This is a genomic window from Streptomyces sp. NPDC048392, assembly GCF_043200575.1.
Lineage (GTDB): Bacteria > Actinomycetota > Actinomycetes > Streptomycetales > Streptomycetaceae > Streptomyces.
On record NZ_JBICYB010000004.1, the window covers coordinates 223342 to 274964 of the forward strand.

A 51623-nucleotide genomic window follows, 5' to 3' on the forward strand; every position below is an offset into this window, starting at 1 on the left:
CGGGGGGGGGGGGGGGGGGGGGGGGGGGGGGGGGGGGGGGGGGGGGGGGGGGGCGGCGGGGGGGGGGGGGGGGGCGCGGGCGGGGGGCCGCCCCCCCCCCCCCCCCACCGCAACGGTCGGCGCGGCAACGCAGTCAGCCGGTGACCCTCTTCCGAGGGTCACCGGCTGACTGCTCAGGGTGAGTGACGGGACTTGAACCTGATTCGGAACCATACTGTGACCTGCGATGATCCCCCGAACCGGGACAAAGGCGTGGCTTTCGATGTCGTTCGATGACGCTGAATGCCAGCCAATACGACTCGGTGTTCCCGCGGGAACAGGCGGGGACTGACACGGTCTAGCTCGCCGAGCGGGTGAGTAGAAAAGCACCTGACCGCGATCACCACGACAGCACAACGCCCCCGCTGCAGCGGGGGCGTTGCTGCCCTCTCTGTCCGCCTGGGGAGCAAAACAGCGAGGGCGCCTTTGGGTAGATCGCAAAGGTCGGGTCATCGGCCACTCCATGGCGAAAGTGGCGTCGCGTCCACCGAGGCTATCCAAGATCGCAAAAAGCTGAGTGCAGTCCGCAGACACCGAACCTTGATCACTTCAGCGTGTGACGGGTGCGAGACCTGCCCCACGATGACGACTGGACCCCCGACCGCCTTCGGGCCATCGGCGAGCGCGTACGCGCAGAGCGCCGGCGCCAGGGTCTTACACAGGACCAGGTCTGGCAGGCCGCCCGCATCGACCGCCGCACCGTTCAGAACGTCGAGGCCGGCCACGAGATGAAGGTCAGCACCCTGCTCCGCATCGCCTGGGTCCTCGAGGTCTCTCCCGCCGACCTCATCGGCTGAGCGGCTCGCATCCGACGGGGAGCGGGAGACGGGCCGCGGCACGGGGGCACGCGGTCAGAGGACGGCGCGCCACTTCCCTCGTGCGATCCGGGTCTCGCCCTCCGGGGTGATGAGGACGCGGGCGCCGCGCGCGGGTAGCTCGCCGTGCTGAAGCCAGTACGACCGTAGCTCGTCGAGGATGTCCCACAGCCGGCGCGGTCCGCCCTGGTGTACGACCGTCGGCTCGTCGCGCGTGGACACGGCTCGGGCCCATGAGCCGTCGGTGTGCGCCATGACCGCGGTACGCCGATACCCCTCATCGCAGTACGCGTGCTCGATGCCGGGTGCGGTGATGCCGAGCATGGAGTCGAGGTCCCACGCGTTGGCGACGTCGACGACCGGGTATGGGCTGGTGGTGACGTCCTCGCCGTCGATCTCGTGTGCGGTCTTCAGCAGGCTGGAGGCGCCAGTCGGGTAGTCGGCGCCGTGCCGGGCGGGCATGAACCCGGCCCGGTCCCACTCCACCCTGCCGACCGCTGCCCCGTCCGGACGCTTCTCCGCGGTGAGGATCAACGACGTCCCTGCGATCGTGGTGACCAGCCGACCACCGATGCACAGCGCGGACAGCCAGCCGACGGGGACGGGGCGCACCGAGACGGTGGCCACGATCCGATCGAACTGGCCCTCCGCCCGTAGAGGCGCGGTTGCGTCGGCTGCCGTCACCTTGGGACGCAGGCCGATGGTGGCGAGCCGGTCGCGGGCGGCCTCCACCAGGTAGGGGTCGACGTCGATGCTCGTCACGGCCTCGTCGCCGAGGCGGTATGCGGCGAGCGCTGTGCCGTAGCCGCTGCCCGTGCCGACGTCGAGCAGCTCGTCGCCGTCGTCGATCCGGGCGTGCTGGAACATCGAGACGACGAGACTCGGCAGCGTCGCCGAGGACGTCGGCCGGCCCGTCGGGTGGTCGTCGGCCTTCGCCCGGTCGGCGTGCAGGTTCCCGACGCGGGTGATCAGCGACCGGTCGGCGTAGGCGGCTGGGTACCACTGCTCCTCGTTGACCGGCTCGCGCAGTTCCCAGCGGTCGTCGTCGGCTTCCCACCAGGTGGGCACGAAGACGTGGCGGGGGACGCGGGCGACCGCTTCCCGCCAGGGTGAGGACCGGTGGGTCACGCGCGCGGCGAGGGCTGCGGCTTCGGTTTCCCAGATCACGCGGTCCCTCCGAGGTCGGGCGTCGGGGCCGGGGCGTAGTAGGCAGGATCGCACGCTTCGGTGTTCGCCGGGTCGCAGTCGTTGGAGTCCGCCGGGGTGCAGCCAGCCGTCGGCGCGGACCGCCGCGGGATGCTGGCCGCGGTGTCCGCCCACTGCTGCCCGCCGAACACCGCCTTGAGCCCGTCGGCCTTCGCGTTGCCCGTCTTCAGGAAGCGGCCCAGGACGCACGGGGTGACGGTGCCGTCGGTCATGACCGCGGCCCGGCCGTCCGCGCACCGGCCGCACAGATCCGCGGTGCTGGGCATGTGGACCTCGCCCCGGCCGACGCTGCGGACGCGGTCGAGGTTCACCGTGCGGACGCCGAGCGCGAGCAGCTCGTCGCGGGCCTGCGCGGTGCGCTGTCCGTCGAACACTTCGACGATGCCCACCTGCAGCGGGATGCCGCGCTTCACTGCCTGGACGATGTTCGCGCGGGTCGAACTGTGCGAGCCCTTGCGGCCGGTCACCCGCTCGTGCTCCTCGGCGACGTCGCTGTAGTACGACGACGCCAGGGACACCCGGGGGTGCGCGAACAGGGTCCAGTGGTCCAGCCGGACGCGGTACAGGTTGCTGTACACCTGCACCGCCAGCCCGGATCCGAGCGCCCGGTGGACCAGGGCCTCGAACTGGGGGTGCATGGTCGGCTCGCCACCGATGAACTGCACCTTCTCCACGCCGATTTCGGCAGCCTCGCTGATGAGGCGTTTCCAGTCGTCGGCCGTCATGTCGCCGTGGCCTTCGGTGGGGCCAGCCTTGGCGTAGCAGAGGGACGGGCAGGTGAGTTGGCACTTCCCGGTGATCTCCAGTTCCAGGAATGCCGGGGCCTGCCGGGTGGGTGCCTCAGGGGCGATCGTCATGATGTCCTCCTGGTCGTGGGGCTGAGGGTCTGGTGGTGGTCGGCGAGCGCGTTCGCTGTGCGGGCGAGGCGGACGGCGACGGACAGGCGGACGGTGGCGTTGTCCCCGTCGCCGAGGCGGAGGCGCATGCGGGCCTCGCCGATGCACGCGAGCGCGCACGCCCGGGGTACGTCGTCGGTGGGCAGCGTCCTGGTGAGGTCTTCCACGACGGGAAGAAGGCCGGCGATGTGCTCGCGCAGTGTTGCGGTCACCTTCGCCAGCTCGGCGGGCGCCGGTTCGTCGGCGTCGGCTGCGAGCAGCGGGCGGACCGTAGCGCGCACCGTGGCGATGTCCGGCGGGGCCGAGGCTCTCCCCGTTTCGGTGGCGGCCGGGGTTGTAGCGTTTCCCATGTCGACGCTCCTGTCAGCGTTGGCCACGCCCCGGGGCCGTTCGCGCGGCTGCCGGGGTCTTTGAACCCATCGTGATGCCCCATCAGGCCGTAATCAGCTCCGGCGGGCAGACAGTTGGGGCGTTCGGGCGCTAGCTTCGAAAGCGCCCAAACGTCCACAGGGGGAGCCTTGAATACGGCCTTACGATCAGCTATGGATTCCGCCGGGATCTCCCCGAGACAGCTCGCGCTTCGCGTGGGGGTATCGGGGAAGACGGTGGAACGCTGGATCGCGGACGACGCGCTGATCCCGCACGCAAGGAACAGGGAAGACGCCTCACAGGCGCTGGGAGTTGAGGCAGACATGCTGTGGCCCAAGGCCGTCAGGGAGCGGTTGAAGACGGGCGGGGACCGTGAAGTCGTCCAGACCTACCCGTACCGGTCCGCTTGCCCGTCGACAGTCTGGGCGGAGCTGATCGCGGGAGCGTCCGAGGAACTGCTGTTCGCCGGGTACACCAACTACTTCCTGTGGACCCAGGTGCCGGCCTTCGCGTCGACGCTGCGGCAGAAGGCGGAGTCCGGGTGCCGGATGCGGTTCCTGCTCGGCGACCCCGACGGCGGCGTTACCAGGCAGCGTGAGGTCATCGAGGGCGTGGCCCTCACGGTGTCCACCCGCATCCGCATGTCCCTGGAGGAACTGGCCAAGCTGGCCGACGTCCCGGAGATCGAGGTGCGCTACTCGGCGGCTGAGGACGCCATGAACCACGTGTCGCTGTCGGTGTTCCGCTTCGACGACCAGGCGCTCATCACGCCGCACCTGGCGCGCCTGGTCGGTCACGACTCCCCGCTGATGCACGTGCGGCGCCGCGGGCAGGGCGGCCTCTTCGACCGGTTCGCGGAGCACGCTGAAGAGCTGTGGGGCCGCGGCGTACCGGTCCCGGCCCTTGCCGCGGGCGGCAAGTCGTAGGGGTCCTCGCTAGTGAGGACCCTTGGCGGTGACCAGGCTTTTTGCCGGTACCGGCAAGAAGGGTACCCAGATTGTGGGTACCCCCGGACGCACGAAAGCGGCCCCGCCCTCCCGGAGGAGAGCGGGGCCGCGGTCATCGGGCGAAGAGAGCAAGGGCGCCGGTCGCTGCACCGGCGACGCCGGCGAGGACGCCGATCGTGGGCAGGGGCCAGCGGGCGCGTTCGAGGGTGCGGATCCTGAGCTCGTGGTCCTGGACGTCGGAGCGGATGTCCTTGGCCTCGTCAAGGAAGCTGTCCACCTTGGACTCGATCCGGCCGACGGTCTGAGCCAGGTCCCTCACCTCCTGGAACATCTGGGCCGTGCTGATGTACACGCCCGGGTCGGGCGTCGTCATTAGACCCCCTTGGCGAGGCTGGCCGAGTTGGTGACGTCGCGCCAGCGGGCGACGAGTCCCTTGCCGAGGGCGAGGACCGCGCCGACACCGCCCGCGAGCGCGGCGTACCACATGCTGCCGTCCAGCGGGGTGGTGATGACGATGCCGCCGATGAACGTCTGCAGGAACGTCGACAGGACGCGCTCCAGGAGGTCGCGGCCGTAGGTGCCCGCGGTCTTCACGACGGTTTCGGCGCTGGGCAGGTTGATGTCGGTCATGGTCAGGACTCCTGGGTGGTGAGGGTCTCGCCGAGCTGGGCGAGCGCTGCCTGGGCGCCGGCTTCTGCCGCCGCCTTGATCTCGGGGAGGGTCAGGCCGCCGCCCTTGGCGAGGCGTTCCAGGACGGCGTCCCGGGCGGCTCCCTGCGCGACGAGTGTCCGCAGCGTCGCCATCATCCGGTCGTAGTGGGAGTCCTCGGAGCGCTGGAAGCTGGACGCGGGGGTCTGGGCGGGTTTGCCGTGCTGGTCGGGCCGGGCCGGGTTCGGGATCCGGTAGTCCCACACGGCCTTTGCGACTTCTGCTGCGCTGGGCATGTCGTCCTCCTCGGGGGTGGTTTTGCCGGTGGCCCGGGCGACGATCGCCGGGAACACGACCGTGTGGAACTGGGTGACCCGCTTGTCGCCGGGGCAGGAGTGCGCGTCCGGGTTCCAGGCGGAGTACAGGCGGTGGTAGCCGAACCCGGGGTCGGTGGAGCTGCGGCAGATCCGCAGGGGGATGCCGTGGTGCTGGTGCAGCCACACGCCGAGCCGGATGATCGCCTCGACTTGTTCGTCGGTCCACGGGTCCGACGCCTGCAGGTTGGAGGCGGACTCCAGGGAGACGGCACCGGTACCGTCGGCCCGCCGGTTCGCTGGGCCGTTCGCGTCGGCTCGGGTCTCGGTGCCGATGAACTGCCCGAGGCTGCCGTCGTAGCCGAGACCGAAGTGCGACTCCAGGTTGGTGGAGTCCCGCCAGTACTCGTAGGTGCGGCGCGGCGTCCATGGGGCGACGATGCTGTGCAGGATGAACTGGGTCGGCTTGATCGCGGGCTGCGCGTCCGACTCGGGCTGCAGCTCCAACTTCGTGGCACCGGGATACCAGGCCATGAGGCCTCCAGAGGTGAGGGATGCCCCGGGGCCGGTCGGCGGCCGGGGCGGTGGGGCGATGCGGTGGGCGCCGGTCAGAACAGGGCGAAGAACGCGGCCTGCCGGGTGTTGCCTGCGGGCGGGGTCACCACGGGCACGGTGTTGAGGTCGTCGAACTCTGCGTAGTCCACAGTGCCGTTGTTGCGGCGGGTCTCCAGCTGCACGCTGATTGTCGTGCTGGCTGTCACCCACGCCGGGGTGGCCGCCGTCCGCCTGGTGGTCCACGTCGACCCGTCCGGGCTGGTGGACCACGTCAGCGTGCCGCTCGCCTCGCTGATGCGGACGTAGGCGTGCGCGACCGGATCGTAGGTCGCTTCCACGGCGCTGCCGTCGAAGTAGTCGACGTTCGAGGCGAGCCGCAGCTTGCCGGTCACCCGGTCGACTTTCGCGCTCACGTTGGTGCCGTCCACCGAGTGCGGCAGGAGGAGCTGGGCGTAGGCCGAGGTGGTGGCGCCGCCGGCGGCGGGCGGGTAGATCCGCACGGACACCGAGGAGCCGGCGAGCGTGTACGCCGACGCGGACACGTAGGCCCCGTAGTCGGGGTCGCACTGGATGCGGGCCCGGCCGCCGACCTCGGAGTAGACCCCGTAGTTGCCGGGCCAGAGTTCGCCGTTGACGGTGCCGTCGTCGAAGTCGTCGACGAGCGTCGCGGTCGCGGGCACGTCAGTACCCCTTGGTGTAGGCGATGACCCGCCAGGCGTTGGCGGCTGCACTGTAGATGGCGCCGATGTAGTCGGTCGTCCCGGAGACGGTGGCGGACAGGGCGGTGATGTCCGACCCGAACACGAACCCGCCCGAGCCGCCGGCCAGGGTGAGGGTGCGGGCGCCGCCGGAGGCGACGACCTCCCACATCACCCGCTGCCCGTCGACCGGATTCGCCGGCACGCTCAGCGTCCGGTTGCCCGCGATGGTGACCTTGAAATGGCGGCCGCGGCTGGCGTCGGTGGCGATGGCCGCCCCGTCGGTGAGAGCGATCACCTGGGAGGGGGCGTCGATTCCCGGCGGGTGCAGCACAGAAATCGTGCCGGAGCCTTCGCCGACGATGCCCCGGCGGATCGTCGTCCCCGCGGGGTTGGCGGTGCCGCTCACGACTGCGGTGCCGTCGGCGTAGATGCGGGTGCGCTCGACCGAGTTGGGGTGTGACGGCAGCGCAGTGTTGCCGTCGGCGAAGAGGACCGTGTCGACGCTGGCGAACAGCAGTCCGCAGGAGAGCACCGCGTTGTTGTAGGCGTTCACGCCGAAGGTGAACGCGGTCAGCCCGGCGATGCCTGTGCGCAGTTCGACGTAGCTGAGGTTGAGCGAGTTGCCGCCGCCCCGCTGGATGTCGACGAGCTTGTCGAACTGTTCGAGGTTGGTGTCCTCCCAGTGCGTGTGGTGCACGGGGCCGACGCCGCCCCCCAGTTCGATGCCGGTGCAGCCGGTGCCGTTGGCGATGGCCTCGCACATGTCGAACTTCAGCTGGTTCATCACGCCGTCGGCGGTGGTGGACTCCACTTTGTAGGCGGTGCCGCCGTCGCCGACGAGCTCGACGAAGACCCGCTCGATCGTCGAGTCGCCCGGGTTGAAGTCGGTGTGCTCGCTGTAGAGGCGGACGCCGTTGCCGACCCCGCCGATCTCGATGTTCTCGAACACCGACCGGAATGGGGAGCCTAGGTTGAGGGCCCAGCCGGTGTGGCTGCCGTCCCACGGCCCGGTGACCTGCATGTTCTTGAAGGACGAGTTCCAGAACGAGCGGTGCCCGGAGGCCTCGCCGTTGGTGGTGGACGAGGTGATGCCGTCCGTCGCCCCGTCCACCGTGATCCCGAAGGACTCGAACTGGACGCGGACGACCTTGGTCAGGTGGATCGCCGCGGTGATCCCGTCCCCTGCCACCAGCCGCGTGGCCCGGGCGCCCTGCCCTCGGACGATGATGCCGATCTCCACATCGACGTCGTCCGTCCCCTCCACACTGAGCGGGGCAGTGAGGTTGTAGTCACCGACGGTCAGCTGGATCTCGCCGCCGCCGGCATCGCGTGCGTCGTCGAGAGCCTGCTGAATCTGGACCTGGTCGGCGATGCCGTCACACACCCAGGTCGCGGCGGCCCGCACATCGGCCGGCGCCGTCGCCGACGCCACGATCCGGGAGATCGACGTGTACCCGCCGCCCCCGCCACCGCCCGCCGACGTACTGTGCGCCTCGATCCACACACGCTGTCCGCCCGCAGCCTCGACCCACATGCCCACCACGTCGTCGGGCCCGGAGAAGGTCGGCAGGCCGCCGTACTCGTCCGTGACGATCGACGTGGCGGCCGCGCCGCCGGAGTCGAGGAGGTCGGTGTACTGGGTGCCGCCGTCGCGAGCGGACCAGAACGTAAGCTCCGTGTTCGGGGCGACACCCCACAGCCCATCGCTGGGCCGGACCACGTAGTCGGCGACGCCGGCGCCGAAGGTGTACCGCGCCATTAACGCCCCCTCCCCCACGACACCTGGCCAGGGATGACCACGTTGCCCTGAACGAGCGCCGGGTGCGACGTCAGCCACACCTGGCCAGGACGTTGCGCGTCGTTCGCTGCATAGATGGTCAGCACCCCTGGCGACGCACCGGTGATGTAGGCCAGGGTGCGAACCAGCCGGTTGGGATTCCGGTAGGAGGCGGGGATCAGGACCGGCAGCCGGCTATCGGTGGCAGCCGAGAGAGAGCCACCTGTGCGCGTGAAAGTTCCGAGCCGGAGGTGCACCGTGTTGGCGTCGTACTCGAGGGTCGAATCGAAGGTAGGGGTCCAGCCTGACACGGACGCGTTGACAGTGATCTCCCCGGGCTCTCCGAAGATGACCACCCAACTGGCGCCGTTCCACTTGATGACCCGGCCTGTGTCGGTCTCCACCCCGAACTCCCCGACCACCGGGATGGGGTTGCGACTGGAGGACGTGCACGGTCGGAACCGTGTCCCGATGTACAACTCCTCGCGCGTCACGCTGACGGCCGCCGCCCCTGCCAGCACGGTGGCCCGGGCGACCGGCACCTCGTACACGCCGGTCTCGCCGAGTGTCTGCGACAAGGCCGGGGCACCGGCGCCGGGCGTGCCCGCCTTGACGACGGCGCGGACGGTCCAGGCGGAGCGGTCCAGGCGCAGCACGATGCGGTCGATGCGGGTCGACCCTGAGACGTTCGCCTCCACGGGCAGGTTGACCGTGGTGGATCCCGACGACCAGGCGCGGCCGCGGACGTTGCCGTAGACGTCGGCGCGGACGTTGACGGACAGTCCGGCGCCGGCCGTGACGACGGCCGGGTCGGAGGGCCGGCCGTCGATGCCGTCGTCCGCGAACCGGGCGGACAGCGCCTCGTACTCGCTGTCGTTGACGGCCCTGCTGTTGTAGCCGGGGCTCGGCCAGCTCAGCTGTACCACAGGCTTACCTCGTTTCCAGTCGGCCCAGCCTGCGGCCGAGCGTGCGGATCAGCCGCACAATTTGCGGGTCGGTGGTGGCGTCCTGCGAACCGATGACGGTGGCGATCTGCTCGCCCTCGTCGGCGGTGGCCTGCAGGGTGATGGCGCGGACGAGGTCGGTGACGACCAGGCCGTGGGGCAGGGCGATGGTGACGCGGTCGCCGAGGTCGTAGTCCCGCCCGGCCTGCAGGTCGGGGGTGTCGACGGTGACGGTGGAGAGCGTGACCGGGGCGGCACCGTCCGCGATCTCGCTGGTGCCGGACGCGGTGAGCTCGCCCTTGGTGTCGTCGTCGGCGCCGCCGTCCACGTACTTCTCCACCGGCCACCAGGCGGCGGCCGCCGCGGTGTCGGCGACCTGGACGAAGGTGCGGATACTGCTGCCCTCGTCCTCGCGGCCGGCGACCAGCGCGTGCGTGACCTCGGGCGCGGACTGCGAGTAGGAGATGCCGCGCAGGTTCCCGAGGCCCGTGGAGAACCGGGCTGTGGCCGTACGGTCCACCGGGGCGTAGCAGCCGAATACGATCTGCGGGCCGACCTGCTGGGTGCCGAACCCGATCTGGCCCCCGGCGGACGCGGCGAGGCGGCATGGGTCCAGGACCGGTTCGAACCGGGTGCGCACCGACGTCGCCGTACCGACCCCGGCTGCCGTGCCGAGGACCAACTGCGGGATGCGCCGGTCCGCGCGGGCGCCCGGCCCTGCGTTCTCGTTGACCAGCGTGCGGATGATTGTCTCGGAGTTGACCGTGTCGAACTGTCGCCAGGTGTCTCCGTGCTGCAGCTCCCACGTCGCTGCAGGCTCGGGCAGCACGATCTTCGCCGCGACCTTCGCCAGGTCGTCCGAGAAGTTGACCGTGACCTGCCCGACCCCGGGCTGTCCGTCGACCGACCACTCGTAGTCGGTGGGCTTCTCCATCGGTCCCGCCGTCCAGATGGATCCGTCCCGGATGACCACGAGCCTGTTGCCGCGCTGCAGCTGCGCCATGACCTCCGGGTACGCGGGCAGTACCACGCTGCCGGCTGCGGGCTCGTTGAACTTCTTCATCGCGTCGAGGCCGGTCCAGCCGGTCAGGGGATCGCCCTGGACGGTCAGGTTCTGGTCGGTGATGAGCAGGGTGATGGCCAACGCCCACCCCCTTCATGCGGTCTGGTGGCGGGGGTGGAACGTCAGGTCCACGGCGCTGCCCGGGCCGCTGCCGGTGAGGACGAAGCTGACCTCGTTGTCGCCCGGGGCCAGCCCCCACAGGGAGGCCGTCGGCCAGTCCAGCGCGCCGACCCAGTTGGAACCGTCGAGGGTGCCGTCCTGGTAGCGGACCTGCGGCGGGTCGGTGCGGATGATGACCTGCTCACCGGCGAGGAGGTTCCCGTGTCCGACGTCCGGAGCGTTGGGGTCCAGCGTGAACGCCTGGGTGACGGTCGGCCCGGTGCGGAGCGTGCGGGTGACGGTGAACTCGATCAGCGAGGCCGGGCCGGTGACCACCCATGTCGGCCAGACCGTCGTGTCGCTTGGGTTGCTGATGATGGTCTCGCCGAGGACCTGCGACGAGGACACCATGGGGTACGGGTCCTGGAAGTCGGCGAGCTCACCGGTCTCGCGGTGGACTGAGACGGGCACGGGGTCGATCCAGTACGGGTCCTCGCACAGCAGCTGCAGCACCGCGCTGTCCGCGTCCCGGCCCCAGCCCTGCTTGTCCTGCCCCTCGAACCCGTCCAGGTAGACGACCTCGATCTGCCGGCGGGTGCCGTCCGGCCGGGCGATCTCGAGAACCCCCGGTCCCTCGTCCTCCCGCAGCGTCCGCGTGAACGCCGTCGCCAGCGCCCGCCACCGCTCCACCAGCTCGAGGTGGTCGCCGCCCTGCACGAACAGCGGCCACACGATCGTGCGGGCCTGCGCCTGGGCGTGCCGCAGCCGGGTGCCGCCGCGCGGCTGCGCGTCGGTGGTGAGCTCGTACTTCACGGCGCCGAGCCCGGACACTCCCTCGGCGAGGGTGAACCAGCCGGCGTCCCAGTCGGTGAGCGGCCACACCGTCCCGGTGGGATCGGTGTACTGGGCGGTCGCGTAGCCGATCTCCGGGAGCGGGACCGGGGTCCCGCCCGGTGGCCCGGTGTCCGGCGGCGTGGTGACTGGGGCTGTGATGATCGGCATCTAGCGTGGCCTCCCCACCCTGGCCCGGGCCTCCTGGACGCGCTGGACGCGCTCGAGGTCGGCCACCGTGAAGTCCGCCGTACGGGCGTTGACGGTGATGGACCCGCCGCCCCCGTACGCCGCGGCGACGCCGGCGTTGGCCGCGCCCTCGAACGCCCGGAACTGGCCCGGTGTGAACACCGCCTCCGGGGTGTCGAGGCCGTTGAAGCCGAGCCCGCCCGGGGGCAGCCAGCCGCCATCGTCGAAGAGCGTCGCCGGGTCGAACAGCCGCCCGTTGCGCCGCGCCTCGAGGTGGAGGTGCGGCCCGGTGGTGTTGCCGGTGGCGCCGACGGCACCGATCCGGGAGCCCGGCCCCACCCGCTGGCCGGCCCGGACGCCCATGGACGACAAGTGCGCGTACAGGGTGGAGAGGCCACCGGAGTGGGACAGCGCGATGTGGTTGCCGTACGGGCCGCCGGAGGTGGCGGACAGGACGCTGCCCCCGAGGACCGCGCGGACCGATGTCCCGGTGGGTGCCGGGAAGTCGACGCCGGTGTGGTAGCCGGAAGACCACATGCTGCCGGGCACTCCGAACCGCGTCCCGATCGGGCCGTTCACCGGCTTCCGGGCGTTGCCCCCGCTCTGCTTGTCGCCCTCGTCGCCGCCGTCCAGGAGCCGCTTGACCGCGCCCTTGGCCAAGGACTTCAGCAGCCCGACGAAGCCGATGCTGCCGCCGGGGATCGCGTCGATCAGCGGGTTGACGACCCTGTTCACGCCGGCCTTGATGGCCGAACCGAAGGAGTCGGTGAGCCAGCTGGCGCCCGACTTCACCTTGTCCCAGGCGCTGCCGAGGACGTCGCCGATCCCGGAGAAGATGCCGCCCCCGGCGAAGGCCTGGTGCGCACCGCCGGACATGGTGGCGGACATGGCCTGCCGGACACCGGACACACCGCGGCTGCGAGCGAGACCGTTCCAGTAGGAGACGAAGCCCGCGCCGACGGCCCGGGTGAACTCCGGCCGCATGATGGACTCGCCGCCGGACATGTCGAGGACGCCGCCGGTCGGGGACACGAACCGGTGCGGGTCCCGGCCCGGGGTGTAGCCGGGCAGGATCGAGTTGTAGACACCGCCGGTGGCGAACTTCATCGCATCCAGGTGCTTGCCACCGAAGGCATCCGTCACCAAGTTCCACACCTTGCGGATGCCGTTGTTGTAGACGGTGTCCACGATGAACTTGACCGGCTTCTTGGCGATGTCCCGGATCTTGTCCCAGGCCTTCTTGATGCCGGAGCGGGCTGCGTCGAACGCGCCGACGATCCGGTTCTTGAGGGTCGTGCCCCAGCCCGGCACGGTCTTGGTGAAGAAGTCCCTGATCGGGTACAGGACGTACGTCTTGATCTGGCCCCAGGTGTTGGAGAACCCGGCCTTCATCTGGTTCCAGGCACCGGTGACCTTGCTCTTCAACGTGTTCGACCAGCTGGGAATGGTCTTGGTGAAGAAGTCCCGGATCGGATACAGGACGTACGTTTTGATCGCAGACCAGGCCGTGGTCAGGGCCTTCTTGATCCCGTTCCAGACCGGGATGATGACCTTGTCCTTGAGCCAGGAGAAGACCGGGCCCAACTTGCCGGTGACCCAGGAGACGAGGCTGGCGATCCCGGAGACGAGGCCGGACACCCAGCCGATCACCGTGGACAGTGCACCGACCAGCACGCCGACCAGGAACCCGGCGAACTGCAGGAGCGGCGGCAGCAGCCAGGACAGGACCTTGACGGCGAGCTCGACGACCAGGCCGACGAGCTGCACGAGCGGCGGCACCAGCGGCAGCAGCGCGATCGTCAGATCGATGCCGGCCTGCACCAGCTGCAGGATCGCGGGCAGCAGGTCCATGAGCATGCCGGCGCCCATCTGCAGGACCATCCCGACCAGCTCCCCGAAGAGCGGGATGATCGGGACGACGGCCTCGACGAGGATGACCAGCGCATCGGTCAGCGGCGGCAGCGCCTCGGCGAGCAGCCCCACGAACATGCCGAGGAGCTCGCCGAGGATCGGCGCCAGGTCGGCGATGATCGGCGCGAGCTGCGCGGCCAGCGACCCCACGAGCTCGGCGATCGGCTGGACCAGGGCGAGCACGGCCTCCGTGATGCCGACGAAGGCGTCCGCCACCGTCGGCAGGACCGGGATCAGCGCGTCGAGGACCTCGGTGACCAGCTGCACGCCGACCGGGATGAGCGGCATCAGCCCCTCGATCAGGGCGACCGCCGCATCGGCTACGCCCTGGAAGGCGGGCAGCATCGTGAGCAGCGCCCCGCCGAGGGTCTCGAGCGCGTCGCCGATCACTGGCAGCAGCGGCTCCAGCGCAGCGAACACCGTCTGCACGAGCTGCATGCCGACGTCGATGAGCGGCGTGAGGATCGGCATCAGCTGCTGCAGGGCCTGCGCCAGGACGTTGGCGACGAGCTCGGCGACCTGGCCGATCAGCTGGACCAGCGGCTGCAGCATCGGCTCGAGGGCTCGGAACACCGAGGTGATCGTCTGGCCGAACAGCTCGATGATCGGGACGAAGGCCTGGATGACGGTGGTCAGTGGACCGATCAGCGCCTCCACCAGGCTCAGGATCACGTCGAAGATCGGGATGTACGCCGGAGCCAGCGCGTTGATCCAGGTGGCGATGAGCTCGCCGACGGGCTGCAGGAGCGGCATCACCGCCTTGGCGAGTTCCACGAGCGCCGTGCCGACGGTGGTGAGGACCGGGCCGATGGCCTCGATGATGGGCAGCAGTACGGCGCCGAGGGTGTCGGCCAGCTGGACCAGGACGGGGCCGGCGACCTCGGCGACCAGGGCGATGGGCTTGGCGATCGCCTCGAGCAGCGGCACCGCGGCCTGGACGACGGCTCCGATGATGGGGGCGAGCGCGCCGACGATCTGGCTGATCGATCCGAACAGGCTCCGTAGCGAGGCCTGCATCTCGTCGGTCGCGAACACCTTGCGGAGCTCGCCGAAGACAGCGCCGAGCGTGCCGACGATCTCCCCGCCCGCATCGGAGGCGGCCTTGAAGATCTCCGAGACGGTGCCGAGGATGTTGCCGAGGAGGGTCCCGAACTGGCCGAGGATCCCAATCGCCGTACCGATGGCCTGCTCGAGACCACCCGACGCGAAGGACTGGGCGATCCCGTCCGTGAAGGACGTGAGGGCGCCGGCCATCTGCTGCGACAGCGCGTTGAACGGGCTGCGCCGCCACCGACAGCTGGCCGAGCGCGGTGACGATCTGCCCCGGGGCCTTGGCGAAAGCGGCCAGGTTGTCCCGGGCCCCGGCCAGGATCTTGTCGAGCATCCCGGTCTTGGCCATCTCGGTGATGGCCCCGGCCGCCGACTTCGCCATCTCGTTCCACACGCCGGCGATCCCGGTCAGGCCCCGCTTCAGGACGGGGATCGTCGCCCGGCCGAGCGTCGTGACCGTCTGGTCAAGTCCCTCGAACAGCCGGTTCTGGACGGACAGCTTCATGTCCCGCCAGGCAGGAGCCAGCCCCTGCACCGCCCGCACAAAGCTCTGCGCGTTCGGCGCGAGCTTGGCCATGGCCTGGTCAAACTGGGAGGCCTGCCCGGCCGCCGACTGCTGCGCGTCCGCGACCGCCGCCGCGGCGTCCGCCACCGCCCGCTGCGCATCCGCGATCTGCCGCGCACCGTCCGCCCGCGCCTCGTCCACCCCGCGCTGCGCCTCACCCAGAGCACGCTGCGCGTCCGCGATCTCCTGCGCCGAGTCGACCTCGGTACGACGCTGCTCCTCACGCGCCCGGGCCAGCGCACGCGTCCGGTCCTCCACCTGACGCTGCGCATCGGCGATCCGCTCCTGCGCCTTCTGGACCTTGTCCGAGCCCTCGACGCCCGCCTTGTTGGCCTTGGCGGCGTCCTCGCCCAGCTGCTTGGTCTCCAGGCGCTGGTTCTGGACGGCCTGCGCCGCCTGGTCGTAGGCGAGCTGCAGCTTGGCGATGTCCTCCGGCCGGTTGCCCGGCTTGGCCTGCGCCGCCCGCAGCGCCTTCTCCGCATCGGCCATCGCGATGACGGCCTCGCGCTCCTCCAACCGGCTGTTGGCGAGCTTGTTGTTGAGGTCCTCGATCTCCCGCGCCGCGTCCCGCCGCGCCTCCGTGAGATCCGTCTGGACCTTCCGCGCGTCCTGCTGGGACTCGGCCAGCTCCCGGACCGCGTCCTGCACCTTGCGCTTGGCGTCGGCCTGATCCCGCGCCGCATCAGCGACGGTGCGGGCGAGACTGCGTTCGGCGTCTTCCACCGACCGCAGCGCGTCCTTCACCTGCTCGGCCGCCTGCACCCGCGCATCCGCCAGCGCCCGCTGCGCGTTGGCCAGCCCACGCTGCGCCGCCTCCACCGCGCGGGTGGACGAGGCGGCAGAGGACGCCTGCGCAGAGCTGTCGGCGAAGCCGGCCTTGAAGGCGTCGCCGATCCCGGAGAGTCCGAGCTTGAGGGCACCGGCGGCGGCCCCGGCCGTGGTGAGGGCCGGGGCCAGCAGCGCGGCCGACGCGGCCGCGGCATTGAGGTTCGCGGCGACGGCGACACCGGCCAGTGCGCCGATGCCCTTGAGGCCGACGCCGAAAGCCTTAGTGAAGGCTCCGGCGCCGGACCTGCCCGCGTTCGAGGCGCGGGCGTTGACCGATCGGGACCAGTCGCCCTGGAACTCCGGGCGAATGGCCACGTAGCCGCGTCCGACGAGGACACCACCGGCACCTGCCACGACCCACCTCCGATCAGGGGGTTGTGGCGCGGCCTCCGCCGAAGACCTGTGCCAGTTGCTCGGCGCCGCTGCCGTGGCGGCCGCCGAACCGGATCACTCGACTGTTCCTGCGCTTCTCGACGCCCGGCCGGGGGATCGGCTCAGGCGGACGCAACCTTCTGGTCTTCTTCGGGTCGCCGTGAAGCTTGACCGTCACGTAGGTGAGCTCACGGACGGCGTCGATGAGGGCGGCGTCCAGCTGCCGGTCCGGGGTCCAGTAGTCCTCCTCCGCGGTGGACTTGCGTACGGACCTCGAGGTCGCGGAGTCCCACGGCAGGTGGTCAAGGAAGACGCGGAGCTCGCGCCAGCTAAGGGTGCCGCGCCACAGGTCCAGCAGGGAGCGGCCCGGCCAGTACCGGGCCATGTCCCACTCGACGGCCTCCCCGTGCTCCGCTAGGAAGCTGAGGAGGCCGCGGATTCCCCCGGCTCCACGCCAGAGCGCTTCATCCACTCGTTGGCGACGACCTCGAGGTCGACGAGGGTGTACCCGGCGTCGATCATCTCCTGGACCTTCTCCTCGCTGAGGGCGGTCCTCAGGATGGAGAGGTAGTCCTCGGGGCCGCGCATGCGCTCCTGCAGGTCCATCGGCAGGGAGTTGAACGGCTCGAGAGTGAACTCGACGCCGCGCAGTTCGAATGTGCACGGCTCGGGAAGGGCGTCGCGCTTCTGCTGGGCGAGCGAGTCGAGGGAGGTGACCTCGTTCCCCTTCGCGTTCTTGGCCTTGCTGCTGGTGCTCACGTACTGCTCCTGGTCCTGCGGGTCATGCGGGTTGTGCCCCCGGCAGGCGCGACCCGCATCGCACGCCTGCCGGGGAGTCGGAGCGGGGCAGGCCGGCTGCTAGGCGGCGAGGGCCCAGGCCGGGTCGTTGCTCAGCCAGGTCGCGATCTCCGGCGCCGAAGAGGCGTACGCGGAGACGGTCATCTCGAGACCGACCGCAGCGGACCGGCCGAGGCTGATGGCACCGCGGTCGGTGATCTCACCGCGCGGGATCACGAGCCGGTTGGTGATGTCGCCGTCGCGCCACTCCAGGCCGATCGCCCACTCGGCGGGCCCGGGCGCGGCCGGGATGTCGAGCCGGTACACGGTGCCGGCCGTCACCTCGGTGATGACGGAGTCGGGGAAGTACGCCGTGATCGTCGACGCCTTCAGCTCGATGGCCGTGAACCCGAGCGTCATGTTGACGCTGGTCAGGATGCGACGGACCGGGGAGAGGGACTGCCAGGCGTTGATGTCCTCGACGTCCGTCGAGTACTCCATGCTCACCCCGTCGTCGGACATGAAGCCCAGGTCGACCCACGCCGGGTCCCACGGCGCGGTCAGGTCCGCCGGCGCGGTGGTCCCCTTCGGGGCGAGGTAGATGGAGCCGTCGAGCGCTGCGCGCACGTTGTCGGCGGTGTTCGCCACGGATGCCTCCAGGCATGCGAGAGACCCGTGCGGCCGACGACCGACGGGTGAAGTGGGTGGGGGAGGGCTGCGGGTTAGGAGAGCGCCGGCCGCGCGCGCAGACGCATCTGCATCACCAGCACGTACCGGGGAATCGGGGCGGTCTCGGCGTCCGGCTCGTACGGCAGCCAGATCAGCGACACATCGGCGGCGCTGTAGAGCTGCGCGCCGTCGACCGTGGTGCCCTGGGCCGCCTGCAGGTGGGCGCGGGCGAGCTGGGCGAGGTCCTGCGCCTGCGCCTTGTCGGCGGCGAGGATGTCGATGTCCAGCGTCACGTCCTCGAGGACGTACCGCTGGACGACGGCGCCGCCGCCCCGGGTCACCGACACGACGCCACCCTTGACCTTCTGCAGGAGATCGTCGGGCCACTCGGTACCGACCGTGGTGGCAGCGTCGAGGGCGGCCCGGAGAATGGTGGCGGCGACGAGCTCGGCGTCCGGGAAGACGACGACCGGCTGCGTCATCGCCGTCGGCGGCTGCTCTTCGCCGGCGCCTCAGCCTCGGCCTCCGCGACCGCGGACTCCGGCTCCGGCTCCGGTGCCGGCTCTTCCGCCGGTGCGGCCGCATGCTCCGCCACGACCTCCGGCTTGTGGGGCAGGACCTCGGCGACGCGGCCGTCACGCTTCAGCAGCGCCAGCTTCTCGTCGGTGACGTCGACCACGCTGCCCGGCGGATGGCCGTCGTGCCAGTGGGCGAGTCGGATCGTGGGCATCAAGCAGTCCCCCTCAGGGAATCGAGGGCACGACCGAGCGGCCGGGCCTTGGGCGAGTGACCGCCCTGCGGGCGGAGACGGCTGGTGGACGGCCGACCGGACCCGAACTCCACCTGCAGCGACCACGGGGCGTTCGCGCCGAACTCGGCGCGCCAACCGTTGGGGTTGAGGTGAGCGCCGCTGTAGATCGAGTCCTTGTACTCCCCGTGCCTGCTGACACCCGGCTTGTACGTCGGGCCGGAGTACTCAGGAGCGAACCCGCGCGCGAAGTTCGCGCCCTGCTGCGCCTTGTCCAGGAGGAGATCGCGCATCTCCGGAGCCCGGGCCAGCTCGTCGAACATCCTCGGGTTCGGCACGTAGCGGAAGTGGGCTGCGGGCATGGTCAGTCGACCTCCTTCAGCTGGGCTTCGATGTGCCGGATGTCCCGTGGCACCGGCCAGCGGCCGACCTTGCCGGTGACCTCGCAGACCAGGCCGTCGAACTCGACCTGGTCGATCTCCCGGAGGTCGGGCAGGGTGCCCGGCGCGGAGATCAGCAGCCACCCCGTGACGGTGACCTGCCGGTCCTCCGTGTCCTCCTTGCTGCCGCCGGACGGCTGGATGTTCAGCTGCCCGATGGGGGCCCGGGTGGCGGCCGGCCCGTAGTCGTACTTCTTGTTGCCGTACCGGTCCGTCGTGACGGCCGGCCGGACGACGACGGCGGACTGTTCGTAGAGGGCACTCACGACGGCCTCACCGACAGCGCGGTCCGCCGGAAGCTGCGGAGGATCTTCCGGTGGTCGGAGGTGAGAGAGCCGGTCCCGAAGGTCTCCACCGTGTACGTCACCGACGTGGCGCCGGCGGCCTCGGACCGCAGCCGCCGCGGGTTGGACAGAGTGGCGGCGGCGAGGTCCAGGCAGACGCCGAGGACCTCGTCCGGGATCTCCTCATACCCGTGGCTGTAGGTGACCCGGACACGGTCGGCCCAGATGCCCAGCGGCCGGTTGAAAGGCCAGCCCATCGTGCGGGACAGGTCGTACAGCGGCTCGCCGCGCCGGAGTTCGGATCCCTGCCGGATGAAGTCCCGGTTCTCGACGGCCGGCACCTCGAGCCCGGTCCCGTCCGGTATCTCCACCACCGTCAGCAGGTGATCGGTGTCGACGATGACGGGCCGCTGCGGCAGAACCAGGGCCCGCTCCCCGCCTTCCAGGAGGACCTCGTCGTCCTCGACGAAGGAGAGCACCTGCCCGGTGAACCGGCGGATCGCAGCCGACGCGATCCGCAGCGCGAGCAGCGCCGACTCTTCCGGGGCGGCGACGCCGGGCACGTACGCCTGCAGCTGCTCGGGAGTGGCGAAGGAGGGGAGAGCCACAGCGCCCCCTTCCCGCTACTCGCCAGCGATCTTGGCGAGCTGCTTCACCAGCGTCGACCGCGGCTTGTCCGAGGCTTCCTCCTGGCGCAGCGCCTCAGCTGCCCGTTCCTGGTCCTCGCCGACCCAGGTGAGGACGTCGGCGACCGGAGCGTCGATGTCCAGCTCGTCGCCGGACAGTGGAGGCGGAGGCGGCTCGGTCGGTGTGCCGGTGCCCAGTGGAGGAATCTCGACGACGCTCACCGGTTGCTTGCCCCCGCCGGCGTCCGGCTCAGGGGAATCGTCCTCGAGGACGGTCACCTTCTTCCGAGCGCCGCGCGCGAGGAGTCCGGCGAGGTCGCCGGTGACGATCTGCCCGGCTTCGAGTGGTGTGGGTACGTGGCCGTAAAAGACCTTGAAGTTCTCGTTGACGATGACGCGCACGAGACCTCCCCTTTCGTCTGTGGCCGGGGCCCAGCCGGTGGGGCTGGGCCCGGGGCGGAGGTCAGTTGGCGCTGTGCTCCAGCATCACGGCCCGCTTGAAGAGGGCCGGGTCGTTGTTGGCGAGCGAGTCCGAGGGGACGCCGTAGTCGCCGACCCACGACCAGGTCGTGGACACGTTCTGCTGGTAGCGGTCCTGCGGCGGACGCACGATCCGGGCGACGTCGACGCCGGGGGCCACGTTGATCATGGCGATCTCGGGAACATCGTTGACGCCGGTCTCGGTGAGGAGGTCGGAGATCCCCTCGAACGGAGCGGCGACCAGGGCGCCGGAGCCCATGACGATCGGCCGGTGCACGGTCGCGGCCAGGTCCTCGTGCCCGGTCGTGGCCGAAGTGAGGTACGGGACCTCCTCGTTGCGGACCCAGACGATGCCGCCGAACACGCCGATGGCGAGGTCACGGTAGGTCTCGGAGTCGGCGCGGCCGCGGTAGAGGTTCTGGAACTCGGTGTCCTCGAACAGCTGCGACTCCGTCACCGAGTCGATGTGGGCGACGTAGTTGCTGCCCTCGGCCGCGGGCACGCTCATGCGCCGTAGCCGGGCGACAGCGGCCCGGAAGTGCGAGAACTTGATCAGGTCGCCGGTCCCGACGTCGTACGCCGAGTCGTTGCCCGTACCGGCCCGCACGACGTACGGGGCCTGTGAGGAGACGACGGCCTCACCGGTGACGTCGGCTCGGGCCGTGCCCAGGGTCAGCGTGCTGGTTCCGGTGTTGACGCCGGTCACCGTGTTGTCGACACCGTCGACGGTGATGGTCAGCGGCGTCGACGCGCTGACCGCGGTGGGCACGCCGTCGACGAGGACGTGCGTGAAGCCGTCCACCGAGGCGACGACCATGCTGGTGTCGGACGTGCCGTCGGTCTTCACGAAGGTGCGGCCGCCGGCGTATCCGCTGTAGAGCTTGTTGCGGGCCAGCCGGTTGAGGGTCTGGCCGGCGTGGATGCCGAGGCGGCCGACGTCGTTGAGGTACTTCGACGCCTGCGTCATCTTCGACTGCAGCAGGTCGGTGTCGATGGACTTGCCGTACTGGTCCATCACCACTTCCCACTGCTCGATGCTGTAGGTGCCGGTGGACGCGTCGGAACCGGTGGTCGGGGTGGGGTCCGGTGTCATGAGCCCGTTACGGGTCATGATCTTCCGGGTGCCCTTGGCGCCCTGCCACGGCTCGACGTCCGCGACCTGTGCGAACAGCAACTCGGGCGCGAGCGACTCGCGGAACATGCCGTCGAGCAGGCCGTTCTGCATGATGGCGCGGATCGCCGCGGGCAGAGTCGTCCGGATGTCGTGCCGGTCGAGCCGGAACCACGACCGCGCACGCGGGCGCGCGAGGGTGCTGGTGTTCATGCGGTTACTCCTGGGTGATGTCGACGGACACAAGGTCCGGATGCTGCTCGCCCACAACCTGCAGGCCGAGCAGCGCGGTTTGGATGATGGCCGATACCGCCGCGCACACCCGGCCGTCTTCGACGTGGCCTTCATGGCCGTCGACCTCGATCACGGTGCGGCCGTCGCCCAGTCGGGCACGGACGTGGATCATCCGCGCAGGCGCACGCCGTACTTGGCGAGTTCGCCCTTGAGGGTCGAGCGGTCGGCGCTGCTGTAGTCGGCGGGCTGCTTGCTGTCCCGCGGGCCCTGGCTCGGGTCCGGGCGCGGCCCCTTCTTGCCCGGGTCGGGCTCCGGGTCAGTGGAGGCCGTCTGCTTGCGCAGGTGCGGCTTCCTGTCGAGGAGTTCGGTGAGGTCCGCCTTGATCGTCTCGGCGTCGACGTCGCCGTCCGCGGTGGAGTAGCCGGCCATCTTCTCCTGCAGATGCACCAGCGCGTCGTCCGCGTCCGCGAAGTCCGCGGCAAGTGACCTCACCTCGGCCTTGACCGCGCGTGCGGTGGCGGCCTTGCTGGTGGCCTCGGCGCGTTCTGCCCTTGCGACGGCCCGCTCGAGCTCGCTCTTGTCCCGGTCCTCGAAATCCTGCACCTTCGCGGCCAGGTCGTCGGCGCGCTTCTTCTCGGCGGCCGCCGCCCGCTTCGCGTCGGCGCGCTCCTTCTTCATCGCGTCGAGGGCCTTCTTCCCGGCGTCGCCGAGCTGGTCGGCGCCCTCCGGGTCGTCGGCCGGATCGGGGTCCGGGTCCGGGTCGGCCGGGTCTTTCGGGTCCGCCGGCGGATCCGCGGGATCTGCCGGGTCGGCGGGGTCAGGGTCGTCGTGGCGGTTCAGCTGGAACCAGCCCGCGCTGTGCGCAGCGGACAGCCAGCTCTGGCGGGTTGTCTTCATGATGGGTCTCCCGTTGCGGGGGAAAGAGGGGCGGCCGGGCGTTGCGCCAGGCCGGTGTGGGACAGCGGCTACACGATGTAGCCGTAGCGGCGAAGCAGCCGCAGCTCCTCGGCGCGGACACCGTCCGCGAGTCGGAAGATCTCTTCAGGCATCAGCCGGGGCGACCGCTCCGAGCGGTAGTACCGCGCCGACGTGGCCTGCCCGAACCGCTGCCCGGCGAACCGGCGCGTCGGGTCACCGGCCCTTGCACGGGACCGGCCGTACACGCTGCGCCGGGTGGCGCCCTCGTGGGTGACCTGCAGAGTCCGCCGGTAGATGTGCACGGTGTCCATGCCACGACGGGCGTTGACGACCTGGCCGAGGTCGGCGCCGGCCCGGATCGCCCGGGCCCCGTCGACCGTGAACACTCGCGACTGCTGCGTCGGGCTGAGCTGCGCGAACAGCTGCTCCGGCGTGGGGATGCCGGGCCAGTCCTTCTCCGCCAGCGGCAGAATCTCGCAGTCGCAGTTCGGATGCCGTCGAAACCCCTCCGAGCGGGGGTAGATCTGCCCGGCCAGGACGATGCATCGCGAGCACGCCGGCAGCTGCACCACCCGGACGTACGCCACGCACGACCTGGTCGTCGCCATCCCCACCTGGTCCGCGCCGCGTGCAGTGTCGGCGATCGCTGTGGCGGTGTACATGGACATGTCCGCCAGACCGCCGACCATCGCTTCCTCCGGATCGAGGCCGGCGGCGATCCGCCGCCGCACGCCGATCGCCGGCAGATACAGCAGCGACTCCAGCGGGCCCCCGCCCGGAGCCAGCCCGGCGAACGCAGCCGACACCAGCGTCGCGTCCGGCAGCGAACTGGCGCCCTGCGCGGTCATCTGCGCCGCGATGTACGCGGCCGCCGAGTCCGCCACGCTGAGCTGCCCGGCCAGCACGGCCGCCGCGATCATCGCGCCGGCCTCGTCCTGCAGCGCGTCCTCGACCGTGTCGGCGGTCAGCGTCCGCCACACCGCCTGGATTTGCTCGATGATCGCCCTGATCGTCGCCGACACCAGGTCGTACCGGCCGCGGGCGAGCTCAGGCGGCGTTTCCACTGGACACCTCCGGAGGCTCCTCCACCTCCGGGTCATCCGGATCCGGGTCCGGCTCTGGCTTGGTGCCGAACAGCGGGGTCACGTCGCCGGCAGCGAGGCGCTGCATCACCTGCTGCGCCACTCGCTCGTCCTCTTCCTCCATGCGCGCGATCTGGACCTGGGTGTAGCCGAGGTCCTCGCGGGTCTGCCGCAGCGGCACGATCTTCGCCTGGTGCTTCTTCACCGCGGCGTCGGCGGCCTGCGCCACCGTCGGCGTGGAAGCGTCCCGCCAGATCGTCTCCAGCGCGGTCACCTCCGGCTCGACCTCGCCGTTCTTCACGAGAAGTACGAGCCGCATGACCCGCTCCCACGTCCCGCCCCACGACCTCTGCTTCCGCTCGGCCCGCTTGACCAGCCGCGCCTCGGAGCTGCGGATCGCGTCCGCCGAGGCAGGGTTGGCCGTGCTGTAGCCGAGGAAGTGCGGCGGCATGCCCGTCAACGACGCGACCAGCTGGGCGAGCTGGTTGATCGTCGAGTGGAAGTTCTTCAGGTCCGCCTCGGGGAACTGGATGACGTCCGCGCCGTCGTCCTTCCGGCTCTTCTCGGTGGTCCAGATCCGGCCGGCGATCCGCGACCACACGGAGAGCTTCCGGCCGTTCTCGTCGACGAAGTCGTCCTCACCGAACCCGAACGCCACACGGCGTGGCGTGGCGTGGTATTCGGCGGACACCATCATGTCGGTGGCGATCTTGCAGGCGGCGTCGGACAGCGGGATGACGTCGGCCAGCTCGCTGATGCCGTTGCGGTGCTTCAGCCGGGTGCGGTTCCCGAGGACCTCGACGAGGACCTCGCCCAGCTTGTGGTCGTCGCGCTCGTTGTCCGGGTCCTCGACCCAGACGCCGTCCTTGCCCTTCAGCCACCACACGGTGGAGTTCGGCAGGTACAGCGTGGCGTGGTCTACCTCGTCCTGGCCCTCGCCCTCGCACCACCGCTTCACCGCGGCCGCGACGTTCCGCGTCCGCGGGTCGTGCTCGGCGAACATGTCGAGGGCCGACTCGACGGTAACGATCGGCGTGTCCGGGTCCTTCTCGTTCGTCCCGACCACGACGTACGCCCGGCGCATCACCAGCGCGTCCAAGTGCCCTTGCTGGGACTGCTCGTCCAAGTCGTTGGCCTGCCAGATCCGCCACAACTCCTCGTCGGCCAGCGCCTGACCCGGCAGCCGGAACCCCTCGACATCCAGGCGCTCCTCGATGGAGTCGACGACCAGGCGCGGCCAGTTGATCACAACCTGCCGCACGTGATCTTCCAGCTCACGCTGCAACTCCGGATGCATGTACGACAGAGGCTGCTTGCCCTCGTAGTACGCGTCCAGCTTCCTGAGCTCGCCCAGCTCCTTGTCATGGCAGTCGACCAGATGGGTCAGCCACTCCAGCTCGGTGCGCTCCACAGCTCACCTCGCTCTCACCGCACGACCATGGACGACTTCTTCTTCGGCTTATTCATGCCGGCTGCGATCGCGTCGCGGTACGCCTCCCACGACAGGCAGCCAGCCATCGCCCCGTCCATGGACAGCGGCGACTGGTGCCGTTCCTTCTCGATCACCCACAGCGGCTTGCCCTGCTCATCGAGCATCTTCAGCTTCTTCTTACGGGCGTTCGCGACATGCTGCGCGTACACCTCGTGCCCGGAGTGGGTCAGCGCTCCGGACTTCATCGCCCCGTCGTAGGCGCGCAGCGAGTACGCCATGGCCTTGAGCCTGTTGGTCCACCACTTCGTGACCCGCTTCTCACCCCACCGGCCCTGCCACGTGGTGACCAGACCCTCCCAGTACGGCGGGTCGACGTAGGCGCGCACCACTTCCCAGGCCTCAAAGGCCTCCACCATGACGGCGTCGACCTCATCGGCCGGCGTCTCCCACTGCTGATCCGGGTCGTCGCCCTCGTTGGCCCCGGGAGGGGCCTCCCAGATCCCGAGCGGCCACTGGAACCCCGTCGCCAAGTGAGTCGCGATGAGCGCCGTGGCGTCGCGGAACTGAGCGCCGTCGAAGCCGATCGTGATCCGCTCGCCCTTCTCCGGCAGCGCCTGGTCCGGCCGGGCCAGATCCACCCACCGCTCCACCGAGAACGCCTGGCGGCCGGCCTGCACCCGACGGTTCAGCCAGACCCGCTCCCAGTACGCCCGGTCGGTGTCCGGCGCGTTGTACAGGGAGACGACCGCGTCGACCTGGCCCTCGAAGTCCGGCCACTTAGCGATGCTCGGCCCGGACGCCTCCCGCACCGCGGCCCGGATCGTGTCGTCGTCGGAGAGGTCCTCGTCCGGCCGCGGGGTCGCCTCCCGGTGGAAGAAGAACAGCGTCCGGTCCTTCGACTTCCCCGACGCGACCAGCTCGGCGAACTCGTGCGTACCTTGCGCCACACTGCCCTCGCCGGGCGTGTACGTCGTGGTCGTCTCCAGCGTCCACGGATCGAACAGCATGATCTTCGGGATATTCCCCAGCATCGTCTGGTGCGTCTGACGGTGCCGGGGCAGCGTGAACCGGTGGGTCTCGTCGAAGTGCTGGAACGTCGTACGGGCACCATCACGCGCATCGGGCGACGACGCGAGCGGCACCGCCCGGCCCATACCGTCCCACCGCATGATGCGGTCCAGGCCCGGGTCGAACAGGTCCGCGTCCGGCCCCTCCGACACGATCGCCAGCAGCGCCGCGTAGGCGAGCTCCTCGGTCTGCTCCTCGGTGTAGGCGACCATCGGGATGTACGGGTCCGACACCGGCACACCGACCGGCTCGCCATCCGCATCGAACCCGTCGCACCGCACCGGCCCCTCAGGGTGCAACTCGGCAAATGCCACCGCGGCGGCCAGCTCGGTCTTCGCCGTGCCCTTGCGCACCGACAGCCCGACGCGCTTGAAGCGGCGCTTGCCCGCACGAGGGTGCCCCTGCGGATACACCTCGTACCAGCTGTAGATCAGCGCACGCTTCTCCGCGTCCAGCCGGTACGGCCGGCCGCGCAGGGCGCCCGGCCCGTGGATGGCCCGCTCCTCGAGCAGGTCACACACCTGAGGTCCCAGCGTCGGCCACAGCTCGCCGTCCGGCCTGGGCACCATCAGGACGCCCACGATCTACTCCACCACGTGCAGGGTGGCCCGCGGATCGTCCGGCCGCGGCCGTCGGCTGGTCGTCGCCGGCCGCCGCTTGCGCGACGCCGGCTTCACGTCGTCCGCCTCGGCGATCTTCCACCGCAGACGCAGCATCGCCAGCGGCGTCAACCCGAGCCGGTCACCCAACTGCCTGGCCTCCTTGGCCGCGTCCAGGTCGCCAGCCTCCGCACGGGACTTCCACCGCACGTACTGCGCCACCTCACGCGACCACTTCAACTGCTCCCACATCACGGCCTGCGGCGTCCGCCACAGATCACGCCACAGCTCACCTTCGAGCTGCTGCTGCGCCTCGAGCTGCTTGGTCAGGATGAGCGCGGCCTCGCGTCCGGCGTCTGCCTTCTTCTCGGCGGCCGCCTTGGCCCGGCCCTTGAGGTCTGGTTCGAGGAGAGCCAGCTCGAGCTCGGCGGCCTTGCGCAGCGCCTGGTCGCGGCGGGCGGTGAGGACGACGTCGTCGAGGAGGGGCCACTTCGGTGTGCGGCCCTTCCGCCCTTCGGCGGGCAGCGGTGTCATGGCGACGGTGGCGTTGCGCCGGCGTCGCGCTCCTTCCGGCTTGGGGGCCGGTCCCATTCCACCCATGAGGTGTCCTTCCGGAGCCGTTGCGGCGGGAAGAGGCCGCGGCGTTGCGCCGGGGCCGGCGGTACTCGGTGGGGCTCGACGCGTCGAGCGGGGGTCCCCAGACCCGTACAGCCAGAAGTTGCCCTCCCCCGCGGTCTCCTGCGCGCGCCCGCCTGCGGGTGCGCCCCCACCCGCGCGCGTGCCCGGGCGGGCGCGCGACGGCCGGAATGATCATGGCGTTGCGCTGTGATCGTGATCGGCGGCGGCCGCGGGCGGCCGGCGAGTGGGCTTGGAGCGCGGCTCGCGAGTGAGTTGGTCAGCTCGCGGGCGCTGTGAGGCTCGGGCTGAGGCCGTGAGCTGGCCTGTGGTCGGCCCGCTGTGCCCTGCTGCCTGCCTGCACGGGGCTGGCAGGGGAGAGGAGGAGGCGTGAGGGTCAGGCGTGGTCGGCGGCCCAGCCGCCGGGCTGATGGCGCGCAGTCTCGCTGCTGTGGCACGGACCGCACAGGCCTCGGCCGTGGCGTGGATCGTCAGGGTCCTCGCCAGCGGCGGCCAGCTCCCGCCGGCTGCGGGGATGGTGGTCGGCGTGGAGGGACGGCTCACCACACGGGTCGCCGTGGCCGTGGCCGGTCTCGGTACACACACAGGACGGGTCGCGTGCCAGGACGGCAGTACGGAACTGCCGGCGGTGGCGGGTGCCGTAGCCACGCTGGGCTGCCGTACCGCGGCGCTGCTCTGCCTCGGCGCGGCAGCCGGGGCACCGGCCGCCCTGGGTGTACTCGGGGCAGCCTGGTGTGGTGCAGATGGACATCGCACGTCTGGCCACGGTGACCACCTCCTGCGGGATACGGTGCCGGGCGTGGGGGCAGGGGGCCCCTGTGATGAGGGGGGTGGTGTCGTGGCCGGAGGGTGCCGTGACTGCCAGACGTGCACGATGTCGTGGATCGCTCGTATGGGGCGTCACACGCTGTATCTGTTCACGCTGTCCTGGCTAGTGAAGCCGGTGTTCCTGCGGACGTGTCCGCAGTGCAAGCACATGATGGGCCGGCACCAGCGGCGGCGGGACGGCTCGTTCCAGGACTGACCGGGTCTACGGCGGGGGTGTGCCGGCGGTGTCGGCGCGGTACTTGGCGAGGGCGGCCTGGACGCCGTCCTCGCCTCCGTCGTTGGAGTCCAGGCGTTCGATGGCACACCACAGTTCGGAGAGCCGTCCGATGCGTACCTCGGCTCGGGTCTCCCACTGCCGGAAGAGGACCAGGAGTTCCTCGGTCTCTCGTGCGGCGTCCTGGGCGTAACCGAGGCGGGCGAGCCGGGCGGCCATGTCTTCGAGGTCGTGGCGGTGTGCTTGGAGGTCCTAGAGGTCGACCGCGGCGAACAGGTAGTTGTAGCTGCCGCCGCTCACCGGGGCGATCCGATCCTGGTCTGCTCGAGGCCGCGGTGGGTCTGGTCGGCGAGTGCGGTGCTGTCCACGTCGGTGAGGCTGTCGACGTGGATGTTCACGGTCGGGGTGACGTAGTCGGACACGTCGTTGGCGGGGATCTCGACGGTGTCCTCGAAGCACAGGATGGCCTGGGCGCCGAGGTCGGCCTTGAGTGCCTCATGGAGGGGGCGCTGGCCGCTGTCGCTGTCGTAGGCGAGGGACTGGTACGTCGTCTCGTTGGCCTGGTCGATGACGAGGGCGGACGGGGGGCGTTCGTCGGAGGCGCCTTCGGGGAGGGGGAGGATCTGGATGCGCGGCATGCGGGTTGCCTGCTCTCAGGTGTCGTCGGTGGATGCTTCGGTGTAGCCGCTGTTCTCGATGTTCTGGGCGGCGGTGATCATGCCGAGGGCTGTGATCCAGTCGAGGGACTCGGAGCGGCGGTGGACGAGGGAGACGGTGCCGTCTGCCTTCACGATCTTGAGGATGACGAAGGCGTCGGTGGGGAGGTCGCCTTCGTCGAGGTCGGCGCGTGTGCCGAGCGCGTCGATGATCGAGCCGAGCTTCTGTTCGGCCATCAGATGGCGAGGGCGGTGAGCTTCAGTTCGGCGTTGTCGACGTCGACCTCGAGCTGGGCGCCGTAGGCGTCGGTGGGGAAGGGGCCGACGTAGAGGCTGGCCTCGGTGGCGACGCTGACGGTGCGGGGTGTGACGGTCTGTCCGTCGATGAGGCCGCGTACGTGGAGGGTGAGGGTGCGGGCGACGGTGGTGCCGGCGTTTCGTACGAGGAGGATCACGCGGCCGTTGTTCGAGATGACGTGGTTGTTGACGGCGTCGCCGTTGGCCTCGGCGGGCGGTGCGACGCCGGCGCGGGTGACGGCGGTCAGGGGTATGGCGGTGCGGGCCACGACGGGCCTCCTTGGTCTCGGTCAGGCGACGCGGCGTATGGCGGCGGTGTTCTGACGGGCGGTGCGGTGGGCGGCGGCGATCTGCTGCTGGCTGTAGATGCGCCGGCCTCGCTCGTCGCGGCGCGCGCCGGTGAGGTGGCCGCGGCGTTCCCAGGAGTAGATCGTCTGGACGCTGCCGCCGATGAAGGCAGCGGCCTCGGCGACGGTGAACCAGATCCCGCCGGCGGCGTCTTCGCGGCCCTGGGCCGCGGTGCGGTCGTCGGGGTGGGGCATGTGATCACCCCCTGGAACGGCGAAACCCCCGCTCAGGGCGGGGGTCGTGTGGTGCGTGGGCACAAGTGTGCTGTTGGCACCGGATTATGCAGTGCTGATCGACTACGTGTCCAGCTCCGTGACCAGCAAGTTCAGATAGGCGCGCCGGAAGACGGGCTCGAGCTGCCGCATACGCGCGCGGCTCCGCGCCTGCATGCGCTCCTCGTGCTCGCGGTACGGGCGCAGCACCTCGGCGGTCGTCGGCCCCTGGAACAGAGCGGGGTCGTTGTGGTGCTCCTCGTCGAAGAAGCCGAGGGCGTAGCGCTGTACGAAGTGGGTGTACCGGGCGATCACAGTGCGCTGGTAGGCCTCGCGTCGTCGGCGTACGGCGCGGGCGGCGCGGTCGCGGTTCGGGTAGGGAGTCACGAGGCCAGGGTAGGCGCGGCGATGCCCGGGTGGACCAGTTCGTAGTGGGCGGCGTAGGCCTGCTCGAGACGGGCACGGTGGGCGTGGGCACGCTCCTCTGCTGCGGCTCCGATGGCCGCGGAGATCTCTTCTTCTGTGGTGCTGCTGAGGACTTCGGCGAGCGTGCTGCCCTTGGCCCGGGCGGGAAGCCGGACCGGTGGGATGGGGCCAGGGTCGGTGAACTCGTCGTGTGTCCAGCCGCAGTCACGGGGGCAGCGGAAGCGGGCGATGCCGGCGGTGCCCTGCTGTCTCGGGAAGGACGGCGGCGGGATGATCTCGGCGACGGGTACGGATACGCGGTGCCCGCACTCGCGCCAGGTGGCGGTGAAGGTCTCGGCGCCTTCCGGTAGCTCCAGGTCCATGCCGGACTGTGAGCGGAGGCAGAACGGGCACGTGTACGTGATCACGGGGAGGGTGTAGCGAAGCGCCTGGTGGACGCTGATGTCCGGGTACGTGATGGCGTCGCGGGTCTGTTCGAGGTACTGGGCCCACTGCTGTTGCGTCCACTGGGTGGTCGTCTGCTCGGGCGTGAGGTGAGTCTCCTACGGAAGGGCCCCGCCGCGACGGGGGTTTGCACGGCGGGGCCCGGTCCAGTGTGGCAGTGCTACCGCTGCTGGGTCTGCTGGTCGGCCTGCTCACGCGTGGCTCGGTCGGCCGCCGCGGTGTAGGTGGCGCGCTGCTCGGGGGTCCAGTCGGCGACTTGGCGCGGGAGGCTGTCGACGACCTTGTCCAGTGCCCTGGATGCGGGCTGCTGGTTCTTGCGGTTGAGGATGCCCATGATGGTGCTCCTGTCTCGTGTTCGGGATGGGACCGGGGCGGCCGGTTTGCTGGCAGGCGGGCGGCCGTCCCGGGGGAGATGGGCCCGTAGACGGGCGGTAGATCGCGGTAGACGATCGGGTAGACGTGCAGGTCAAGCGGCGGTAGACGAGGCGGTAGACGTCTGCGGGGCGGAGTCCTCGGAAGGGGTCTGGAGGTCGCGGCGCCGGACCCCCCAGGTGGGTACGCCGGCCACCTTCACCCGGAGGTCGTGGGGCACTCCCAGGCGCTGCAGGCACAGGCGCAGGTCGGTGACCGTGCGGCCCTCCCACTGGCCGTGCTCCTGGAGGTGGGCGAGGACGGTCCGCAGGTGCACGCCGGAGCCCTTCCCCATGAGGTCCAGGAGGAGGGTGCGCAGGGCCTCCGTGTCGGCCGCGGCGGAGTCCTCCTCGTCGGGGGTCTCGGGGGCGGTGGCGGGGGCCTGCTTCCCGGCGCGCCAGGCGGCGATGATCCAGGTGCCGGTGAGGAGCCAGAGGAGGTTGGGGAAGGCGCGGATGAGGCGCCACAGGAGGTAGCCGCCGAGGGTGAGGAGGGCGACGCGTGCCCAGCAGCCGAGGGCGGCTTGCCAGCCGGTGAGGTCGTCGCGGCGGGCGCGGCGTACCCAGGCGGCGGTGCGGGCGGCGAGGCGGCGGGCGAGGATGCCGGTGCCGGTGGTGAGGCGGTCGGCGGCGTTGTGGAGGCGGGTCACAGGATGTTCGCCCCCTCGGCCAGGGCGACGATGCCGTCGCCGACGCCGTTGAGCGCGCCGGGCAGCCAGTCGAGGGCCCCGGCACCGCCAGCAGTGAGGCAGACGACGGTGCCGACGAACGCGCCGCCCACGATCCTCCTGCGGTCCTTCTTGCCCGCGGCCTTCCAGGCGAGGCCGACGGCGAAGACGACGAGGGCGGCGACCAGGGCGCCGACGCCGATGAGGCCGGCCATCTGGCCGCTGCTGATCGTCTCGGTCTGGGTCGTGCCGGTCGCCGAGCGGCCGACGCTCTCGCCCGCCGAGTTGGCGACGGCGCCGGTGCGCTGGCGGGCCCAGCCGAGGATGCCGCCCGGGCAGGCCGCGGCGGCGGCCGCGGCGGCGAGGCCCTTGCCGAACGAGGCCAGTTGCTTCATCTCGCGGCCGCCGGTCCACCAGGGGCGGAGGTTGGCGTAGAGGATGAGGAGGGCGGCGAGGAGGCCGCCGAGGCTGGCGGTGGTGGTGCCGGTCATCGGGTGACTCCGGTGAGCAGGAGGATCGGGTCCCACCAGTCGAGGACGCCGAAGGCGCCCAGGGCGGCGGTGACGAACAGGAACCGCGGCACGGCCCGGTGGGTGCGCCGGTCCAGGACCCACGTGGCGGTGAGGGTGCCGGCGGCGACGACGTACGCGGCGAGGATCCCGGCCTCGAGGCGGAGCTGGTGGACGGCGGTGGACCAGAGGCCGACGGGGCTTTGCCCGGCGAGCCAGGGGGTGAGCGCGGCGAGGATCGCGACGACCATCCGCCAGGTGAACAGCCGCTCCCAGATGCGTTCCCACAGGCGGGGCTCGGGCTCCGGCTCGGGTACGGCGAGGAGGACCTCGTGGATGTGGTGGACGACCTGCGGCGGCGGTACCGGCTGAGGGGCGGCCGGGACGGGTGCGGCGGGCGGGGCGACCGGCGGGGGCGGGGGTGTGCGCCAGGGCGGGAGTTCGTCGGGCTCGGGCGGCCGGGCGGGCAGCGGGGCGCCGGCTGGTATGACGCGGGTCGGGGTGACGGGGCGCGGGGTGGGCTCGTGCATGGCGGGGTCCTGGTGGCCGAAGGGGCGGACGGACAGGGCGCGGAGGAACACGCGGACACGGTTCTCGTCCGCGCCCTGGGCGGTCATGAGGCGGTGCGCTCGATGCGGCGGCGTGTCCGGGCGACGGTGTCCGCGGGGACGTCCTGTCCGTGGACCTGGCGGACGTAGGACAGGACCTTGTCTTTGTCCGTGATGCCGGACGCGAGTGCTGTCCGTACGGTGTCCGCGACGGTCTGTCCGGGCGGGGCGATGGGGCGGACGGGCCGGACGGTCGGACGCGTTGACCTGCTGTCCTTCGTGTCCGGACGGCTGTCCGTGTCCTCGTCGAGGACGGTGCGGACGGTGTCTGTGTCCGTGTCGATTCCGGCGGCGGACAGGTGCCGGACGATCTCCTCGGCGTCCGCCTCGGGGAAGGTGTCGGCGGCTGCCCGGACAGCGGAGCGGACAGTCCCGTCCCGTCGCTTGTCCGGTCGGGTGTCCGTGTCCGGCGGGGTGAGCTGGTGTCCGGTCTGGACGGGGTCGAGGAGGTCGAGGCGGACACCGACCGCGCGGCGCAGCGTCTGCCAGGACCGGCCCGGGTACATGACCCAGCCGAGGAGCGGGATGTGTGGGAGGCGTTCGGCGACGAGGCCGCGGGCGGCGCGCTGCTCGTCGCGGATGTCGCGGCGGTGGAGTTCGAAGAGGAGCTCGACGCCGACGGAGAGGGAGGCGAACCCGGCGGCTGCGGGGAGGCCGCCGATGTCGTGGCCGTGGTTCCAGTTGAGGATGCCGGCGACGCCGACGAAGGCGATGAGGGCGAGGCGGGCGAGGCCGGCGGGGGTGCCGCGTTCGACGGCGCGGCGGGCGTAGGTGGCGCAGATGAGGCCGGCCGCGTCGAACATGACGGACAGGGGCCAGGCGAGGTTGGGGCCCATGCCCCAGCGCATGAGCTGGCCGGAGAGGGACCAGGCGGCGGCGACGAGGAGCATGCCGAGGACGAGGGCCCAGGCGAGGCGGATGGGCTGGGAGAGTCTGCGGCCGTTGGCGGCGGGTGTCTTCACGGTGGCTTCTCCGGTACGGGTCAGCGGCGACGACGGGAGCGGCGGGGGCGGGTGAACAGGGCGTTCAGCGCCGCGGCTGCCAGCGCGGCGGGCGCCAGGACGACGAGGAAGGCGACGGCGTACTCCACGGCGTGCTCCTTCACCGGCGGCGGTGGCGGCAGCGCCACGCGTACGCGGCGAGGACGGTGGTGACGAGGAACGGCCCGGGCTGCGCCGTGAGCAGGGCGACGACGGCGCACACCGTGAAGCCGTAGCGGGCGAGCGGGCTCGCGAGGTGGCGGCTCATCGGGCGGGCCAGGCGAGCTCGAGGGTGTTCTCGGTGTCCGGGTCCAACAGCTTGACGAGGGGGATCTCCAGCGTGTCGCTGCCCGACCGCGCCGCGGGCAGCGCGAGCGGGACGGCCGCGGCCTCGAGCGCCGGCGCGGCTCCGGTGAGGGAGACTTCGGCGCCGTTCTGGCGGGTGCCCCATCCAGTACGGGCGCAGGTGGCGACGCCCCACCAGCGCATTACGCGGAGCACTGTCCACGAGCCGACGACCGCGAGGGGCATCAGCAGCCAGGTCACCGCGCGGTGGCGCATGCGTTCGTCGGAGCGGATGACGCCGAGGTAGCGCAGGGCCTGGGCCCAGCCGATGAGGAACGGGACGATCAGGAAGCTGGCGGGTGGGGTGTTGCCATAGCGGAGGGGTTCGACGATCAGGAGCCAGGCGAGGACGACGGTGGACAGGGCGACCTGGAACCAGCGCAGGAGGTGGGCCCAGTAGGCGTAGCCGGTGACGGGGAGGTAGCGCATGCGCCATACGGAGCGGATGGTGGAGCCGCGCATCCACCGCATGTACATGCGGGCGAAGTGGCTGGCCTTCTCCGGCAGGGCGGTGAAGACCACGGCGCTCGGCTGCTGGACGGTGCGGCCGCGCAGCAGGGCGTAGAGGGTGAGGAGGCTGTCGTCGGAGAACTTGACGGGCCGGCCGAGGAACGTCTCGCCAAGGTAGCTGTCGAGGTTGTCCCGGACGACCGGCGCGCGGTAGGCGGCGAGGGGGCCGGAGTTGACGAGGACGGCGCCCATGGCGGACAGGGCGCTGCGGTCGGTGAGCTGCCCGGTCGTGAACCACAGGTCCGTGATCCGGGTGAGCAGGTTCGACCGGTGGTTGGTGGCGAGGACGATGCCGGCGACCGACTGCACGCGGGCCCGGGCGAAGGGGACGAGGATCTCGTCGATCGCGTTCGGCGCGAGGCAGGAGTCCGAGTCGACGGTGATGTAGACGTCCGCGTCAGGCGACGCTGCGACGCCGGCGGCCTGGGCGTGGCGCTTGCCCGCGTTCGCGGTGCGCCGCCAGGTGGTGGTGATGCCGGACTCGCGAGCGGCTGCTATCCACCAGGCGCGGACCTGGGCGTAGTCGCTGCTGGTGGATCCGTCGTCGACGACGTGGACGCTGTCCGGCCGGCGGGTCTGGGCGAGGAACGACTCGAGGCCGAGGCGCAGGTAGCCCTCGTCTTCGTTGTAGACGGGCAGGAGGACGGCCACGTTCAGCGCCTCGAGCTGGCGGTGGGCGCGCGGGCTGACCCGGCGGGGCCGCTCAACGTGGTACATGATCGTCTGCGAGAGCAGCAGCAGGAAAGTGACCGCCCAGACCGCGGCGAGGCGGGAGCCGGTCTCGTCGCCGTAGGTGGCGGCGGTGACGCCGTGGTGCGCGGCCCACAGTCCGGCGGCGACCAGGGTGATCGCGGCGGCGAGGACAGTGCCGGAGCGGTGGACGCGCGCGGCCAGCGGCGTACGGCGGGCGTCGGCGGTGGTCACTGTTGCCCCGCGTTCTTGCCGCGGCGGAAGCCGAAGCGGATCAGGCAGGCGCCGACGATGACGATGCCGGCGGCCGCGGCGAGGAGCCACCAGCCGGTGACGATGGCGCCGCCGACGGCGAGCGCGCCACCGATGCCGGTGCTGGCGAGACGGGCGTGGTCAGACACGAGGTGTCCCTTCTGGATCTTGGATGGTGGGTGGCCGGGCCGTGGGGGGAGGTTCGCGGCCCGGCCGGTCTGGTGGTGGTCAGGCCGCCCGGGCGAGGGACTGGCGCGGGTGCGGGCGGGGCCGGATGGGCAGGGGCTCCTTCGCGCGGCCGTGGTCGGGGTCGGGCTCGGCGGCGACGGCCAGGAGCGGGCGGGGCGCGGTGCCGGGGTCGACCCAGGCACCGCACTTCCCGCACACGAACTGGGAGCCGTCGCGGCGCATGGGCCGGCCGCAGCAGGACGGGGCGCTCACATGCCACCCGCGATCTGCCGGAGCTCAGCGGCGTACTCGCGGCGGGGCACCGTGTGATCGATCTCCGGCGCCACGTCCCGGAGGGCGCGCAGCAGCGGCGGGTCCATCGTGGCCGCCTGCAGCAGCGCGTGCCTGCCGATGGTGGTCATGAGCGCGTTCGGCCGGTTCGCGTCGAGGCGGTCGGCGATCTCGCCGAGCATCTCCTTGACGAGCCGCTGGGTTTGGGCCGACGGGCGGTCGTAGCGGGGCGCGTTCATCCGAGGGCCTCGGCGGCTTCGCGGAGCCGGGTGGCGTACTCGTGGCCGGTGCCGGCGTACGGGTACGGGAGGTGGGTGCGGGCGCGGGTGGTCGCGATGTGCTGGACGGCCTCGGGGAGGGGGTCGAGGATCGCGGCCTCCGCGGTCAGCAGGTCCTCGTGGAGGGACCAAGGGTTGACCGGGGTGCTGCGGCGCTCGGTGAGGCGGGCCGTGACGGTCAGGACCTGGGCGGCGTAGGACGGCTGTTCGACCAGCTTCCGGAGGGCTTCGTCCATGTCGGGGGGCTGGGTAAGGTCGGGCACTGGGCCTGCTCCTTCGATCGCTTCGGGGTGGGTCCACCCCGGCCCATATGGAGCGGCAACTCCGGGCCGGGGCTTTGTCCGTTGGACACGAGACCGAGGAGCGGCCTCGCCAGCACAAGCTAAACCCTAGGGTTGATGAACGCAACCCTAGGGTTTAGCTTGGTGGCGATGTCGCGCTCTCACCGCAGGAAGGAGCGCGGGTGGCAGACGAGCTGGAGGAGGTGCAGCGCCTGGTGGAAACCATCGAGGCGTTCGAGGCCATCGAGGACGACGAGGCGTGCGCCGTGGCCGTGTCGCAGGCGCTGGCTCAGTGGCCGGACCACCACTCACGTCTGCGTGAGCTGCGGCAGCGTCGCGTCCAGGCGCTCAAGCAACAGGGCAGGACCTGGGCCGAGATCGGTCAGCTCCTCGGCGGGGTGACCCCGGCCCGGGCGCAGCAGATCGGTGCTGGCCTCAGCGGCGCGTCACGGAAGAAGCGACAGCAGGCCGGGGAGTAGCCCAGCGTGCGATGGCCCCAGCGTCGGGGGACGCTGGGGCCATGACGTCTGTCACGCCTGTGATCGTGCACCCGCCCGACGAGTCCGGCGGTCGCCGGGTCCGGGTGGCCGGAACGATCCTCGGCCTGGCGTACAGCACCCGGGACGTGGCCGCGTTCCTGCAGGAGGCCGGCTTGCAGGGCTGGGACGACCTTGACGTCGTACGGTCCGACCTCATCGAGTGGCGTGGCGGCGGGCCTGAGGTGTGGACATACTGAGGCTGACCGCGCTGAGTGTGAGCGAGCCGCCCGCCTGGTTTCCCCCGTGGCGGGCGGCTCGAGCTGTGTGGTCCAGAGATCAAGGCCGGCGGCGGTACAGAGTCCGGTCCAAGGAAGTAACCGCAGCCTGCGCACCTGGGGCGCCGGCAACGGTAGCCGGTGCGTGCGGTGGCGGTACCCGAGTATCAGCCGCGGCCGGGCCGGCGCTTCAAGCGGAGCCGGTCGAGCGGCACGGTCTCGAAGGCGCCGGTACCGTGGCGCATGATCGTCACCAGGTCGGCGGGGACCGAGTCCTTGGTGGGCACGACCGTTACGACGTCCTGGCCGAGGAGGACCTGCGTCCCGGGCGACGGGCGTTCGTGGATACGGGCGGCCTCGTCCGCCGCGCGTACCGCCTTGTTGAGGAGTTCCTCGGCCTGCTCGGTGGTGATGGGCTCGCCGTCGAGGTAGTAGCGGCCGGGGCCGCCTATCCACTTCGGGGCGTGGTCGACGCGGGTGCCGGGGGTGATCTTCTCGTGGCACAGGCGGCACTCGTACCAGGTGTCGGTGTGCTCGTCGCGGCAGTCGTCGCACCAGTAGGGCTCGCCGGTGACCGCGACCAGGGTGGGGTAACGGTCGGGACCGTCGGCGCAGGCGTGCTCGTGGCCGCGGCTGTCGGTGGCCCTCCACGTGGGGTCGGGCTGCGGGAGGTTGCTGGTGATCCACTGCCCCTCGTTCTCGAAGACCAGTACGCCCTCAGGCAGGTACGTGGACATGGCGTTCAACGCTGGGCTCCTTCGAGGACGGCGGGTGCGCAGTAGTGGACGCGGAGGGTGCGGCGGCCGGCCGGGATCTCGTGGGTGGCGCCGCCGCAGTTCTTCGTGAGGCAGATTGCGCCGTGCTGGGCGACGTCGAGGCGTGCGGCGAGGGCGAGTTCCTCCCGGGTGTACATGGCGCGGCAGTTGTCGCCGGTGCACTCGATGTACAGCTGGTGGTCGGTGGCGACGAGGGTCAGGCCGTCGCAGCGGGGGCACAGCTGTGGGACGGGCCGGTGCTGGGGGCGGAGGCGGGTAGTGGCGCGAACGGTGCGCATCAGCTGGTGGAGTTCGTCGCGCATGTCGCCGGCCCAGGGTTGGCGGGCTGCCCAGTCGAGGACGGCGGGGCGGGCGAGCCAGTCGGCGATCACGGCCGGGGTGAGGGCGGGTGGGTTCCAGCGGCGGGTGTCGCAGATGGTGCGGGCCCAGGGGATGAGGACGCCGAGGATGGAGAGGGTGCCGTGCTGGTCGCCGTTCGGGTCGCGGATGTCGGTCCAGGCGGCGGGGCCGAGGAGGTTGAGGATGTCGTCGCGGCCGGGGAGGGGTGCGGTGCGGTAGGCGGTGCGGCCGCCGGTGGAGGAGCCGGTGGTCTCCCGCTGCCGGGAGGCCTCGAGGACGATGATCTGCCGGGGGAGTTCGACCTGCAGCCAGACGCCGATGAGGTGGACGCACGGGGTGCAGAGCAGCTGGCCGGCCTCGTGTTCGTGGGTGCGGAGACTGCGGGTACAGGTGGCCGCGGCGCAGGGCGGGGCGGGGGTGGTGGTCACCGGGTGTCTCCTTGCTGTGCTGGTGGTACAGGTTGGGTGGCCGGGCCGCCTGCGGTGGTGCGGCGGCCGGGCCACCGGGCGGGTTACTGCCGGGGCGTCGGCTGCTCGCCTGGGGTGGCGGGGGCAAGTCCTGCCCGGAGCTGGCCGCGGTAGGTCAGGTGGTAGACCCAGGCGCCTTCGCGGGTGGGATGGGGGCGGGCGCCGATCCAGCCCGCGCGCTCGAGCCGGTCGAGGATGGGGTAGACGGTGCCGGATCCCTTGCCTGTGGTCCGGCAGATCTCGAGGCCGGTCGGCGGGGCGGGCGCGTCATGGATCGCGGCGAGGATGCGGTGCACACCGCGTGTGATCAGCAGCTTCACGACAGCCTCTTCCGGACCGGGGGTTCGATGGGCGGGCGTACGGGCTGGGAGATGGTGAGGCGGCCGTAGCCGTCGGCGGCGCCGGCCTCCTCCAGGACGTACTGCACCCCTTGGAACTGGCGGCGGACGACGGGCTCCCACAGACCGAGGTCGTCGGCCAGGCGCAGCAGGCGCCGGTCCAGGTCGGCCTGGTGGGCGGCGGTGAGCGCGTCGAACAGGGCGCGCAGGTCGCCGGTGAGCGAGGCCTCGACGGTGGTGGTGAACCCGGCGGTGTCGCCGTGCTCGCACGGCATGGTGACGACGGGCACCTCGGCCGGGCCGGTGTCCTCGTACACGGTGCCGGTGATGGGGTTGATGTACCCGAAGGGCTCCCACTCGGTGGCGCCCGCGGGCAGGACCCACGCCGTCCGAGCCGCATCGAACCGAGCCGCATCGAACAGCGTCACGGACGGGGCTGCCCGGTACGCCTCGTAGTACAGGTCCTTGACGGCCTGGCGGTAGGCCTCGTCGGCCGCGCGCGCCCATTCCGGCAGGGCCTCCTCGTGGCCGGTCACTCGTCCACCGCCTGCGGGTTGCTGGCCTGCGGCTCCGTGGCGGGGTGGACGACGTCGGGCGCGGTGGTGTCGGAGTCGTCCGCCTGGTGGGCGCCCTCGCAGCGGCCGGTGTAGGTGTGGCCCTCGGCGCAGGCCGGCCCGCACTGGTGGAACAGGTCGAGGGTGTGCTGGCGGATGCCGGCGTACTTGTCCTCGGTGGTGTGGCCGTCCCACTGTGCGAGCGGGTGGCCGGCGTCCACGTGAGGGACGCACGTGAACAGGTCGAGGTCGCGGGGGCTGATGTGCCAACTGGCGCGGCGGCCGCCGATGGTGAGGTAGACGATCTGCCAGCCCGGCTCCTCGGTCTCGTCGACGTCGGGGGCGATGACGGCGCCGTCGGTCATCGCGGCCAGGAGCGCGACGAGGTGGGCCCGCTCACGGTATGCGCCGTCCCGCTCCTGCTCGGCGGTGTGTTTCCCCTCGCCGACGGTCTTCAGCTCGCGCTCGCGCCGCTCGGCGAGGGCCTGCCAGTCGACGCGTGCGGTCGTCTCGGTGGCGTGCTGCTCGGCCGCCAGTAGCCGCCCGCAGCGCGCGCCCTTCAACCACTCCCGCACGTCGGTCGTCGAGATGGCCCGCTGCTCCCGGTCGGCGATCGCACAGCACTCTTCGACGAACGCCAGGGCGTCTTGCGCGTCGTAGAGCTGGATGCCGAGGTCGTCGGCGAGGGTGCGGGCCTCCTCGGCCGTCAGCTCGGGCTCAGGCGCTTCGGTCGCTGCCGGGCCGGACGGCTTGGCCAGAGCGCGGAGAGTGGGGCAGTGCTCGTACCCGCAGGGGCTGTTGTCGCAGCCGGAGCCGTCGTAGCCGGAACACTCGACACAGATGAGGAGGCCGCGGTGGTCGGCGGGGCGGTGAAGTGCGCGCACGCGGGCGATGGCTGCTTCGGCCTGCTGGGCGCGTTCGTGTTGCCGCATCGTCTCGGCCTCCTGCTCGGCCAGCCGCTCGCGGAGCTGGTCCCGGCCTCTAATGAGGCAATCGATGCGGGTCGCGCGGTCGGCGGCGCGCATCTCGTACGCCTTGGCGCGGCCTTCGAAGTTCTCGGCGCGCTGAAGTTCCTCGCGCATGGCCCGGACGGTGTTGGCGAGGGTGGCCACGCCGCGGGCGCCGACGTCGCCCTCGACGCCGAGGTCCTGTAGGAGCGCGTCGATCTGTCGGAGCACGTCCACCGGGTCCGTCTTCGGCGGTGCGGTGGGGAGGGTGCCGCTGAGGAAGGCACGGCCGATGGCTGCTTCGAGCTTGGTGGGGATGGCCTCCATGGCTTGCTCGGCAGTGCTGCCGTCGAGGACCTGCACGGTGGCGGCGAGGCCGGTGAGCATGCCGGAGATGAACAGGCCGGCGGGCTGGACCAGCTGTTTGGGCGTCTCCTCCTTCAGCACCTCGATCATGGCCTTGATGTGGGTGCGTTCCCGGTCGTGCGGCTCGGCGGTGCTCGGCTCTGGCGGACCGGACGGCGCGGGCTCGTACGTCTCGGCAAGGACGTCCTCGGCGATGGGGTAGTACTCGCCCTTCACGCCGCGGACGATGTGCTGCCCGATGTAGACGAGGACCCAGGTGGAGTGGAGCTTGTCGTACACCGTGGCCGTGGCGGCGGGGTCGTCGGAGTTCTCCCGGCTAGCGTCGTCCAGGGCGTGGAAGTTGGCGCTGCCGGTGAATGCCTGCACCTCGGCTTCGTTGCTGCCGGTCCACTGGATGGTGTCGACCTCGACGGGGAGCTTTCGGTAGCGGGTGACGGTCACTGGGGCTGGTCCTTTCCGTTGAGGTCGGCTTCGTTGGCGGGGGTGCCGTAGCCGAGCGGGATGCCGAGTGCTGTGCAGCAGGGGGTGCAGCGGCGGCGGCCGAGGCGGGAGATGAGGCCGGGCATCCACCAGCGGCGGCGCATCCCGCACACGGACCGGCCAAGGGGCGGGCGGGCGTCGTCGATGGCGGCGCGCATCTGCTCGGGGGTGGCGGCCGCGCTGGGGATGGCGTGGAGGCGGCGCCACTTCCCGGACACCAGCCACCAGTGGCCGGCGTTCTCCGGGATGGGGTGGGAGGTCACGCGTCCTCCCGGTGCTGCTGCTCGATGTAGTCGAGGAACTTCTCGAGGGAGTGTTCGGTGCAGTCCTCGCCGTGGACCTGACCGCGCGAGGCGCGGCCGAGCGAGCAGCACGGGTTCAGCGGTGGCGGGTTCTCGCCGAGGGCGCAGCGTCTGGCCCAGTCGGCCTCGAGACGACGTCGGCGGAGGCGGCGGTGTTCGCGGAGGGCGGTCTCGGTGAGGACCAGGACGCCGAACGCGAAGAGCAGGGCGGGTATGCGCAGGCCGCGAGCGAAAGCGGTCAGGGTGGCGGCGGTGAGGAGGACGGCGCCGGCCGACGCGGCGTACAGGTAGCGGCGGGGACTGGGCACGAGCTGCTCCTGGCGGTGGTGGCGGGGGCGCCCTGTCCGGTAGTGGCCGGGCAGGGCAGCGGAGTTGAAGGGGGTCGTCACGCGGCTTCCTCGTAGTGGTCGCGGGCCGGTCTCGGTCGGCGGATCAGTCGCCACACCACGGCGCCCGTCCACCAGACGGCGGCGACGATGGCGAGGACGATGACGGTGAAGAGGGCGGAGAGGACGACGACCCAGCCGAGGAGCGCCCAGCCGAGGGTGTAGAGCGTGTCGAGCGCTTCGGTGATCACGACGGCTCCTCGTCCTGTCGCTTGGCGATCCGTGCGGCGACGTCGGGGTGCACCGGGATGCCCATCTCTGTGCAGGCCTCGGCGCATGCGGTGTCCAGGTCGGCGGGGTCGATCCAGTCGACGATGTCGAGGAGCACGTCGATGTGGGCGTGCATGCGGCGTTCGGCCTCGGCGGGGTCCTGCTCAGCTGTGAGGTCGAACAGGGTGTCGGCGATCATCGATGCGCCCCGTCCTGCCGCGCCCCGGCGGCGGTCAGGGCGGCGAGCGCTTCCGCGTCGTGTGCGGTCACGTGGCCGCACGGCCACGGATTCCAGCGGTGTCCGGGCGGGGCGGGCTGCGGGTCGGCCTCGTACCCGGAGCCCGTGATGCGCTGCAGGGCTGCGCCCTGGTGGAGGGCGCAGCTGTAGATGGTGCCGTGGTGGGTGCCCAGTGCCCCGGGCCCGAGGGTGCTGGCAGCGATGAGTAGCGAGGCCCCGGCGTCGCACTCCCAGCCGGTGTGCCCGTCGCGCGAGGCCTGCCCCGGCGTGGCGCGCAGCTGCTCGGCGTAGCGGCGGGTGGCTTCCTTCACGGGCCACGGCTCGTCGTGCTGCGCCTCGGTGGCGGTCGGTGTGGCGCGGGGGCTGGCCGCCGCCCGGGCCCAGTCGCAGATGGTGTTTCCGCCGGGGTTGTGGACCCACCAGGCGGTGAGCGTGCCGGTCACGCGGCTGATGGGCTGACCGCAGTGCGCGCACTGTTCGGTCCGCGCCCACGCGGGTGTCTCGTCGTCCTGTCGCGCCCCGGCCTCGAAGTTGCCGTCGGGCCACGTGGGCGAGAGCAGGCCCAGGATCTGGCTGGCGTTGATCATGCCGCGGGGGCCTACGCGGTCACGGACGGCCTGGCAACGCTCGCGGACCCGTTCCAAGGCGGCCCGGGGGGTCTCGGTCTCGGTGGCTGGTGTCTCGTCGGCCATGCGGCGCAGCTCGCAACGCGGGCACACCGGCTGACCGTCCCGCATGGGGATGTCCATGCCGTCGCGGCCGTGCCAGTGGAAGCCGCACTCGGGGTGCTTGTAGTACGGCGACAGTGCGACGTCGGCAGCCATGCGGCGCAGCTTGTCGGCCAGGTCCTGGAGAGCGGTGAGCGGGCCGACCTCCCTGGCCTTCAGCGTCTGCTCGATCTCCATGCTCATCTGGTCGGCGGTCTCGGCGGCATCGAGCAGCGCGCTGCGTCGGGTGAGGTAGGCGCGGAACTCGGTGACGGCCTGGCGGTCGCGGTCGGTCATCCGGTAGTTCGGGTTGTTGCCGCAGGCGGGGCCGGTCTGCTTGGTCACTGGGTGAGGTCCTGTTCCTCGAGGGCGAGTTGTCCGTCGGTGGTGGGAACGGGCTGGTTGAGGGCGGCGCGGATGTCGCGGGGGTTGCGGCGGAGCGCTGCGCGCTGGGCGGGGGCGAGCTTGCGCCAGCACCTGGATCCGATCCGCCGCTTCCGCGCGGCCGCGGACCGGATCGGCTTGTGGCACAGCGCGCACTCGGCGGCGGTGTCGGTCACAACTCGGCTCCCTCGAAATCGAAGACACCCTGGGAGAAGCGCTCCCGGGCGAGGTCGTGGTACGCCGCGTTGAGGTCGATGCCGATGTACTTCAGGCCGAGCTGGCGGGCGGCGGCGCCGGTTGTGCCTGATCCGCTGAAGGGGTCGAGGACGGTGCCTCCGGGGCGGCAGCCGGCCTTGATGCAGCGCAGCGGCAGCTCGATGGGGAACACGGCGAAGTGCGCGGCGGGGTAGGGCTTGGTGGTGATGTCCCAGACGTCGCCGGGGTTGCGGCCGAGGGGGTGGCCGTCGGCTCCGGGCTCGTCGCGCTGGGACGTGGAGTGCGTCTGTGCGGGCAGCACGCCGAGGCGCTGGCGTTCCGTGTGACCTCGAGGCCTGCGCTGCGGGCGCATGGTGTGCGGCTCGCGGATGGCGTCGAGGTCGAACCAGTACCGCTGCTGCTTGGTGAACAGGAACAGGTGCTCGTGCCGGGACGACAGCCGGTCCGTGACGGACTCGGGCATGGCGTTGTGCTTGTACCAGATGACCTCGTTGCGGAGGATCCACCCGTCGTCTTGCAGCGCGAACGCCACGCGCCAGGGGACGCCGATCAGGTTCTTCGTGGGTAGCGCCGTGGTGCCGCGGATCGTCTCGGCGGTGAAAGTGCAGTCCCGGCGCTGCCCCGTCTTCCCCTGCCGGTGTGTCGAGCCAGGCGGGTAGGCGTAGCTGTCGCCCAGGTTGAGCCACAGCGTCCCGTCGTCGGCCAGGACGCGTCGCGCCTCGGCGAACAGGGCGCGCATCGTCTCGACGTAGGCCGCGGGCGTCTCCTCCAGCCCGTACTGGCTAGCCGTGCCGTAGTCCCTCAGTCCGAAGTAAGGGGGCGAGGTGACGATGCAGTCAACGGCGCTGGCGGGTAGGGCGCGCAGGGACTCGAGGGCATCGCCCAGGACGAGTGTGACTTGCTCGTCGCGGTAGTACTCGGTCATTGGCGGCCGCCGCCGCTGGCCGGGGCGGTGCCGCGCATGACGGCATCGGTCAGGTGTCCGCCGGCGATGCAGGGGACAAGACCGCAGTTGCTGACGACGTAGCCGACGGGCGGCCGGCCATGCGCCCGCTCGAAGAGGACGTACCGCACGTTGAACCGTCGGCCCTCGGCGAGCAGGGTCATCGTCCGGCCCCGCATCGGCCCGCGCCACACTCGGTGGTCGCCGCTGGTGGCAGGGATGGCGTAGCGGGCGAGGGCTTCGTCGATCGTCAGACCTGTCGGCTCTCGCGAGGGGACGGGGATGTTCAGCTCGCGTCGCAGGCGGGCGATCTCGTTGGGGCTGAACCGGGTCTCCCGGCGGATCTCCTTGTACATGCGGCCGGCGAGGAGCATGCCGATCACCGTCGGCTCGAGCGCGTCGAGTTCGGCGCGGGAGCGCTTGGCTCGGCCGGGTGGCAGCGGGATCCGCCGCTCGGCGCGGACCCGACGGATCCGGTGCCCGTCGACGTGCAGCTGCTGTGCGATCGCCTTGTACGTGGCGCCGGCCTGCAGGAGGGCGGCGACCTGGTCGTCGAGTGTCATCGGCCCTGTCCCCACAGTGGTGGCTGGGCGGTCGGCCTGCGCCGTGCCGGCCTGCGCACCGGCACGGCCGGCGGCGACGGCCTCGAGCCGTTGCTGCCGGTGCAGCTGGCCCAGTGCGCGATCGCCTTCCACTCGATGTGCTCGGGCTCCGGCCGGTCCGGGGTGAGCTCGCGTACGACGAGGCCGCCGAGCCCGGTGGTGTGAGCGGCCAGCCCACCGGCAGGCGACGGCAGCGCGTTGAGCGGCGTCCGTTGACCCGGCATCGGGCCGGAGGCCCAGCGGATGGGCGCGCCGCACCGGTTGCAGGTGGTGACGCCGCGGCGTGGGTGCGGGGTGGTGGGCATCAGGTGTCCTCTCCGCGAGGGCGGCCATGCAGGAGCGGCAGCGTCCTGAGGTGGCCGTAGAGGTGGAGCGCGACGGCCTCGCCATGGGTGGCGACGGCGGCGAGGATCTCCTCGTCGCTGGCCTGCTCGCGTTGGCGGTAGGTCTTCTTCGGCGGCAGCGGCTGCACCGGCGGCAGCTCGTCGGTCTTCGGCAGCAAAGCGCTCGGCCGGGGCAGCGGCTTGTCTCCCAGCTCGAGCAGTTGCTGCGCCCGGGCACGGCCGGCGGCCCGGTAGCGACGCCGCTCGTCCGTTTCGGCCCGCTGTTCTCGCAGCCGCTCGGCCGTGGAATGCGCACGCAGTTGCTGCAGGCGGGCCTCGAGGTCGCGGGCGTACCGCCACCAGGCATTGGTCGCCTCCTGCTGGCGGGCGCAGGTGCGGCAGGCGCCACCGGCCTCGTGGTCGTCGGGGTCCGCACCCCAGATGACGCCGTCCTCGCAGCGCGGATCACTGCAGTCGCCGGGGACGATGCCCACGGCGAGGAGCCAGGCGCCCATGTCGTGGATGGCGGTGGGCGAGATACTGCGGTAGCGGGCCTGGATGCGGGAGGCCATCCGCTCGGGCCTGATGCCGTCGTCGAGCTGGCGGCCGATCTCGCGGGCGACACGGCGCAGGACGAAGCGGCGGACGCTGTCGAGTTCGTGGCGGACGGGGGCGAGCGCGGTGTGGATGCGCTCGGTCCAGCGGAGCTCCGGCCCGGTGTAGCCGGGGCTGTTGGTGGTGGGCTGGCTCGTGGGCGGTGGGGTGGGGCGGTTGCCGCGCGGAGCGCGAGAGGTGCCCGGCCGGAACGTGTCCGGCACCCGTGGGTTGTCCACAGGGGCGGCGACCCACTTACGGTCACCTCGCCTACGGCGGGAACCCCCACTCAGCTGCGGTGTCTCGGGTCGGTCAGTCCTGTGGTCTTCCTTAGACGTGAGGGATCCGTCATGATCGCTCGGACCGGATCCGTCATGAATGACCGGTGACGTGGCCTCCCACAGGGCGAGTTGCTCGGGCCCCTCGTCATCGAGGATCGGTGCCGGAGCGGGCACTGTACGGAGCGGGCTGGGGTTGGTCTCGTAGGCGTTGCGGCCCTGCCCGCCCTCGCGGCGGCGGACGGTCAGCCAGCCCGTGTCCTCGAGGTCGTCGACCAGGCGGCGGGCGGACATCTCGGTGAGGTGCTGGCCGGCCTTCGCACCGCTGTGGTGGTGGAGCATCTCGCCGAGCTCGGTCGTCGTGACCGGGATACGGCGGGCGGTGGCGTAGGCGAGGAGCGCGTAGGTGCGCAGCAGCCGTGGGGTGAGGGACTCGGCTGCGCGGACGGGGACACGCACCCACAGTTCGCCGTCGTCGATGGGACGGGTGGTGCGGTGCGCACTCTCGCCGGTGCCGCCGCGGGCGGTCTTACGGACGGTCGGGACCTCGATCAGGCCGTCGACCGGGTCCGGGTTCTGCAGCAGCCTGAGGCCGCGTTCGACCGCGCTCTTCGACATGCCGAGGTAGGTGGCGAGGGTGGAGACACGAGCACGGCAGCCCTCCGGGCGGAGGGACAGGGCTGCGATCTTGACGTAGACAGCCAGGGCAGCGTCGCTGTACTGGCTGCCTGCGACCAGGCGCAGAGGGACCTTCACCGTCAGTCCGCCGGCGCGCGGCCGCGCACCCTCGGCCGCACACGGCGGCGGGGTGTGCGGTGCAGCCTCGGCGGCTGCGAACGCGACGGCGGACATCAGGGTCCTTCGGTGGTGGGCTGGGTCAGCGGTTGATGCAGGAGGGGTAGGCGGAGCCGCGGCGGCAGTCGTCGTAGACGTCGGCCGGTACCTCGAACTCGTGCTCGTCACCGGCCTTGTCGCGGGTGGTGAGCTCGTATTCCCAGCGGCAGTCGCGCCGGGACTTCTTCTTCTTGCCAGTGCCGGTCGTGACGGTGCGGCACTCCTGGTCGCGTTCCTTGGCGACGACCCGGCCGGCCGGTCCCGGCTCCTGGGTGGAGGAGCAGGCTGCGGTCAGCAGCAGCGCCGTGGCGGTGAGGGCCGCGCCGAGCGCGGCGAGGGGGCGGCGCATCACAGGACGCCGGCGGCGCGGGCGGTGGGCAGCCATGCGGCGAACTCGCCGGTGATCCCGTCGTACAGGGCGCTGTCGGGGATGCCGCGCGGGTCGGCGCCGGCGTGGAAGTAAGAGGCGTTGTCCACGGCCCGGCCGGCGAGGGTGTCGAGGCGCTGCAGGAACGGCACCGGGCGGGGCCGAAACCGACGAAGGCCCAGAACAGGGGGCGCTTGGCGTAGCGGGTGAGGAGCTGCGCTGCGGCGGACGCGTCCTGCGGTGCGCCGTCGGTCTGGAAGATGACCAGGGCCGGGTCGGTGGTGCCGCTGTTGGCGTAGTGCTCGACGACGATCTGCATGGCGGCGGAGTAGTTGGTGCCGCCCATCGTGCGGTTGCCGCCGAACAGGCTGTGCTGCTCGGCGACAACGCCTTCGTGGTCACCGAGGTGGACGCCGACGATCGGGTAGGGGCGGGTGTCGAAGAAGACGAGGGGGACGATGCCGTCGTCGTCGACGTTCACGGACAGGCCGAGGGCCTGGTCGGCGAGGTGCTGCACGCTGCCGTCCGCGTAGTACTCGTGCATCGAGTACGAGCGGTCGACGACCAGGTACACCGCGGCGCGCTGCCCGGTGAGGCCGTGCTTGGTGAGGCTGCCGGCGGCCGTCTTGGCGAGGTTGACGAGGCCGGGGGCCTGCTGCTCGACCTTGCTGAGCGAGAACATGGGCTTCTCCTTGGTGGGTTGCGGGTTGGGCGCCGGGCGGGCGCGGCGTGGTCAGCGCCCGCCCGGCGGTCAGTGGGTGTAGCCGGTGTCGCGGCGGGTGCTGATGAACACGCGGACGTCCTCGAGCGCTGCGGCGGGGATCGCGAGGGCCCAGTGGGTGCTGCCGACGCGGGGCCCGCTGGCGAGTCGGCGGTCGTACAGCCAGCCGCGGGACTTGAGTGTGTTGATGGCGACGTTGACCTGGGCGACGGTGAGACCGGTGGCCAGGGCCAGGTACTCCCGGTCGGGCTGCATGTTCGGGGAGATCCGCCCGTTGTGGTGCCCGGCCCGCCACATCAGGTCGTGCGCGAGTAGCCGGCTGCTTGCGGGCAGGCCGCTGCGGCGCAGGCCCAGGAGGAAGTAGCGGCGGAAGTGCTCGTCGCGGGTGAGCTGCCCGGGGGCGATGGACTCGGCGGCCGACAGCTTCACCGGCGTGTACGGGCCGGTGGCTGCGGCGCGGCGTGCGGCGCGCGCCTTGGGCCGGGCGGCCGGCCTGGCCGGAGCCGTCGCGGCCGCGGGCGTGGCGCGGCGGGCGACGTCGGCCGGGGTGGGGACGCTGCGGGGCTGGGCCGGTGCGGTCATCGGGTCTCGTCCTGCCTGTGCTCGGTGCTGGTGGGGGCAGCAGCCTCGGGATCGGTGCCGTGTGGGGGCTGGAGGTGTGCGGGCCAGCCCGGCCCCGGGAGGGGCTCGGGCTTGCCCCGCTGCCCGGCTGGGGTGTGGCGGGCACACCACCAGCCGGACGGGTACAGACGGGCGTACGTCAGGGCATGTGGTTCGGGCCTCTGCCATTCGCACGCGGGCGGCCGGCGCCTGGTCACTCGAGCGCGTCCGGCTCGGCGGGCTCCTCCTGAACGGCGGTGGGCGGCTCGTCGTCCCAGACGTCGTCGTCCGGGCGGGTGAGCAGGTCCTCGGCCGCGCAGTGGGCGGAGGAGGCGACGGACTCGCGAACCCACTTCAGCCGCAGGTTGAGGCTGTGGTCGTGCCCGCGGAAGAGGGCGGACACCAGGTAGCCGGTGCGGTCCGCCGCCATGCGGGTTGCGGTACGCAGCGCGGCGAGGGGGGCGGGGAGGTCCTGGTCGTGGGGTTCGTACGTCCAACGCTCGACGTAGTACTGCAGGTCGCTTTGCGTCCCGTGCTGGTCGCGCCACGCCTGTTCCTGCTCGACGATCTGTTTGGCGCAGGGCACGCTGCAGGCGGTCCTGGTCCAGTAGGTGACGGGGTGGAGGCCGGACTCGTAGAACACGGAGCGTTCCGTGCAGTGGCAGTCGGCCTCTGGGGTGCCGGCGTGGGGGCACGGTTGGCCTTCGGTACGCGGGGCGCTGAGGCTGCTGTGCTGCATGCGGTAGGCGACGACCCGGTACTCCGTCTCACGCGTGCAGCGGGTGCCGACGCTGACGTTGCCGGCCTGGCAGAGCTTGGCGCGCGAGTAGGCCCAGTGCTCGCAGTTGTCGCAGGTGCAGCCGTCGCCGCAGTTGCAGCCGAGGGACTCGCCGTCCTCGTTGGTGCCGGCGCACTGGCAGCCGTCTTCCTCGGCGAACTCCTCGTCCAAGGCGCGGGCGTCGGCGTAGCCGGGGTCGCCGGGCAGGAGCAGGCCGGGCTGCCAGGCCCGCATCAGGACGCGGGTCGCTGCCTTGATCTCCTCCGGCGTCGGGGGAGCGGGCGTGGTGGGCTCGGTCATGACGCTCCGTTCGAGGTCGTGAGGGCGGGGAGTTCGGTGCAGGTGTGGCGCTCCCACTTCGCGGCGAGGACGTCGACCGGCGTGGACTGGGTGACGGTGCCGAGGCGGCGGCCGCACTGGCACGAGCCGTGGAACTCGCAGTCGCCGTACTCGACGACCAGGGCGTGACCGCCCGCCAACGTCTCGCGGGACTCGAGGTCGGGCGGGTCGGTGCGGGGCTCGCGGTGCGCGCGGGCGAGGAGTTCAGCCGCGGTCGCCGCGTTGTAGCCGGCCGACTCGAGGACCGCGAGGATCTCCGCGCGAGCAGTGGCGCCGCCCACCGGCCGCTGGATGCGGCCTCGGGTGTCCTTCTGCTCGCGCTCCTCGAGCCGGGCGTTGATGGCCTCGGCCAGCTGCGGCACGGTCGCCGTCCAGTCCGTCGTGGTGCCGCCCGGTTCGAGGCCCTGGACCAGGCGCTCGCGCAGCTCGTGCGCGACGACCGGCCGGGTCAGGCGCGGGTGGCGCAGCACCGCGGCGATCGTGTCCGTACGGGAGGTCACCGGGGCTCACCGCCCGGGCGGCCGATGCCGCGGACGTCGGCGAGCGCGCGGCCGATGGCGGTGCAGCGGCCGGGGCAATACCAGCGGGCGGGCTCGCCCGTGCCCGGCACCTCGACGCGGACCATGGCCGGTGCCGGGCGGGGCTGGTCGGCGGTGGTGCCGCAGCCGTCGACCGTGCACGGCTCGACCACCGCGGTGTTCGCGGCCGCGCGCGGCTTCCCGACGAGACCACCGTTGAACTCGAAGCGGGGAGAACTCTTGCGGGTCTTCGACATCAGTGGTCACCGTCCTCGGCGGCCGTCGTTTGCTCGGCGCTTTGGGAGCGCAGGGTCATGCAGCCGACGTAGAGGTGCAGTGCGTCGACGCACCCCGTGGCGCTGGTGAACACCGCGTCGTTCTGATCGACGCGCTTCACGGGCTCGCCCAGCCAGGTGGCCCAGGACACGACCTCGTCCGGCGTCCGGAACACCATGTGCAGGTACGACTGGTCCAACGGGTTGGTGACCGACGGTGTCGCGGCCAGCGGCTCCGGCAACTCAGCGGGGAGCTGCTGGAGGAACAGGCGCACGCGCTGCCCGAACTGGAACACGCCGGACTCGAGGCGCTGAAGCTCGGCCAGGGCGCGCGCGGTGATGCCCTCGG

73 protein-coding genes and 1 pseudogene (1 of these 74 running past the window's edge) are annotated in these 51623 nt (G+C 71.4%); 6 read left to right on the forward strand and 68 right to left on the reverse strand.

Going from position 1 to position 51623, the window contains the following annotated elements; all coding sequences use genetic code 11:
• The first annotated feature begins 602 nt into the window (after positions 1 to 602).
• On the forward strand, positions 603 to 836 hold the full coding sequence (locus tag ACGFYH_RS09250; protein WP_393802492.1) for a helix-turn-helix domain-containing protein: 234 nt from the start codon (positions 603 to 605) through the stop codon (positions 834 to 836).
• A gap of 54 nt (positions 837 to 890) precedes the next feature.
• On the opposite strand, the gene ACGFYH_RS09255 is transcribed toward ACGFYH_RS09250, so the two are convergent.
• From ACGFYH_RS09255 to ACGFYH_RS09265, 3 genes are read right to left on the reverse strand one after another with little or no spacing between them, the layout of a single operon-like run.
• A complete protein-coding gene (locus tag ACGFYH_RS09255) occupies positions 891 to 2021 on the reverse strand; it encodes a methyltransferase domain-containing protein (protein WP_393802493.1) in 1131 nt (376 codons plus the stop codon).
• Positions 2018 to 2917: a radical SAM protein gene (locus ACGFYH_RS09260; protein WP_393802494.1), complete on the reverse strand. Its 900-nt coding sequence runs from the start codon at positions 2915 to 2917 to the stop codon at positions 2018 to 2020. The genes ACGFYH_RS09255 and ACGFYH_RS09260 overlap by 4 nt, the downstream gene beginning before the upstream one ends.
• Complete coding sequence (locus ACGFYH_RS09265; RefSeq protein WP_393802495.1) at positions 2914 to 3306, reverse strand: DUF6415 family natural product biosynthesis protein; 393 nt, start codon at positions 3304 to 3306, stop codon at positions 2914 to 2916. Before ACGFYH_RS09265 ends, ACGFYH_RS09260 begins: the two co-directional genes overlap by 4 nt.
• Positions 3307 to 3648: 342 nt before the next feature.
• Here ACGFYH_RS09265 and ACGFYH_RS09270 point away from each other — a divergent pair, with 342 nt between their 5' ends.
• Positions 3649 to 4251 carry a DUF5919 domain-containing protein gene (locus ACGFYH_RS09270; RefSeq protein ID WP_393802615.1) on the forward strand — a complete coding sequence of 201 codons (603 nt, stop codon included), beginning with the start codon at positions 3649 to 3651 and terminating at the stop codon, positions 4249 to 4251.
• 133 nt (positions 4252 to 4384) lie between these two features.
• Here the strand turns inward: ACGFYH_RS09270 and ACGFYH_RS09275 are convergent, their stop codons facing one another.
• From ACGFYH_RS09275 to ACGFYH_RS09315, 9 genes are all read right to left on the reverse strand, one after another.
• Positions 4385 to 4645 (reverse strand): hypothetical protein, encoded by a 261-nt coding sequence (locus ACGFYH_RS09275; protein ID WP_393802496.1) that lies wholly within the window; start codon positions 4643 to 4645, stop codon positions 4385 to 4387.
• Positions 4645 to 4902 carry a hypothetical protein gene (locus ACGFYH_RS09280; protein WP_393802497.1) on the reverse strand — a complete coding sequence of 86 codons (258 nt, stop codon included), beginning with the start codon at positions 4900 to 4902 and terminating at the stop codon, positions 4645 to 4647. Before ACGFYH_RS09280 ends, ACGFYH_RS09275 begins: the two co-directional genes overlap by 1 nt.
• A gap of 2 nt (positions 4903 to 4904) precedes the next feature.
• Entirely contained in the window at positions 4905 to 5768 is an 864-nt protein-coding gene (locus ACGFYH_RS09285) for an N-acetylmuramoyl-L-alanine amidase (RefSeq protein WP_393802498.1), read from the reverse strand.
• Positions 5769 to 5842: 74 nt separating this feature from the next.
• Positions 5843 to 6469: a hypothetical protein gene (locus ACGFYH_RS09290; protein WP_393802499.1), complete on the reverse strand. Its 627-nt coding sequence runs from the start codon at positions 6467 to 6469 to the stop codon at positions 5843 to 5845.
• Position 6470: 1 nt separating this feature from the next.
• Positions 6471 to 8249, reverse strand: coding sequence for a hypothetical protein (locus tag ACGFYH_RS09295; protein WP_393802500.1), 1779 nt, complete (start codon positions 8247 to 8249; stop codon positions 6471 to 6473).
• A complete protein-coding gene (locus tag ACGFYH_RS09300; RefSeq protein ID WP_393802501.1) occupies positions 8249 to 9193 on the reverse strand; it encodes a hypothetical protein in 945 nt (314 codons plus the stop codon). The genes ACGFYH_RS09295 and ACGFYH_RS09300 overlap by 1 nt, the downstream gene beginning before the upstream one ends.
• Before the next feature lie 4 nt (positions 9194 to 9197).
• Positions 9198 to 10355, reverse strand: coding sequence for a siphovirus ReqiPepy6 Gp37-like family protein (locus tag ACGFYH_RS09305; protein ID WP_393802502.1), 1158 nt, complete (start codon positions 10353 to 10355; stop codon positions 9198 to 9200).
• Between the two features lie 12 nt (positions 10356 to 10367).
• A complete protein-coding gene (locus tag ACGFYH_RS09310) occupies positions 10368 to 11375 on the reverse strand; it encodes a phage tail protein (RefSeq protein ID WP_393802503.1) in 1008 nt (335 codons plus the stop codon).
• Positions 11376 to 14558, reverse strand: coding sequence for a peptidoglycan DD-metalloendopeptidase family protein (locus tag ACGFYH_RS09315; protein ID WP_393802504.1), 3183 nt, complete (start codon positions 14556 to 14558; stop codon positions 11376 to 11378).
• On the opposite strand from ACGFYH_RS09315, the gene ACGFYH_RS09320 reads away from it, so the two are divergent.
• Complete coding sequence (locus tag ACGFYH_RS09320) at positions 14533 to 16290, forward strand: hypothetical protein (protein WP_393802505.1); 1758 nt, start codon at positions 14533 to 14535, stop codon at positions 16288 to 16290. The genes ACGFYH_RS09315 and ACGFYH_RS09320 overlap by 26 nt on opposite strands.
• Positions 16291 to 16533: 243 nt before the next feature.
• On the opposite strand, the gene ACGFYH_RS09325 is transcribed toward ACGFYH_RS09320, so the two are convergent.
• The 16 genes from ACGFYH_RS09325 to ACGFYH_RS09400 form a co-directional block, all read right to left on the reverse strand.
• Positions 16534 to 16878: a hypothetical protein gene (locus ACGFYH_RS09325; protein WP_393802506.1), complete on the reverse strand. Its 345-nt coding sequence runs from the start codon at positions 16876 to 16878 to the stop codon at positions 16534 to 16536.
• Positions 16879 to 16977: 99 nt separating this feature from the next.
• Positions 16978 to 17544, reverse strand: coding sequence for a hypothetical protein (locus tag ACGFYH_RS09330; RefSeq protein ID WP_393802507.1), 567 nt, complete (start codon positions 17542 to 17544; stop codon positions 16978 to 16980).
• A 74-nt stretch (positions 17545 to 17618) separates the two neighbouring features.
• Positions 17619 to 18047 (reverse strand): hypothetical protein, encoded by a 429-nt coding sequence (locus ACGFYH_RS09335; protein WP_393802508.1) that lies wholly within the window; start codon positions 18045 to 18047, stop codon positions 17619 to 17621.
• Positions 18044 to 18295 carry a hypothetical protein gene (locus ACGFYH_RS09340; protein ID WP_393802509.1) on the reverse strand — a complete coding sequence of 84 codons (252 nt, stop codon included), beginning with the start codon at positions 18293 to 18295 and terminating at the stop codon, positions 18044 to 18046. Before ACGFYH_RS09340 ends, ACGFYH_RS09335 begins: the two co-directional genes overlap by 4 nt.
• A complete protein-coding gene (locus tag ACGFYH_RS09345; protein WP_393802510.1) occupies positions 18295 to 18675 on the reverse strand; it encodes a hypothetical protein in 381 nt (126 codons plus the stop codon). Before ACGFYH_RS09345 ends, ACGFYH_RS09340 begins: the two co-directional genes overlap by 1 nt.
• Positions 18676 to 18677: 2 nt before the next feature.
• The gene (locus ACGFYH_RS09350; RefSeq protein WP_393802511.1) at positions 18678 to 19019 is read right to left on the reverse strand and encodes a hypothetical protein; all 342 of its coding nucleotides are present in this window, start codon (positions 19017 to 19019) and stop codon (positions 18678 to 18680) included.
• Positions 19016 to 19645, reverse strand: a complete 630-nt coding sequence (locus ACGFYH_RS09355) for a hypothetical protein (RefSeq protein WP_393802512.1) — start codon at positions 19643 to 19645, stop codon at positions 19016 to 19018. The genes ACGFYH_RS09350 and ACGFYH_RS09355 overlap by 4 nt, the downstream gene beginning before the upstream one ends.
• A 15-nt stretch (positions 19646 to 19660) precedes the next feature.
• Positions 19661 to 20065 (reverse strand): hypothetical protein, encoded by a 405-nt coding sequence (locus ACGFYH_RS09360; protein WP_393802513.1) that lies wholly within the window; start codon positions 20063 to 20065, stop codon positions 19661 to 19663.
• 61 nt (positions 20066 to 20126) lie between these two features.
• Positions 20127 to 21467 (reverse strand): hypothetical protein, encoded by a 1341-nt coding sequence (locus ACGFYH_RS09365; protein ID WP_393802514.1) that lies wholly within the window; start codon positions 21465 to 21467, stop codon positions 20127 to 20129.
• A gap of 4 nt (positions 21468 to 21471) precedes the next feature.
• On the reverse strand, positions 21472 to 21621 hold the full coding sequence (locus ACGFYH_RS09370) for a ribosomal-processing cysteine protease Prp (protein ID WP_393802515.1): 150 nt from the start codon (positions 21619 to 21621) through the stop codon (positions 21472 to 21474).
• A 35-nt stretch (positions 21622 to 21656) separates the two neighbouring features.
• Entirely contained in the window at positions 21657 to 22385 is a 729-nt protein-coding gene (locus ACGFYH_RS09375) for a hypothetical protein (RefSeq protein ID WP_393802516.1), read from the reverse strand.
• A 68-nt stretch (positions 22386 to 22453) separates the two neighbouring features.
• Positions 22454 to 23470, reverse strand: coding sequence for a hypothetical protein (locus ACGFYH_RS09380; RefSeq protein WP_393802517.1), 1017 nt, complete (start codon positions 23468 to 23470; stop codon positions 22454 to 22456).
• Entirely contained in the window at positions 23454 to 24899 is a 1446-nt protein-coding gene (locus ACGFYH_RS09385; protein WP_393802518.1) for a phage portal protein, read from the reverse strand. The genes ACGFYH_RS09380 and ACGFYH_RS09385 overlap by 17 nt, the downstream gene beginning before the upstream one ends.
• 14 nt (positions 24900 to 24913) lie before the next feature.
• Positions 24914 to 26569 carry a terminase gene (locus ACGFYH_RS09390; protein ID WP_393802519.1) on the reverse strand — a complete coding sequence of 552 codons (1656 nt, stop codon included), beginning with the start codon at positions 26567 to 26569 and terminating at the stop codon, positions 24914 to 24916.
• Between the two features lie 3 nt (positions 26570 to 26572).
• Complete coding sequence (locus ACGFYH_RS09395; protein WP_393802520.1) at positions 26573 to 27187, reverse strand: hypothetical protein; 615 nt, start codon at positions 27185 to 27187, stop codon at positions 26573 to 26575.
• A gap of 412 nt (positions 27188 to 27599) precedes the next feature.
• Positions 27600 to 27989: a holin gene (locus tag ACGFYH_RS09400; RefSeq protein WP_393802521.1), complete on the reverse strand. Its 390-nt coding sequence runs from the start codon at positions 27987 to 27989 to the stop codon at positions 27600 to 27602.
• Between the two features lie 126 nt (positions 27990 to 28115).
• Between ACGFYH_RS09400 and ACGFYH_RS09405 the strand changes: the two genes are divergently transcribed.
• Positions 28116 to 28247, forward strand: coding sequence for a hypothetical protein (locus tag ACGFYH_RS09405; protein ID WP_393802522.1), 132 nt, complete (start codon positions 28116 to 28118; stop codon positions 28245 to 28247).
• 6 nt (positions 28248 to 28253) lie between these two features.
• On the opposite strand, the gene ACGFYH_RS09410 is transcribed toward ACGFYH_RS09405, so the two are convergent.
• From ACGFYH_RS09410 to ACGFYH_RS09495, 18 genes are all read right to left on the reverse strand, one after another.
• Positions 28254 to 28484 carry a hypothetical protein gene (locus ACGFYH_RS09410; protein ID WP_393802523.1) on the reverse strand — a complete coding sequence of 77 codons (231 nt, stop codon included), beginning with the start codon at positions 28482 to 28484 and terminating at the stop codon, positions 28254 to 28256.
• 77 nt (positions 28485 to 28561) lie between these two features.
• Entirely contained in the window at positions 28562 to 28903 is a 342-nt protein-coding gene (locus tag ACGFYH_RS09415; RefSeq protein WP_393802524.1) for a hypothetical protein, read from the reverse strand.
• A 15-nt stretch (positions 28904 to 28918) separates the two neighbouring features.
• Positions 28919 to 29158 carry a hypothetical protein gene (locus ACGFYH_RS09420; protein ID WP_393802525.1) on the reverse strand — a complete coding sequence of 80 codons (240 nt, stop codon included), beginning with the start codon at positions 29156 to 29158 and terminating at the stop codon, positions 28919 to 28921.
• On the reverse strand, positions 29158 to 29487 hold the full coding sequence (locus ACGFYH_RS09425) for a hypothetical protein (protein ID WP_393802526.1): 330 nt from the start codon (positions 29485 to 29487) through the stop codon (positions 29158 to 29160). Before ACGFYH_RS09425 ends, ACGFYH_RS09420 begins: the two co-directional genes overlap by 1 nt.
• Positions 29488 to 29508: 21 nt before the next feature.
• Positions 29509 to 29760 (reverse strand): MerR family DNA-binding transcriptional regulator, encoded by a 252-nt coding sequence (locus ACGFYH_RS09430; protein WP_393802527.1) that lies wholly within the window; start codon positions 29758 to 29760, stop codon positions 29509 to 29511.
• A gap of 102 nt (positions 29761 to 29862) precedes the next feature.
• Positions 29863 to 30165: a hypothetical protein gene (locus ACGFYH_RS09435; RefSeq protein WP_393802528.1), complete on the reverse strand. Its 303-nt coding sequence runs from the start codon at positions 30163 to 30165 to the stop codon at positions 29863 to 29865.
• On the reverse strand, positions 30162 to 30611 hold the full coding sequence (locus ACGFYH_RS09440) for a hypothetical protein (protein ID WP_393802529.1): 450 nt from the start codon (positions 30609 to 30611) through the stop codon (positions 30162 to 30164). The genes ACGFYH_RS09435 and ACGFYH_RS09440 overlap by 4 nt, the downstream gene beginning before the upstream one ends.
• A 197-nt stretch (positions 30612 to 30808) precedes the next feature.
• Positions 30809 to 30982, reverse strand: coding sequence for a hypothetical protein (locus tag ACGFYH_RS09445; protein WP_393802530.1), 174 nt, complete (start codon positions 30980 to 30982; stop codon positions 30809 to 30811).
• 132 nt (positions 30983 to 31114) lie between these two features.
• The gene (locus ACGFYH_RS09450; protein ID WP_393802531.1) at positions 31115 to 31708 is read right to left on the reverse strand and encodes a hypothetical protein; all 594 of its coding nucleotides are present in this window, start codon (positions 31706 to 31708) and stop codon (positions 31115 to 31117) included.
• Positions 31705 to 32217 (reverse strand): hypothetical protein, encoded by a 513-nt coding sequence (locus ACGFYH_RS09455; RefSeq protein WP_393802532.1) that lies wholly within the window; start codon positions 32215 to 32217, stop codon positions 31705 to 31707. Before ACGFYH_RS09455 ends, ACGFYH_RS09450 begins: the two co-directional genes overlap by 4 nt.
• Complete coding sequence (locus ACGFYH_RS09460; protein ID WP_393802533.1) at positions 32214 to 32852, reverse strand: hypothetical protein; 639 nt, start codon at positions 32850 to 32852, stop codon at positions 32214 to 32216. The genes ACGFYH_RS09455 and ACGFYH_RS09460 overlap by 4 nt, the downstream gene beginning before the upstream one ends.
• Positions 32849 to 33805: a DUF2637 domain-containing protein gene (locus ACGFYH_RS09465; protein ID WP_393802534.1), complete on the reverse strand. Its 957-nt coding sequence runs from the start codon at positions 33803 to 33805 to the stop codon at positions 32849 to 32851. The genes ACGFYH_RS09460 and ACGFYH_RS09465 overlap by 4 nt, the downstream gene beginning before the upstream one ends.
• 139 nt (positions 33806 to 33944) lie before the next feature.
• Positions 33945 to 34091, reverse strand: coding sequence for a hypothetical protein (locus ACGFYH_RS09470; RefSeq protein WP_393802535.1), 147 nt, complete (start codon positions 34089 to 34091; stop codon positions 33945 to 33947).
• The gene (locus tag ACGFYH_RS09475) at positions 34088 to 35602 is read right to left on the reverse strand and encodes a glycosyltransferase family 2 protein (RefSeq protein ID WP_393802536.1); all 1515 of its coding nucleotides are present in this window, start codon (positions 35600 to 35602) and stop codon (positions 34088 to 34090) included. The genes ACGFYH_RS09470 and ACGFYH_RS09475 overlap by 4 nt, the downstream gene beginning before the upstream one ends.
• Positions 35599 to 35769, reverse strand: a complete 171-nt coding sequence (locus tag ACGFYH_RS09480) for a hypothetical protein (RefSeq protein WP_393802537.1) — start codon at positions 35767 to 35769, stop codon at positions 35599 to 35601. Before ACGFYH_RS09480 ends, ACGFYH_RS09475 begins: the two co-directional genes overlap by 4 nt.
• Positions 35770 to 35848: 79 nt before the next feature.
• On the reverse strand, positions 35849 to 36061 hold the full coding sequence (locus tag ACGFYH_RS09485; RefSeq protein WP_393802538.1) for a hypothetical protein: 213 nt from the start codon (positions 36059 to 36061) through the stop codon (positions 35849 to 35851).
• Positions 36058 to 36318: a hypothetical protein gene (locus tag ACGFYH_RS09490; protein WP_393802539.1), complete on the reverse strand. Its 261-nt coding sequence runs from the start codon at positions 36316 to 36318 to the stop codon at positions 36058 to 36060. Before ACGFYH_RS09490 ends, ACGFYH_RS09485 begins: the two co-directional genes overlap by 4 nt.
• Positions 36315 to 36593, reverse strand: a complete 279-nt coding sequence (locus ACGFYH_RS09495) for a hypothetical protein (RefSeq protein ID WP_393802540.1) — start codon at positions 36591 to 36593, stop codon at positions 36315 to 36317. The genes ACGFYH_RS09490 and ACGFYH_RS09495 overlap by 4 nt, the downstream gene beginning before the upstream one ends.
• 227 nt (positions 36594 to 36820) lie before the next feature.
• Here ACGFYH_RS09495 and ACGFYH_RS09500 point away from each other — a divergent pair, with 227 nt between their 5' ends.
• Positions 36821 to 37117 carry a hypothetical protein gene (locus ACGFYH_RS09500; RefSeq protein WP_393802541.1) on the forward strand — a complete coding sequence of 99 codons (297 nt, stop codon included), beginning with the start codon at positions 36821 to 36823 and terminating at the stop codon, positions 37115 to 37117.
• 41 nt (positions 37118 to 37158) lie between these two features.
• Positions 37159 to 37374 (forward strand): hypothetical protein, encoded by a 216-nt coding sequence (locus ACGFYH_RS09505; RefSeq protein WP_393802542.1) that lies wholly within the window; start codon positions 37159 to 37161, stop codon positions 37372 to 37374.
• A gap of 185 nt (positions 37375 to 37559) precedes the next feature.
• On the opposite strand, the gene ACGFYH_RS09510 is transcribed toward ACGFYH_RS09505, so the two are convergent.
• From ACGFYH_RS09510 to ACGFYH_RS09615, 22 genes and pseudogenes are all read right to left on the reverse strand, one after another.
• Positions 37560 to 38138, reverse strand: coding sequence for a hypothetical protein (locus ACGFYH_RS09510; protein ID WP_393802543.1), 579 nt, complete (start codon positions 38136 to 38138; stop codon positions 37560 to 37562).
• A complete protein-coding gene (locus ACGFYH_RS09515) occupies positions 38135 to 38935 on the reverse strand; it encodes a hypothetical protein (protein ID WP_393802544.1) in 801 nt (266 codons plus the stop codon). The genes ACGFYH_RS09510 and ACGFYH_RS09515 overlap by 4 nt, the downstream gene beginning before the upstream one ends.
• A gap of 83 nt (positions 38936 to 39018) precedes the next feature.
• Positions 39019 to 39294, reverse strand: a complete 276-nt coding sequence (locus tag ACGFYH_RS09520; protein ID WP_393802545.1) for a PadR family transcriptional regulator — start codon at positions 39292 to 39294, stop codon at positions 39019 to 39021.
• A complete protein-coding gene (locus tag ACGFYH_RS09525; RefSeq protein ID WP_393802546.1) occupies positions 39291 to 39848 on the reverse strand; it encodes a hypothetical protein in 558 nt (185 codons plus the stop codon). Before ACGFYH_RS09525 ends, ACGFYH_RS09520 begins: the two co-directional genes overlap by 4 nt.
• Positions 39845 to 41620, reverse strand: a complete 1776-nt coding sequence (locus ACGFYH_RS09530; protein WP_393802547.1) for a hypothetical protein — start codon at positions 41618 to 41620, stop codon at positions 39845 to 39847. The genes ACGFYH_RS09525 and ACGFYH_RS09530 overlap by 4 nt, the downstream gene beginning before the upstream one ends.
• Positions 41617 to 41922, reverse strand: coding sequence for a hypothetical protein (locus tag ACGFYH_RS09535; protein ID WP_393802548.1), 306 nt, complete (start codon positions 41920 to 41922; stop codon positions 41617 to 41619). The genes ACGFYH_RS09530 and ACGFYH_RS09535 overlap by 4 nt, the downstream gene beginning before the upstream one ends.
• Positions 41919 to 42350, reverse strand: coding sequence for a hypothetical protein (locus ACGFYH_RS09540; protein WP_393802549.1), 432 nt, complete (start codon positions 42348 to 42350; stop codon positions 41919 to 41921). The genes ACGFYH_RS09535 and ACGFYH_RS09540 overlap by 4 nt, the downstream gene beginning before the upstream one ends.
• Positions 42347 to 42538, reverse strand: a complete 192-nt coding sequence (locus ACGFYH_RS09545; protein ID WP_393802550.1) for a hypothetical protein — start codon at positions 42536 to 42538, stop codon at positions 42347 to 42349. Before ACGFYH_RS09545 ends, ACGFYH_RS09540 begins: the two co-directional genes overlap by 4 nt.
• On the reverse strand, positions 42535 to 42756 hold the full coding sequence (locus tag ACGFYH_RS09550) for a hypothetical protein (RefSeq protein ID WP_393802551.1): 222 nt from the start codon (positions 42754 to 42756) through the stop codon (positions 42535 to 42537). Before ACGFYH_RS09550 ends, ACGFYH_RS09545 begins: the two co-directional genes overlap by 4 nt.
• A complete protein-coding gene (locus ACGFYH_RS09555; protein WP_393802552.1) occupies positions 42753 to 43847 on the reverse strand; it encodes a hypothetical protein in 1095 nt (364 codons plus the stop codon). Before ACGFYH_RS09555 ends, ACGFYH_RS09550 begins: the two co-directional genes overlap by 4 nt.
• Complete coding sequence (locus ACGFYH_RS09560; protein ID WP_393802553.1) at positions 43844 to 44062, reverse strand: hypothetical protein; 219 nt, start codon at positions 44060 to 44062, stop codon at positions 43844 to 43846. The genes ACGFYH_RS09555 and ACGFYH_RS09560 overlap by 4 nt, the downstream gene beginning before the upstream one ends.
• The gene (locus ACGFYH_RS09565; protein WP_393802554.1) at positions 44059 to 45027 is read right to left on the reverse strand and encodes a DNA-methyltransferase; all 969 of its coding nucleotides are present in this window, start codon (positions 45025 to 45027) and stop codon (positions 44059 to 44061) included. The genes ACGFYH_RS09560 and ACGFYH_RS09565 overlap by 4 nt, the downstream gene beginning before the upstream one ends.
• A complete protein-coding gene (locus ACGFYH_RS09570) occupies positions 45024 to 45608 on the reverse strand; it encodes a hypothetical protein (protein ID WP_393802555.1) in 585 nt (194 codons plus the stop codon). Before ACGFYH_RS09570 ends, ACGFYH_RS09565 begins: the two co-directional genes overlap by 4 nt.
• Positions 45605 to 45952, reverse strand: coding sequence for a hypothetical protein (locus tag ACGFYH_RS09575; RefSeq protein ID WP_393802556.1), 348 nt, complete (start codon positions 45950 to 45952; stop codon positions 45605 to 45607). The genes ACGFYH_RS09570 and ACGFYH_RS09575 overlap by 4 nt, the downstream gene beginning before the upstream one ends.
• Positions 45952 to 47694, reverse strand: a complete 1743-nt coding sequence (locus ACGFYH_RS09580; RefSeq protein ID WP_393802557.1) for a hypothetical protein — start codon at positions 47692 to 47694, stop codon at positions 45952 to 45954. The genes ACGFYH_RS09575 and ACGFYH_RS09580 overlap by 1 nt, the downstream gene beginning before the upstream one ends.
• 25 nt (positions 47695 to 47719) lie before the next feature.
• Entirely contained in the window at positions 47720 to 48025 is a 306-nt protein-coding gene (locus tag ACGFYH_RS09585) for a hypothetical protein (protein WP_393802558.1), read from the reverse strand.
• Positions 48025 to 48725: pseudogene (locus tag ACGFYH_RS09590) on the reverse strand (VWA domain-containing protein). The gene ACGFYH_RS09585 and the pseudogene ACGFYH_RS09590 overlap by 1 nt, the downstream one beginning before the upstream one ends.
• 69 nt (positions 48726 to 48794) lie before the next feature.
• Complete coding sequence (locus ACGFYH_RS09595; RefSeq protein ID WP_393802559.1) at positions 48795 to 49346, reverse strand: hypothetical protein; 552 nt, start codon at positions 49344 to 49346, stop codon at positions 48795 to 48797.
• 232 nt (positions 49347 to 49578) lie between these two features.
• Positions 49579 to 50442, reverse strand: coding sequence for a hypothetical protein (locus tag ACGFYH_RS09600; protein WP_393802560.1), 864 nt, complete (start codon positions 50440 to 50442; stop codon positions 49579 to 49581).
• On the reverse strand, positions 50439 to 50981 hold the full coding sequence (locus tag ACGFYH_RS09605) for a hypothetical protein (RefSeq protein WP_393802561.1): 543 nt from the start codon (positions 50979 to 50981) through the stop codon (positions 50439 to 50441). Before ACGFYH_RS09605 ends, ACGFYH_RS09600 begins: the two co-directional genes overlap by 4 nt.
• Complete coding sequence (locus tag ACGFYH_RS09610) at positions 50978 to 51256, reverse strand: hypothetical protein (RefSeq protein WP_393802562.1); 279 nt, start codon at positions 51254 to 51256, stop codon at positions 50978 to 50980. Before ACGFYH_RS09610 ends, ACGFYH_RS09605 begins: the two co-directional genes overlap by 4 nt.
• On the reverse strand, positions 51256 to 51623 hold the 3' portion of the coding sequence (locus tag ACGFYH_RS09615) for a hypothetical protein (protein WP_393802563.1). Its footprint extends 19 nt past the window's final position; 368 of the gene's 387 nt are visible here — the last part of the coding sequence; its start codon lies beyond the right edge, outside the window — the gene reads right to left on this strand; it ends in the stop codon at positions 51256 to 51258. Before ACGFYH_RS09615 ends, ACGFYH_RS09610 begins: the two co-directional genes overlap by 1 nt.

Bases quoted from the DNA above. Each gene is read 5' to 3' on its own strand.
- ACGFYH_RS09315 (WP_393802504.1), bottom strand. From the start codon at position 14,558: ATGGCCGGCGCCCTCACGTCCTTCACGGACGGGATCGCCCAGTCCTTC.
- ACGFYH_RS09405 (WP_393802522.1), top strand. From the start codon at position 28,116: ATGGGGCGTCACACGCTGTATCTGTTCACGCTGTCCTGGCTAGTGAAG.
- ACGFYH_RS09265 (WP_393802495.1), bottom strand. From the start codon at position 3,306: ATGGGAAACGCTACAACCCCGGCCGCCACCGAAACGGGGAGAGCCTCG.
- ACGFYH_RS09495 (WP_393802540.1), bottom strand. From the start codon at position 36,593: ATGGACGAAGCCCTCCGGAAGCTGGTCGAACAGCCGTCCTACGCCGCC.
- ACGFYH_RS09455 (WP_393802532.1), bottom strand. From the start codon at position 32,217: ATGACCGGCACCACCACCGCCAGCCTCGGCGGCCTCCTCGCCGCCCTC.
- ACGFYH_RS09295 (WP_393802500.1), bottom strand. From the start codon at position 8,249: ATGGCGCGGTACACCTTCGGCGCCGGCGTCGCCGACTACGTGGTCCGG.
- ACGFYH_RS09285 (WP_393802498.1), bottom strand. From the start codon at position 5,768: ATGGCCTGGTATCCCGGTGCCACGAAGTTGGAGCTGCAGCCCGAGTCG.
- ACGFYH_RS09595 (WP_393802559.1), bottom strand. From the start codon at position 49,346: ATGACCGCACCGGCCCAGCCCCGCAGCGTCCCCACCCCGGCCGACGTC.
- ACGFYH_RS09345 (WP_393802510.1), bottom strand. From the start codon at position 18,675: ATGCCCGCAGCCCACTTCCGCTACGTGCCGAACCCGAGGATGTTCGAC.
- ACGFYH_RS09575 (WP_393802556.1), bottom strand. From the start codon at position 45,952: ATGCCCACCACCCCGCACCCACGCCGCGGCGTCACCACCTGCAACCGG.
- ACGFYH_RS09280 (WP_393802497.1), bottom strand. From the start codon at position 4,902: ATGACCGACATCAACCTGCCCAGCGCCGAAACCGTCGTGAAGACCGCG.
- ACGFYH_RS09335 (WP_393802508.1), bottom strand. From the start codon at position 18,047: ATGACGCAGCCGGTCGTCGTCTTCCCGGACGCCGAGCTCGTCGCCGCC.
- ACGFYH_RS09490 (WP_393802539.1), bottom strand. From the start codon at position 36,318: ATGAACGCGCCCCGCTACGACCGCCCGTCGGCCCAAACCCAGCGGCTC.
- ACGFYH_RS09610 (WP_393802562.1), bottom strand. From the start codon at position 51,256: ATGTCGAAGACCCGCAAGAGTTCTCCCCGCTTCGAGTTCAACGGTGGT.
- ACGFYH_RS09570 (WP_393802555.1), bottom strand. From the start codon at position 45,608: ATGACACTCGACGACCAGGTCGCCGCCCTCCTGCAGGCCGGCGCCACG.
- ACGFYH_RS09310 (WP_393802503.1), bottom strand. From the start codon at position 11,375: ATGCCGATCATCACAGCCCCAGTCACCACGCCGCCGGACACCGGGCCA.
- ACGFYH_RS09470 (WP_393802535.1), bottom strand. From the start codon at position 34,091: ATGAGCCGCCACCTCGCGAGCCCGCTCGCCCGCTACGGCTTCACGGTG.
- ACGFYH_RS09445 (WP_393802530.1), bottom strand. From the start codon at position 30,982: ATGGGCATCCTCAACCGCAAGAACCAGCAGCCCGCATCCAGGGCACTG.
- ACGFYH_RS09460 (WP_393802533.1), bottom strand. From the start codon at position 32,852: ATGACCGCCCAGGGCGCGGACGAGAACCGTGTCCGCGTGTTCCTCCGC.
- ACGFYH_RS09505 (WP_393802542.1), top strand. From the start codon at position 37,159: ATGACGTCTGTCACGCCTGTGATCGTGCACCCGCCCGACGAGTCCGGC.
- ACGFYH_RS09395 (WP_393802520.1), bottom strand. From the start codon at position 27,187: ATGGGTGGAATGGGACCGGCCCCCAAGCCGGAAGGAGCGCGACGCCGG.
- ACGFYH_RS09565 (WP_393802554.1), bottom strand. From the start codon at position 45,027: ATGACCGAGTACTACCGCGACGAGCAAGTCACACTCGTCCTGGGCGAT.
- ACGFYH_RS09420 (WP_393802525.1), bottom strand. From the start codon at position 29,158: ATGGCCGAACAGAAGCTCGGCTCGATCATCGACGCGCTCGGCACACGC.
- ACGFYH_RS09260 (WP_393802494.1), bottom strand. From the start codon at position 2,917: ATGACGATCGCCCCTGAGGCACCCACCCGGCAGGCCCCGGCATTCCTG.
- ACGFYH_RS09580 (WP_393802557.1), bottom strand. From the start codon at position 47,694: ATGTCCGCCGTCGCGTTCGCAGCCGCCGAGGCTGCACCGCACACCCCG.
- ACGFYH_RS09430 (WP_393802527.1), bottom strand. From the start codon at position 29,760: ATGCCCCACCCCGACGACCGCACCGCGGCCCAGGGCCGCGAAGACGCC.
- ACGFYH_RS09365 (WP_393802514.1), bottom strand. From the start codon at position 21,467: ATGAACACCAGCACCCTCGCGCGCCCGCGTGCGCGGTCGTGGTTCCGG.
- ACGFYH_RS09410 (WP_393802523.1), bottom strand. From the start codon at position 28,484: ATGGCCGCCCGGCTCGCCCGCCTCGGTTACGCCCAGGACGCCGCACGA.
- ACGFYH_RS09550 (WP_393802551.1), bottom strand. From the start codon at position 42,756: ATGATCGCCGACACCCTGTTCGACCTCACAGCTGAGCAGGACCCCGCC.
- ACGFYH_RS09415 (WP_393802524.1), bottom strand. From the start codon at position 28,903: ATGCCGCGCATCCAGATCCTCCCCCTCCCCGAAGGCGCCTCCGACGAA.
- ACGFYH_RS09270 (WP_393802615.1), top strand. From the start codon at position 3,649: ATGCTGTGGCCCAAGGCCGTCAGGGAGCGGTTGAAGACGGGCGGGGAC.
- ACGFYH_RS09340 (WP_393802509.1), bottom strand. From the start codon at position 18,295: ATGCCCACGATCCGACTCGCCCACTGGCACGACGGCCATCCGCCGGGC.
- ACGFYH_RS09375 (WP_393802516.1), bottom strand. From the start codon at position 22,385: ATGAAGACAACCCGCCAGAGCTGGCTGTCCGCTGCGCACAGCGCGGGC.
- ACGFYH_RS09585 (WP_393802558.1), bottom strand. From the start codon at position 48,025: ATGCGCCGCCCCCTCGCCGCGCTCGGCGCGGCCCTCACCGCCACGGCG.
- ACGFYH_RS09275 (WP_393802496.1), bottom strand. From the start codon at position 4,645: ATGACGACGCCCGACCCGGGCGTGTACATCAGCACGGCCCAGATGTTC.
- ACGFYH_RS09600 (WP_393802560.1), bottom strand. From the start codon at position 50,442: ATGACCGAGCCCACCACGCCCGCTCCCCCGACGCCGGAGGAGATCAAG.